The following is a 56959-nucleotide window of genomic DNA, read 5'->3' as shown; positions in this document are numbered from 1 at the left end:
GTCGCTCGTGACCGACAGGGTGACGAGTGCGTTGCCGAGCAGGTCGAACGCCCTGCCGACGGGCAGGTCGAAGCAGACGGAGCGGCCGTCCTCGGCACGCTGGTCGGGTGGCAGGTCGGTCGCGTTGCCGAACGGGAAGAAGCGTCCGGCGTCGGCGCCGGTGTGCTGCGGCGACCGGACGACCACAGGCCCGTCCTCGCCGCCGCGCAGCGTCGCGAGGGGCAGCGCGCGCCGGTGCGTCGCCGTCGAGGGCCACGCCTCGGCGCCGACCCACCGGCCCCGTCGCGCGGCGTAGTACGTCGCCGGTGCTTCGCCCTCGTTGATCCAGGCGCGGAGCGCGGGGTCCGCTTCCACGCCGGTGTCGATCCCGCGGAGCCAACGGTCCCACCAGCGCAGCGTCTCCTGCAGGAACCCGATCGACGGTCCGGGTGCGAGACCGCGGTCCGGGTACTGGTGCGACCACGGTCCGACGATGCCCTTGACCGGGGACTGCACGTTCGACACCAGTCGGAGCACGGCGTCGCGGTACGGGTCCGCCCAGCCGCCGACGGCGAGGACCGCTGCGCCGATGGTGCCGTAGTCCTCGGCGGCGCTGCCGTGCCGCCAGTAGTCGTCGCGCTCTTGGTGCGCGAGCCACACCGGCGTCATCGGGCGGTTCGACTCCAGCCGCTCGCGCCACCGGTCGACCCAGTCCGTGCCGACGACCTCGGGCCGCGGCGGTCGCGAGTTGAACGCGAACATCGTCGCGCCCCACGCCGCCATGTCGATGCCGAGCACCGCTCCGCCGACGTAGTGCACGTCGTTGTCGTACCGGTCGTCCGTCGAGCACACCGTGACGATGGCCTTGAGCGCGGCGGGCGCCCGAGCTGCGAGCTGCAGGGCGTTGAACCCGCCCCACGAGATGCCGAACATGCCGACGGCGCCGTTCGACCACTCCTGCTCGGCGAGCCAGGCGATCACGGCCTCACCGTCGCGGAGCTCCTGCTCGCTGTACTCGTCGTCGAAGAACCCGTCCGACGAGCCGCTGCCCCGGATGTCGACCCGCACCGAGGCGTACCCGTGCTGGGCGTACCAAGGGTGCCGTTCCGAGTCGCGGGGCGCGGTCCAGTCGTCGAGCCGGTACGGCAGGTACTCGAGCAGCACCGGCACCGGACCGTCGGGCGACGCCGGCGACCAGATCCGGGTGTGCAGCCGGACGCCGTCGGGCATCGGGATCCACTCGTCGCGGACGGTCACGCCGTCCGGCAGCGCGTCCGGCGCGCCGATGGCGGTGAAGGTGGCGGGAGTGGTCCCGTCGCTCATGCGTCCCCCCAGTTGCGGGTGCGGTGTCCGTCGCCGTGGTCGGTCCAGCCCTCGGTGTGCCGCCAGCGCGGCACACCGTCGCCGACGTCGGGCAGCTCCGTGCTGCCCGGTTCGAGCGTCGCGGCGAGCAGCGTCGACGTGTACGGGTGGTTCGGGCCGGTGAAGACCCGCTCGGTCGGTCCGATCTCGACGATCCGGCCGCCGGTCATCACGGCGACCCGGTCGGCGACGCCCCGGACGACGGCCAGGTCGTGGCTGATGAACAGGCAACTGAGCCCGCGCGAGCGCTGCAGGTCGGCGAGGAGCGCGAGGATCCCGGCTTGCACCTGCACGTCGAGCGCGGTGGTGATCTCGTCGGCGATGACCAGGCGCGGCTCGGCGGCGAGGGCCCGGGCGATGCCGACGCGCTGTCGCTGCCCACCGGAGAGCTGCGCCGGCAGCCGGTCGGCGAACTCCGGGGCGAGGCCGACCTGGGTGAGCAGCTCGCCGACGCGCTGCCGCGAGGACGTGCCCGTGAACAGCTTGAGCGGTCGCCCGATCGCCGCGCCCACGGTGCGCCGCGGGTTGAGCGACGTGTCGGCGTTCTGGAACACGAGCTGCACCGCACGACGAAGGTCCGGGGACCGTCCGGCGATCGGCTCGCGCAGGTCGCCGCTCACGGTCCCGTCGTCGAACGAGAACGTGCCCGACTCGGCGGGCACCAGGCCGGCGAGGGCCGTCGCGAGCGTCGACTTGCCACTTCCGGACTCCCCCACGACCGCGAGCGTCTCACGCGGCGCGATCGTGAAGGAGACGCCGTCGACGGCGGCCGGCAGGCCGCGTCCGTAGCGGATCACCAGGTCCTCGGCGGTCACCACGGGACGGACGAGCGGTTCGGGGCCCACGCCGCCGGTTCCGGCGCGACGCGCCAGCGGCGGGCCGGCCGTGCCGGTGGGGACAGGAACGGTTCGGCCGGCCCTGGAGGCGACCGCCGACGAGACGGTCGCCGTCTCGGGCACGTGCCCCGATCCTCCCGGCCGTCGCCCGTCCGGCACCGCGGCCAGCAGGGCACGCGTGTACTCGTGCTGCGGGGCGGCGAAGAGCGCCGCCGTGGCGGCGTGCTCGACGACCTCGCCGTCGCGCATGACGGCGATCTCGTCCGCCATCGCCGACACGACCCCGAGGTCGTGGCTGACCAGCAGGACGGCCATGCCGAGCTGCCGGCCGAGGTCCGCGATCAGGTCGAGGACGGCGGCCTGGGTGACGACGTCGAGCGCCGTCGTGGGCTCGTCGAGCACGAGCACCCGGGGGCGTGCGGCAACGGCCATCGCGATCGCGATGCGCTGCTGCTGCCCACCGGAGAGCTGGTGCGGGTAGCGGCGGACGATCGCGTCGGGGTCTGGCAGCCGGACCAACCGGACCAGCTCGGCGACGCGCTCGGGGCCGTCGGGTTCGCGGTGGGCGCGCAGGGCCTCGCGGATCTGCTCGCCGACGCGCATCGACGGGGTGAGTGCCTGGCCGGCGTTCTGCGCGACGACGGAGGCGACGCCGCCGCGGAGCTCGCGGCGGCCGGACGGCGAGAGCGCGAACACGTCGTCGCCGCCGACGCGGACCGAGCCGCCGACGATCGTCGAGCCCGCTCGGAGGTGCGCGAGCAGGGTCCGGGCGACGGTGGACTTGCCGCTGCCGGACTCCCCGACGAGCCCGAGGGTGCGGCCGGCGGGGATCGCGAAGGAGACGCCGCGCACCACGGGGACCAGGCGCTTGCCGGCCGCGTAGGAGATCGCGAGGTCGTCGACGCGGACGATGGGGTCCGTCGCGGTCGCTGGTGCGGCCGGTGCGGTGTCGGTGTGCGTCATGCGCTCACTCCCTTCGTGGCGCGGTCGACGCCGAGCGACTTGCTCAGACCGTCGGCGGCGAGGTTGAGCCCGATCACCAGGGTCGCCAGGGCGACGATCGGTGCGAGCGTGCCGAGCGGCACCACGGTCAGCGCGGTGCGGTTCTCCTGCACCATCAGCCCCCAGTCGGGCGTCGGTGGGTTGGCGCCGAAGCCGAGGAAGGACAGCGACGCGACGAGCAGCACGATCCACGAGGCCCGCATGGCGTACTCGACGAGCACCACGTCGAGGACGTTCGGCAGGATCTCGCGGAACACGATCGACAGCGCGCGTTCACCGCGGGCCCGGGCGGCCGTCACGTAGTCCTGCGTGATGACGGTGCGGGCGGCACCGCGGACGACGCGGGTCACGGCGGGCGCGTAGACGACGGTGACGGCGAGGACGATGACCCAGAGCCCGGCGTCGAAGACGGTGACGACGACGAGGAGGGCGAGGATCGACGGCACGCTGAGCAGGGCGTCGACGACGCGCATGACGGCCTCGTCGAACCAGTTGTCCGCGTACGCCGTGATGCAGCCGAGCACCGTGCCGACCGCGACGGCGATCGTCGTGGCCAGGAACGTCACGAGCAGGGCGTACCGGCCGCCGTTGAGCGTCCGCGACAGCACGTCACGGCCGTACTGGTCGGTGCCGAGCCAGTGCGTCCAGGTCGGGCCGGCGAGGACGTCACCGGCGTTCGTGGCCACCGGGTCGTACCCGGCGATGACCGGTGCGAGCAGGGCGAGCACGACGTGCAGGGCGATGAGGCCGAGACCGATGCTCAGCGCCGTCGAGCCGCGCAGGGGCGCGAGGGCCCCGGCGAGGACGACGCGTCCGGGGCGGCGGGTGGCGGTGGCGGTCATGCGGCGGCCTTCCTGGTGCTGCGCGTCGTGCGGGTGCGCGTGCGCGGTCGCCGCTGGCGGGTCCGCAGCTTCGGGTCGAGGGCGAGCGCCACGAGGTCGGCGGCGAGGTTGCAGACGACGTAGATGACGGCGCTCAGGAGCGCGATCGCCTCGATCGTCGGCAGGTCGCGGTTGAAGACCGACTCGAGCATGAGCTTGCCCATGCCGGGGTAGTTGAAGACGTTCTCGACGACGACGACACCGCCGAGCAGCCAGGCGACGTTGAGCGCGACGACGTTCAGCGTCGGCAGCAGCGCGCTCGGCACCGCGTGCTTCCAGACCACGCGGCGCATCGTCAGGCCCTTGAGCTCCGCCGTGGTCACGAACTCGGACGCCATCACGTCGATGGTCGAGGAGCGGGCGGTGCGCACGATGTAGGCGGCCATCGCCAGGGTGAGCACGATGATCGGCAGCCAGATCGTCGGCAGGAGTTCGCCGACGGTGGCGTCGCTCCCCCGCAGCACGACGGCGGGGAAGATCGGTAGGCCGATCGCGAAGAGCAGCACGAGCACGGTCGCGACCATGAACTCGGGCACGCTCATCACGACGAGACTGACGATCGAGATCACCTTGTCGGACGGGCGACCCCGACGGACCCCGGCGAGGACGCCGAGCGTCAGGGACACCGTGACGCCGACGAGCATGGCGGGCACGGCGATGAGCATGCTGTTGCGGAAGGCGGTGAACAGCGTCGGCGCGACGGCCTCGCCGCTGACGAGCGAGGTGCCGAAGTCGCCGTGCACTGCGCCACCGAGCCACTGCAGGTAGCGGAGCCACACGTTCTGGTCGAGGCCGAGGGTCTCGCGGAGCTGCTTCACCGCGTCCGGGGTGGCGTTCTGGCCGAGGAGCTGCTGCGCGACGTCGCCGGGCAGCGCCTGCACGGCCAGGAACACGAAGAGCGAGGCGAGCACGACCGTGAGCACGGCGATGCCGACCCGGCGGAGGACGAGGACGAGGACGTCCGACGGGGTGTTCTTGGTCGTCATCGGCGCAGTCCGATCCGGAGGTAGTCGAACTCGAAGCCGTACTCCGAGTAGTTCACGACGTCGCGGGACAGCCCCACGAGCCGGTCGCCGAACATCGGGGTCATGTCGGCCCCGTCCTCGACCACGAGCCGCTGGGCGTCCTGGTAGAGCGTCAGCCGCTTGGCGTCGTCCATCTCGGCGCGGGCGTCGTCGAGCAGCCCGTCGAAGGTCTCGTTCGACCACGCGCTCTCGTTGTAGGACGAGCCCGTGCGGAAGATCTGGTTGAGGAGCTGGTCGATCGGCCGGCCGGTGAACCAGTAGCTCACCATGAGCGGCTTCTGCATCCAGATCTGCGTGTAGTACGAGTCCGAACTCGCGTTGCGGACGGTCAGGCGGATGCCCGCGTCGGCGACGGCGTCGCGGTAGGCGACCGCCATCGGCGTGAAGACCGACTCGTAGCTCGACGTGTAGATCGAGGTCCGGAACCCCTCGTGACCGGCCTGCTTGAGCAGTGCCTTCGCCTTGTCCGGGTCGTACTCGCGGTGGTCGTCGACGAACGCGGCGAGCTGCGGCGGGACGGGGTTGTCCCACCCGGGCGAGCCGGTGCCCTGCAGGGCCGTGTCGACGATCTGCTGCGGATCGTAGGCGAGCTTCATCGCCTGGCGGACCCGCGGATCGCTGAACTCGTCGCTCGTGGCGAGCATCGGGATCGTGTACCACTGGGCGTTCTTCGACCGGGCGACGGTGGCGCGGTCGGACGCGGACACCACCCGAGCGGTCGCGAAGTCCAGGTTCGTCTGCGAGATCAGGTCGATCTGGCCGGCGAGGAGCGCGTTCACCCGGGCGGTGGTGTCCTGGATCGAGTAGAAGTCGATGCCGTCCAGCGCGGGACGCCCGGCGAAGTGGTCGTCGAACGCCTCGACGCTGCCGGCACCGGCGGGGGTGAACGCGGAGAGCCGGAACGGACCCGTCCCGATCCCGGTGCGGCCGATGTCGGCGATCGCGGCCGCCGGCACGATGTAGCACTGGTACGCGGTGAGCAGCGACGGGAACTCGGCGTTCGGCTTGGTCAGCGAGAACCGCAGCGTGTACGGGTCGGTCGCACGCATCGAGTCGGCGTCCATCACCTCGCCGAGGACCCCGGCCTGCGGGCTGCCGGTCTTCTCGTCGAGGATGTGCCGGATGCTCGCGATGGCGTCGTCCGCGGTGAAGCGGCTGCCGTCGTGGAAGGTGACACCGCGGCGGAGCGAGAACGTCCACTCCGTGCCGTCGGCGTTCGCGGACCACTCCTCGGCGAGGTCGGGCACGGTGGTGCCCTGTTCGTCGAGCTTGACGAGCCGGTTGTACAGCGCGCCGAGGTACTCGTACGCCGACAGCGAGCTGGCGGAGTCGAGGGTCTCGGCGGCCGAGGCGGCCGGGCGCGCGATGCGCAGACGACCGCCGCGTCGGGCGACGCCGGTGGCCGCCGCCTCGGGGATGGTGGGCGTGCCGGCGTTCGCGCCGGAGCTGCACCCCGTGAGGGTGAGCAGGCCGAGGCCGGCGAGGCCGGCGGCGCCGGTCAGGAGCGCTCGGCGGCTCGGGCCGCGGGCGTTCCGGGGTTCGGGGACGATGGGCTGCATTCGGGGTGGCCCCTCCTGTAATCGTTCCGGTGAACGATAGAGGGAGACCGGCGATCCCCCAACTCCTGCTCCTCGTCCGTCCGAGTGTTTACGAACTCGTTACACGGGCGCCGCCGGCGCGGAGCATGATCGGACCATCCCGTCCGAGGAGGATCATGGCGACGTTCACCAGGGGGTTCGGTGGCCGTCGGGCCGACCGAGACGACACCCGCATCCCGCCCGGCCAGACCCTGGTGCGTGACTGGCCGGTCCTGTCAGCCGGTGCCACGCCCGAGGTCGACCCGGCGTCGTGGAGCTTCTCGATCCGCACCGAGAACGGTCTGCACACCTGGACGTGGGACGAGGTGCACGCGCTCGGCGTCGAGGACGTCACCGTCGACATCCACTGCGTCACCCACTGGACCAAGCTCGACATGCCCTGGCGCGGCGTCCCCCTCGACCGCCTGTTCGAGGACGTCGACACGTCGCTCGACCACTGCATGGTGCACAGCACCGGCGGCTACACGACGAACGTGCCCCTCGACGAGCTGCTGGACGGCAAGGCGTTTATCGCGTTCGAGGCCGACGGTGAACCGCTCGAGCCCGAACACGGCGGTCCGGCGCGCCTGCTGGTGCCGCACCTGTACTTCTGGAAGAGCGCGAAGTGGGTGAGCGGGATCGTCATGCAGGCGGACGACGAGCCGGGCTTCTGGGAGAACGCGGGCTACAACCTGCACGGCGACCCGTGGAAGGAAGAGCGGTGCTGGTGACGGTTCCCGACACCGACCTGGCCACCGACCTGGAGGCCCGGATCGCGCCCGCCGGTCGGCCCGCGCCCCGCAGACGGCCGGCCTGGCACCCCGCGACGGTCGCTTCGGTGGAGCGCGAGACCCCGAACGCCCGTCGGGTCGTCCTGGACGTCCCGACGTGGCCGGGGAACGACCCGGGCCAGCACCTGGACCTGCGGCTCACGGCCGAGGACGGCTACCAGGCATCCCGCTCGTACTCGATCGCCTCGGCGGGCGACCGGACCGACGTCGTGCTCGCCGTCGACCGCGTCGAGGGTGGCGAGGTGTCCCCGTTCCTGGTCGACGCGGTCGAGGTCGGCGACGCGCTCGAGGTGCACGGGCCGCTCGGCGGCTGGTTCGTGTGGCGCCCCGGCGCGTCCGACCGTCCAGTGCAGCTGATCGCCGGCGGCTCGGGGATCGTGCCGCTCGTCGCCATGGTCACCGCGCACGCCGATGCCGGGGACCCCGCACCGTTCCGGTTGCTCGTCGCCGTCCGGACCCCGGACGACGTCTTCTTCCGCGCCGAACTCGACCGCGCCGTCGCTTCCGACGCTCCGCTCGACGTGACCACCGTGTACAGCCGGACCGCTCCCCCAGGGTCCGCCGTGCCCGCGGGACGGCTGACCCGCGATGCGCTCGCCGCCGCGGTCTTCCCACCCGACGCCGGGGCGCTCGTCTACGTGTGCGGCTCGACGCCCTTCGTCGAGCAGGTGCTCCGCTGGCTCGCCGACCTCGGGCACGACACCACCGACATCCGTGCCGAACGGTTCGGGGGCAGCCGATGATCGTCGTCGACGGCAACGCGCTCGCGGGGGGCCTGTCCGAGGTGCTCGGTCCGGAGCCGACCGTGGCGGTGCTGTGTTGTGCGGGGTGCGGGGCCCGCGGATCGGTCGCACGCACCGCCGTGTACTGCTCGGCGATGGGCTCCGTCGCCCGGTGCCGGACGTGCGACACCGTGCTCGTCACGGTGGTCGAGGCCGGCTCCGCGCGCTGGATCAGCCTCCCCGGTACCCGTGCCGCGCTGATCCCAATACCCGAGGATCGCGGCTCGCGCAATCACTGACCGCATCTCCTGCGGAGTTCTTGCGGTTTTCCGCATGCCCCGAACTGGGGTCCAATCCGACCGCGACGATGCTCCGGATGACTCTTCGGGACATCGCTGGGCCACCCACCCGGCGTCTCCACTCGGGGCAGTGCGGCCTCTGCGTCCGGTGGGCGCGGGTACCCGAAGCCTGCGCCCCCGGATGCGCCCGCTCACGGCGCCCGGGAACGACAGAACCCCCGGTGCTGCTCTGTCGAGCAACCCCGGGGGTCCTGTTCTGTCCGAGCGGATGACGAGATTCGAACTCGCGACCCTCACCTTGGCAAGGTGATGCGCTACCACTGCGCCACATCCGCATTCGCACGCCGTGTGGGCCGTGCGGAGTCGACTGTACCCGATCCCGGGCCCACCGACGTGTTCTGCGGCAGATCCGGGCGTGTCCGGTGTCGCGAGGCGCGGTCGTCAGGCGCGGTCCTCAGGCGCGGAGGAGTTCGATCGGAGCATGAGCTACGTGCACGACAACCCGGGCGGGACCGAGGCCCACGGCGTCGACCTGATCGACGGTGACACCCCCGCCATCCGCATCCTGGTGCACGGCGACCTGCCGACCACGATCGAGCACGAGGGGCGGACCTGGCTCGCCACCGGCGACGCGCACGACGACGGTGACGACCAGGCGCCCCCGATCGCGATCTACCGCCCGGTCTGAGCCGCGCTCGGCGACGGGCCGGGCGCTCGACTGCGGTCAGTGCCCGCGGACGTCGCCCGTCAGGATCGCGTGCTCGGCGCCGGCCGACAGTTCATCGTGCAGCGCGTCCGCGAAGAACTCCCCGGCACCGAGGCTGACCAGGTGGGTGAGCGCACCGGTGACGTCCGCCAGGGCGGGGTTCCACTCGTCGTGGAGGGACGCCCGGACGTGCCCGGACTCGTGCACGACGACGACCCCGATGTGGTCGTGGGCATCGCCGACCTCGAGCACGGCGTCGTACACGACGGGTTCGGTGTCCTCGCCGAGGGGTTCCAGGTGCACCTCGCCGATCCCGGGCCACTCGGTGCGGAACACGGGCAGGTCCGGTGCGTGCAGGTGCGGGGCGCGCTCGTCGGTGACGGACTCGATCTCCCCCGACGTCAGGTACTCGTCGACGACCTCGTGGATCCGGTCGTGCAGTCCGGGCTCGTACTGCCACCAGCGCTGGTGCACCGCCCGGAGCCAGTCCTGCGTCGCGGCGTCGGCCGAGGCCGAGGTCCCGACCAGCTGCGGTGCCGTGCCCGGCGAACCGACGACCTCGAGCTGCTCGTCGTGCGTCTCGACGGTGATGGACCCGGTGGCCTCGTCGGGGTGCACGCCGTGGACGTCCTCGGGGGCGGCGGCCCAGATGCTCGCCGGCAGCTTCGGCGGCAGGGCGAACGCCACCGCGATCGCCGGACGTGCCAACGCCTCGTCGAGCGCGTCGCCGAGGTGCACCTCGTCCGAGCGGGAGCCCATGACGATGCCGCCGGTCGGGGGCACGGCGGCCAACCGCTCGAGGTCCTCGTGGTCTGCGTTCATCGACGCGAGCACGGGGGTGTCCGCCCACTGGACGAACTCGCCGGCCGCACGGTCCTGGTCCTCGAACGGCACGTTCCACACCGAGGGGTCCGCGAGCACCCACGACGCCGAACGACCGGCGGGGCCACGGCGCACGGCGTCGAGCACGGCGGGGACGAGCCCGGGCAGCCCGCGGTACGCCGGACGGACGGTGAGCCGGTCCAGCGCGAGCAGGTCCGGCTTGCCGAGCATCTCGGCGGCGTGCGTCTGCAGCGACAGGAAGGTCTCGCCGGTGGCGTCCGGCACCACGATCGCCGCGGCGAAGTCCCCGTCGACGTCGGACACCTGGTAGCCGAGCACCAGTGCCTCGACCGACTCCGGTGACCGGCTCGTGTACGCGGCGACCTCGGCGACCGACACCGCTTCGGCCTCGTCGTCGGTGATGGGCACCCGGACGTCGATCACCCACCGATCGACGTCCTGGCCGGGGTAGGCGTCGCCGTCCTCGTCCGAGATCGTGATGTGCACGAGCCGCAGGGAACCGTCCCACGCGTCGTGGACGTGCTGGGCGATGGCGGCTTCAGGGTCGTCGGTCACGGACGCCACCGTATCGGTGGCGGACCGGTGACGTGGTCAACCGTGCTGCGCGACCATCGCGTCGACGCTCCGCATCGCGGTCGCCAGGATGGTGAGCACCGGGTTGACCCCGCCGTTCGTGACGTGCACCGAGCCGTCGGTCACGCGGAGGTTGTCGTGGCCCCACACCCGGCCGAACGGGTCGACGACCGACGTCGCCGGGTCCGTCCCCGTCCGGAGCGTGCCGGCCTGGTGCTGGCCACCGCTCGTGCCCCGGACCGGACCGTGCAGCTCCGCCACGCGCGTGGCGCCCGCCGCGCGCAACCAGTCGCCGCTCCGGGCGCTGGTGTGGTCGCGAGCACGGACGTCCTCGGGGTGGACCCCACCGCTGAACGACGCCACCGGGATGCCGTACCGGTCCGTCACGGCGGGGTCGACCCGGACGCGCGCGTCGGCCGAGGTGACCTCCTGGATCGGCCCCATGATCCGCATGCTGCGCCGCGCCAGGTCCCGCATCGCGTGCTTGCCGTCGAGCCCGGAGCGCGGCGCGAGCCCCGTGCCGACGAGGTACTGGTACGTGTTCGACGGCGTCGCGATGAACTCGTTCGCCAGGATCCCGCCACCGATCTGCCCGGGCACGCCGTGCCGGTAGTCGGTGGTGGCGATCGACGGCCCCGGTCCGAGACCGTCGTCCACCACGTCGTCGAAGACCCCCATCGCGCCGCCGTAGACGTGGCCCTGCAGGTGCCGGCCGACCTGGTCCGCACGGTTGCCGATGCCGTCGGGCTCGCGGTCGCTCCGGCTGTTCAGCAGGAGCCGTGCCGATTCCACCGCCCCGGCCGCGACGACGACCTCGGCGGCGTCGACCTCGGCCCGCCAGTCGTGGCCGTCGACCGTGCCGACGATCGTGACGCCGACCACACGGCCAGCACCGTCCGTGCGCAGCCGGGCGACCCGTGACTCGAGCACGATCGAGGCGTTCCCGGTGGCGAACGCGCGGGTCAGCATGGTGTTCTGGCTGCCGTTCTTGGCGTCGACCGGGCACGCGAAGCCCACGCACATGCCGCACTGTTCGCACGCGCGGCGACCCAGGTACGGCGTCGAGTTGATCAGGAGCGGGACGTGGACCGTCGAGATGCCCAGGGCGTCCGCGGCGCCGGCGAGCCGATCGCGCGCCGCCCCCGACGGCAGCGGTGGCATCGGTCGCGCGCGCGAGCGCTCCCCGGACCACGGACCGTCGACGTCACCGCCGCTGACCCCGATCTCCCACTCGGCGCGCTCGTACCAGGGCTCGAGCTCGTCGTACCCGAACGGCCAGTCGGCCAGGGCGCTGCCGTCCGGCACGCCGTACGCCGACGCCATCGCGAAGTCCCGCGGCCCGAACCGCCAGGCCTGGGCACCGTAGACCCGTGTGCCGCCCCCGGCCGTGACCGCGTTGTTGTGCCACCCCGGTGACGAAGGCCGGAGCACCAGGAGCTCGCGACCGTCCGCCACCGTCCGCGGGTTGCCGACGTCGGACGGCCCCGACCGCGGTGCGACGCCCCAGCTCGACCGCGGGTTCCGGATGTGGTCACGACTGAGTTCCGCGGTGCCGGGCCACCCACCGGCCTCGACCACGAGCACGCGCCGACCGGACTCGGCGAGCCCGCACGCCGCGACACCCCCGCCGGCGCCCGACCCGATGACGACCGCGTCGTACCGGTCGGCCAGCTGCGACGGGTGCACGACCGTGGGCGCTGCGGTCGGTACCGGTACCGGCACGCTCCAGCCGTCCGGCGGACCGGGCTGCCACCCCACCATGTCCCATGACCGCTCCCCCGCGTTCCCGCCGTTCCCGGCGTCGGCGTAGAAGCCCGCGGCCACGAGTTCGGCGAACCAGGTCCAGTCGGGATCGTCCTCGTCCCGGGGCTCGTCGACGCCCTCGTGCGCGACGACGGCTCGGAGCCGGTCCATCCAGTCCGGCCGGTCGACCAGCACCCCGGCCAGGAAGTCGAGCGCGCCGGCCTCGGACGCCGACGGGTACTCGTCCGCGGGCACCACCCGGTCGACCAGGGAACGGAGCCGTTCGTCGTGCGTGCGGAGGAACTCCTGCGCCGCGGTGGCCGCGTGGTCCGTCATCGGTCCTGCCTCTCGAGCAGCGCCGGTGCCGCTCACGAGCACCGTAACGGACACGGCGGGGTACGGGCCGGGCTCAGCCGCCGATGCCCTCGAGGTCGAGCAGGTCGTCGTCGCTCAGCACGACGGAGGCACCCTCGATGTTCTCGCGCAGGTGCGCCCGCGACGACGTGCCCGGGATGAGCAGGATGTTCGGGGACCGGCGCAGCAGCCACGCGAGGGCGACGGACATCGGCGTCGACCCGAGTCGTGTCGCCACGGTCGAGAGCACCTCGGACTGCAACGGGGCGAAGCCGCCGAGCGGGAAGAACGGCACGTAGGCGATGCCCTCGGCCGCGAGCCGGTCGATGAGCGGGTCGTCCTGCCGATTGGCCAGGTTGTACATGTTCTGCACCGACACGATCGGTGCGATCCCCTGCGCTTCCGCCACCTGGTCCGTCGTCGCGTTGCTCACCCCGAGGTGCCGGATGATGCCCTGCTGCTGCAGGTCGACCAGCGTCTCGAAGGCCGAGGAGATCGGCCCTACGACCGGACCGTTCGCGTCGCCCAGCCGCAGGTTGACGAGGTCCAGCACGTCGACGCCGAGCGTCTCGAGGTTGTCGTCGACCTGCGCACGCAGTTGGTCGGGTTCCCGAGCAGTCGGCCAACCGCCTCGGGCGTCCCGCCGCGCGCCGACCTTGGTCGCGATGACGAGGCCGTCGGCGTACGGGTGCAGCGCCTCGTGCAGCAGCTCGTTGGCGACACGGGGGCCGTACGTCTCGGCGGTGTCGATGTGCGTGATGCCGCCGGCGACGGCGTCCCGGAGCACGGCGACGGCCTCGTCGTGGTCCTTCGGCGGCCCGACGACCCACGGACCGGTGAGCTGCATCGCGCCGTAGCCGAAGCGAGCCACCGGCCGGTCGCCGAGGGTCCAGGTGCCGCCCGGCAGGCGAGGGGTGGTGGTGGTCATCGGATCTCCTTCGAGGACTTGTGGAGCGGTTGCTCGTGTTTCACTCTTGACGAACTGCTTCCCGTTCGGAAGGAGTTACCCAGAAGTGCGTTGCTACCCGAGGAGCCCTGTGCCGACCACGACCGCCGCCGAGCGACGAGCTGACGCCAAGGCGCAGTACAACGCCTACCTGGCAGCCTGCCCGAGCCAGCAGCTGCTCGCACGGGTCTCCGGCAAGTGGGTGACGCTCGTGCTGTCGGCACTCGGGAGCGGCCCGGACTGCGACAGCGACCCGAGGCCGATGCGGTACTCCGAACTCGGTCGCGTCCTGGCGGGCGTGAGTCCGAAGATGCTGTCGCAGACGCTGAAGTCGCTCGAACGCGACGGTCTCGTCGTCCGCACGGCGACGGCGACGGTGCCCGTGACGGTGACGTACGAACTCACGGACCTGGGGCTCTCGCTGCACGGAACCGTGCGGCAGCTCAAGCGCTGGTCGGAAGCCCACCGCGACGAGGTGGCCGCGCACCAGGAGCGCTACGACGTCACCGGCTAGCCTCCGGCGCGCTTGCACCGGACGTCCGGCGGGACGTATGGTCTTCGCAGAGGGCAAAACGCCTCGTCGCCCCGGCGGCCTGGCACCCACACGCGGTCTCGGACGAGTCGCCACTTCTTCTTCGAAGGAGTGCACGTGTCCAACCGTTCCCCCGCCCGGCTCCGCGACGCCGGGATCGCCCTCGCCGGCCTGTCCGCCGTCTTCCTGTTCGAGATGCTCGACAACTCGGTGCTGAACGTCGCCCTGCCCACCATCGGCCGAGAACTCCACGCGTCGACGACCGGCCTGCAGTGGGCCACCGGTGCCTACTCGGTCGTGTTCGGCGCCCTCATGCTCCTGTTCGGCGCGGTCGCCGACCGGTTCGGCCGACGTCGGGTCATGCTCATCGGTCTGGTGCTGCTCGCGCTCTCCGCCCTGGCGACCACCCTCGTCACCACGACCGGCGAACTCGTCGCGGTCCGCGCGTTGATGGGGCTCGCAGCGGCCATGACGACGCCCGGGTCGATGGCCCTGGCCTTCCGGCTCTTCGACACCGATGCCCTGCGCGTCCGCGCCTTGACGGTCATCTCCACCGCGGGCCTGGTCGGGCTCGCGGTCGGTCCGACGGCGGGCGGCTTCGCCCTCGCTGTGGCGCCGTGGCAGGCCCTGCTCCTGGTGAACGTCCCGATCGCGGCGCTCGCGTTCGTCGGCATCCGAGCCGGCGTGCCCGCTGACCGACCGGAGGACCTGCACCCCGACCGGATCGACGTGACCGGCGCGCTGTTCGGGACCACGGCCCTGGTCGGTGCACTCGGGACGCCCACCCTCTTCGCGGAGGCGGGCAGCGCCTCCTGGCCGGGGTGGATCGGGGTCGTCGTGACGGTCGCGGCGGTGGCGGCCTTCGTGCAGCGGGAGCGCACTGCGGCACAGCCGCTGCTCGACCTGCGCCTGCTCGCCCGTCCGCTCGTCGCGAGCGGTCTGGCGTACAAAGCGGCCTCCGGGCTGGCCGTCTCCGGCCTGTCCTACCTGGTGACGCTGCAGCTGCAGTTCGCCTGGGGGTGGTCGCCGGCGCTGGCCGCGATCGGGACGCTGCCACAGGTGGTGGTGCTCCTGGCGTCCGGACGCTTCGTCGGCCCGTTCGTGCAGCGGGTGGGCCTCGGCCGTGCGGCCCGGCTGAGCGCCGGCGCCGTCGTGGCAGGACTCGCGCTCTTCACGGTCGGCGGCCGTGCCGGGTACGGCTGGGTCGCCGCGGCACTCGTCCTCGTCGCCGCGGGGATGCGGGTCGTCGGGGTCGTCGCGGGCAACAACGTGCTCCGGGGCCTGCCGTCGAACCGGACGTCGGTCGGGGCGGCGCTCGTCGACACCTCGAGCGAGCTCGCGACCGCGGTGGGCATCGCGGCGACCGGGACGGTGCTGGCGCTGCTCGTGCCGGGCAGCATCGCGACGACGTCCTGGAGCGTCGATCGGCTGGCCGCGTTCGAGGGCGGGATCACCGTCGCAGGCGTGGTCCTGACGGTCGTCGCCGCCTTGCTCGTCGCCGTCGGCATGGCCCGCGCGACGACCCGCGCGGGCACGCCGGTGGCCGAACCGGCTCAGACGGCGCTGTAGCCGCCGTCCGCCACGAGCACGGATCCGGTGATGAACGACGCTGCGTCGCTCGCCAGGAACACGACGCTCGGCGCGATCTCCTCGGGCAGGGCGAACCGCTGCTGCGGTGCGTCCTCGATCCAGTAGCGCCGGAACTCCGGGGAGTCCACCGGGGCCATCTCGGTCTTCACGTACCCGGGTGCGACGGCGTTCACGCGGATCCCGTACTCCGCCCACTCGACCGCGAGCGACTTCGTCAGGTGGTGCACGGCGGCCTTCGACGCGTTGTACGCCGGCTGCCACTGCGGCCGGTTGACGATGAGCCCGGACATGCTGCCGATGTTCACGATCGAGCCCGAACCGGCGTCGCGCATGTGCGCGCCCACCGCCGTCGACGTCTTCCACAGTGCGCGGACGTTGAGGTCGAACACGTCATCCCACTCGCTGTCGGGCACGTCGAAGGCGTCGCGGTGGTGGCACGTGCCGGCGTTGTTGACGAGCACGTCGATGCGGCCGAGGGCGGTCATCGCCTCCTCGGTCATGCGCGTCACCTGCTCGCCGTCGGTGATGTCCGCCGTGATGGTGACGAAGTCGTGGCCGACGTCTGCGGCCTCGGCGGCGACGCGGGCGTTGCGCTCCCCGGAGCGCCCCACGATGGCGACGCGGGCGCCGGCCTCGGCGAGACCGAACGCGAACGCCCGGCCGAGTCCCTGGTTGCCGCCGGTGACGAGGGCGGTCCTGCCGGTGAGGTCGAACGGAGAAGTCATCTGGCGGGCGCCTTCCTGAGGTGGTCGACGCCGTGCACCGCGTCGACGCGGTACTGCCCTGCGTACACCCTCGAGCGCTCCGCCTCCCGACCCGGCGGTGGCGCCCGTCGCCCGTCGGTCCGACACGTGCTCGGTGGTGGCCACCCTAAGATGATCGCGTGCCGACGAGTCCTGATGATCGCTTCCGGTTCTTCGACACCCTGGTGCGGGCCGAGATCCGGCTCTGGGGCGCGGTCGACGGGGCGGTCTCCGAAGCCACCGGGACGAACCTCGGACTGATCACCGCGCTGCGCACGATCGACGAACTCGACGGGTCCGCTCGGGTCCAGGAGGTGGCCGACGAGATCGGGATCACGGTCGGGGCCGCGAGCAAGATCGTCGACCGGCTCGAGCGCGCCGGACTGGCCGAGCGCGTCCCGAACCCCGCCGACCGCCGGTCTTCCCTGCTCCGGATGACGAAGCCCGGGCGCAAGACGCTCGCCGACGGGCTCCGCGCCGCGCGACAGGAGCTCGGTCGCCGCACGGACACGATCACGCAGGCGCAACTCGACGCGACGACCACAGCCCTCGCTGCCCTCGCGGACGCCTTCTCGGTCGACGACTGAGGCGACGGAGTAGTATCACTCCACGGAACATTCCTCCACGGAATGCGCCGAGATCCGACGCCGCCGTGGAGGCGGAAGAGGAGCACACATGTCCCGCGCCGAGAACGGCAAGGTCGCCCTGGTCACCGGAGGCGGACAGGGCATCGGACAGGCGATCGTCGAGCGGTTCCACGCCGACGGGTTCGCGGTCGCGATCGCCGACCTCAACATGGACACAGCGAACGCGGTCGCCGAGGGACTCGGAGGCAAGGCCGGCAGCGCGATCGCCGTCCCCGTGAACGTGTCGGACCGCGACAGCGTGTTCGCTGCGGTGGAGACCACCGTCCGCGAGCTCGGTGGGTTCGACGTGATCGTGAACAACGCCGGCATCGCACCGCAGTCCCCCATCGAGGACATCACGCCCGAGAGCCTCGAGAAGATCTTCTCGATCAACTTCAACGGCGTCGTCTGGGGGACCCAGGCCGCGGCGAAGGCGTTCCGCGAGCTGGGTCACGGTGGGAAGATCATCAGCGCCGCATCCCAGGCAGGACACGAGGGCAATCCGGGCATCGCGCTGTACTCCGCCACCAAGTTCGCGGTCCGTGGCTTCTCGCAGACGGCTGCGAAGGACCTTGCGCAGTTCGGCATCACCGTCAACACCTACGCGCCGGGGATCGTCCGCACGCCGCTGATGGCGGACCTCGCGAAGAAGACCGCCGAGTCCGCTGGGCAGCCGGAGGAGTGGGGTTGGAAGCAGTTCACCGACGGGATCACCCTCGACCGCCTCGCGGAGGCGAGTGACGTGGCGAACGTGGTCGCCTTCCTCGCCGGTTCGGACTCGGACTACATCACCGGGCAGTCGATCATCGTCGACGGCGGCATGGTCTTCAACTGAGTTGCCGGGACCGACGCGCGTCGATCACGGAACGCGTCAGCCCACAGGACGGGAGGCCCGGTGCCAGCTGGGACCGGGCCTCCCGTCCGTCACACAGCGGACCGGACCCGTCGGAGCGCGGCAGCGGGGTGCGATGCCGGCAGCCGTGAGCCGGCGCCGAGCAGACGGTCCCGTAGCGTCACGCCGGGACGGACGTCCGTGGGCAGCATCCCGGCGACGCGGAGTGCCGGCGCGACCCAGTCGACGAAGTCGTCGTAGGTCTGGGGCGTGACGTGCGGCTGCACCAGGAACCCGTCAGCGTCCGTCTGGTCCACGAAGGCCGCGACCTGGTCTGCGATGCCGGGGCCGTCGCCGACGAAGACCGTTCCGTTGATGCCGTTGTCGCGGTACTCCTCGAGTACCTGTCGGACCGTCTTCCGGCGACCCGACGCGGGGTCCATGAACCGGTCGACCGAGGACTGCCCCTGTTCTGTGCGCAGGTCGGGCATCGGTTCGTCGAGTGGCAAGGCGGTGAGGTCGATCCCTGTGACCCAGGCGTAGGTCGTGGCGGCCTGCTCGAGGGTGGCGAGCGCGACCATCTCGGCGCGTTTGTGCTCGGCCTCCTCAGTCGTTGCCGCCGCGACGAAGTGTGCGCCGACCAGGAACCGCAGGGCGTCCGCGCCGCGACCGGCCGCTTCCGCTCGGCGACGGATGTCGACGATCTGGTCGCGGATGAGGTCCGCGTCGCCACCACCGATGAAGATCACTTCGGCGTACCGTGCCGCGAAGTCACGACCGGCCACCGATGTACCGGCCTGCAGCAGGAGCGGGGAGCGTTGCGGCGAGGGCGGGATGCCGAGGACGCCACGGGAGCTGAGGTGGCGGCCCGCGTACCTGACCGCGCGGACGCCGTCCGGCCGGGCGTACACGCCGGCGTCAGCGTCCTCGACGAGCGCATCGTCGTCCCACGACCCCTCCCAGAGCCCCAGACAGATCGCGAGGTGGTCCTCGGCCTGTGCGTACCGCTCGTCGTGCGCGATCATCGGCTCGCCGAAGAGCTCCGCGGAGGAAGCCTGCGCTGCACCGGTGACGATGTTCCAGCCGATGCGTCCACGTGTGAAGTGGTCGAGGGTGCCGTACCGTCGCGCAACCGATGCGGGACGCTCGACCGTGGTCGACGACGTGACCACGATGCCGAGGCGTTCGGTGGCGGCCGCCACGGCGGAGACGACCGTGATCGGGTCCGCCATCGGGATGTACATCGCATCGGTGAGCGCGGTCGGGATGACCTCGCCGTCGATCATCGGGTAGCCGTACGAGTCGGCGAAGAAGAGGAAGTCGAACCCGCCCTCCTCGAGTCGCTTGCCGAGCCCCGTCCAGTGGTCGAGGTCGAGGTACCGGACGTCGGTGTTGCCGGGCACGCGCCAGCTGGCCCCGATCGTGCCGTTGGGGTTCATCGTCTGGAACGCCCCGAGGATGAGGTCCTTCATGCGGTTCGCCAATCCTGTTCGTGTTCGTGTTCGTGTTCGTGTTCGGGGACCCTTCGCGGGTCCCGGATGAGTGCTGCGGTCTCCCGGCGCCAGTCCTCCCGGCGCGGGTCGTCGGTCGCGAGCCATGCCGCGTCGAGGGACGCGGCGGCGACGGCGGCCGTGGTCTGACGGTCCCAGCCCCAGGTCCGGCTCGCGAGCCGGTACTCCTGCGCGGAGTCCGTGTGGAACATCGCTGGGTCGTCGGTGTGCAGCGACACCTGCACCCCGGCGTCGCGGAGCTGCTGGAACGGGAACGCCGACGCCGTGGGGAAGAGCCCTGGCAGCATCACGAGGCAGCTCGACAGCGCCATGGTCACGGGTGTGCCCGCGTCGGCGACCCGCCGCTGCAGGTCCGGCCGCCCGCCGAGCTCCCACGCGTGGTCGATGCGGTCGAGGCCGAGTTCCAGGACGTCGAGCACGTCCTGGGCCTTGTTCGCGTGCGCCGTGGTCCGCAGGCCGGCGTCGCGCGCACGTGCGAACACCGTTGCGAAGTCACCGAGCGCGCGCGACGGTGATCCGTCGTTGCCGATCCCGAGGACGGGCACGCCCCGTCGGCGCGCCGCGAGCACCTCGGTGAGGGCGTCCGTGGCCACGTCGGGTCCGCTGTTCCGATCGGTCGCGAACACGATCCCGCCGCTGAGTCCGGTCCGGTCGGCCATTTTCGCGAACGCATCGCCCACGGCGTCCAGGAACGTCGCGGTCGGGAGTCCGCCGACCCGGCTCTCGACGTGGTTCACCGAGAGTTCGACGTGCCGGCAGCCGGTGTCGACGGCGTTCCCCAGGACGTGCAGCGTCGCCGCATGCACCCGCTCCGCGGTGCGGAGCTCCGCCGCGAACCCGTGGTGGCGCACGAAGAAGTCGGGGACGTCGGCGTAGTCCCAGCGCCGCTCGGACCGCACCCCATCGGTCCCCCCACCGACGAACGAACGGCGGAGCGCACCGGTGAGGTGCATGTGCAGTTCGGCCCGTGGCAACCGCCTGGCCAGGACGTCGAGCAGGTAGGACTCGTCCGGCTCGCCGCGCCCCTCCGCGGTCCAGTCGTTGTCGACCGGTGTCGCGGTGTTCACAGCACCTCGCTGCGTTCCGAGGCGCTCTGCGTGAGCTGTTCGAGCAGGAGCAGCTCGCTGCGTCGGAACTCGTCCGTCTCCATGTACGACAACGGACGCGGTCGCGGCTCTGCCTGCTCCAGTACCGTCCGCACGACGGCCGGCCGGTTGGACAGCACGTGCACCCGGTCCGACAGGAACAGCGCCTCGGGTACGTCGTGCGTGATGAGGATGACCGACAGTCCGTCCCGGACGCAGAGGTCGGCGAGCCAGAGCTGCAGCTCTGTCCTGGTCAGGTAGTCGAGCGCGCCGAACGGTTCGTCGAGCAGCAGCACCGGCCGGTCCTGGACGATCGTCCGGAGAAGCGCCACGCGCTGTCGCATGCCGCCGGACAACTCGAACGGGTACGAACTCGCGCGACCGCCCAGCCGGAAGGTGTCGAGGAGGCCGCGGACCCGGCCGCGGGCGTCCCGTTTCGACGCTCCTTGGAGCACGAGCCCGAGCGCGGCGTTGTCCTCCACAGTCAGCCACGGGAAGAGCAGGTCCTCCTGTGGCATGTACGCGGAGAACGGCTGGCCGCCCGTCGTGGGCCCCGTGTACCGCACGCTGCCGGACGTGGGTGCCACGAGTTCGGCGAGCACGTTGAACAGGGTCGACTTGCCCGACCCGCTCGGTCCGACGACCGAGACGAATTCGCCTGGCGCCAGCTCCATCTCGATGTCGCGCAGCACCTCCGTGCGCTGGCCGCCCGGGGCGGTGAACGACTTCGCGACGTGCTCGATCCTGAGCAGCGGTTCACTCATCGCTGCACCGCCTTCCTGCGCCGTTCCCATGGCATGACGAGCGCCTCGACGACGTAGGAGAGCGCGAAGAGCGCGAGTCCGATGACGATGCTGATCACCACGGCCGCGAAGACCAGGTCGGTCCGGAAGAGGTTCTTCTGCAGCTGCATGTAGATGCCCAGACCGTCCCGGGCACCCACGTACTCACTGAAGATCGCCGACACGACGACGAAGCTCGAGACGATCCGGAGCCCGGTGACGAAGTGGCCGAGGGCGCTCGGGACACGGAGCCGGACGAACACCTGCCACGTCGACGCACCCATCGACCGCATCAGGGTGACCGCCTTGGGGTCGGCTCCGATCAGCCCTTGCAAGGTCGAGATCGTCATCGGGAGCATGCTCACGATCGCGACGAGCAGGATCTTCGGGCCCGAGTCGAAGCCGAACCAGATCACGAACAGCGGTGCGAGCACGACGATCGGTACGGACTGCGCGGCGATGAGCAGTGGCAGGAGCGTCTGCCGGAGCGGTGCGACGAAGGTCAGGGCCGATGCGACGACGACCGCGACCAGACACGCGGCGAGCAGTCCCAGGACACTGATGGTGAGGGTGGGCACCGTCGCCGCAGCGAGTGCGGCACGCTCTCCCCAGCCGCTCGTGACGACGCGCACCGGGGACGGGAGGACCGTCGGGTCGACGTCCCCGACGGTGGTCACGATCTGCCAGATCACGAGCAAGCCGACGAGCGTCGCCGTCGGAGCGACGACGTTCACGGCGCGAGAGCGGGACGACGCGGCGCGAAGCCGCTCAGCGCCAGTACCGGAGATGACCCGGACTTCGCGATCGGGTGCAGTGGTCTGGCCGACCAGCGCAGTGTCGGTCATCGCAGGTACTCGTTCGTGACGAGGTCGGAGACGTCGTACGCCTTGAGCACCTTCCCGGTGCTGTCCTTGAGCAGGCCCTGCTCGATCAGCCAGTCGGCGTTCTCCTGCCAGCGGTCGACGCTCTGGGAGTTCACGACGCCGTCCTCGCTGCGGTAGAGATCCTCCGTCTGCTCCTTGCTCACCACGTCGACCACCTTCCGGTCGAGGTCCTTGGGCCAGGTCTTCATGAGGGCGTCGTCGGCGGCATCCGGGTCGTCCAGAGCGGCCTCGTAGCCCGCCTGGAACGCGTGCATGAACTTCTTCGCGACGTCCGGATGCGCCTTCAGGTACGAGTTGCTGGAGATGACGACCGTCGCGTAGCCGTCGGGCACCCCGTAGTCGATCGGATTCCACGTCGTCACCTTCGGGCCCTGCAACCCGAACTCGGCGATCTCGTTCGGGAACGACAGCACGGTGTCGACCCGCTCCGACTTGAGCGCGTCGAAAGCGGCGGTGCTCAGCGTGACGGCGTCCGCGTCCTTCGTGCCGCCGTCGTGCTCGATCATCTCGTTCACGACGGCGACCTCCATCGGCGAACCGAAGCCGCCGTACACCTTGCCGGCGAGCTCCTTCGGCGATGAGTACCCGGCCGAGGCGAGGGTCGTGAGCACGTAGGGCGAGTGCTGGTAGACCGCTCCGAGGGACACGAGGTCCGAACCGGCTGCGTCGGCGAGCAGCGCCGTCCGCACGTCGGTGGCGAACCCGAGCTGTGCCTGCCCCGACGACACCAGTGCCTCCGGAGCCGTCGAGCCCCAGGGCAGGAGGTCGACGTCGAGTCCTGCCTTGCGGAACAGGCCGTGCTGCTGCGCGTACGCCAGTCCGTTCAGGTCCGGGTCCGGCAGGAAGCTCAGGGCGAAGTCGATCTTCGTGAGGCCGCCGTCCGTAGATGCGGAGGGCTTGGAAGCGCACCCGGCGACGACGACGGCGGACACAGCCACCATCGTGACGACTCCGAGGATGCGTCTGGGGCGACGACTTGCTGTTTTGGTCAATTTGGGGGTCATTTCGACAGTAAAAGCGATGTGTGTTCCCTCTGGATGCCGCTTGCGTTTCAGGCGTGTAAATCCGCTGCTGCGTGCCATCGGCGCCGGAGACGCCAGACGAGGGGCTCCGTCCCGTGGTCGACGCCGAACCCCAGGACACGCAGCAGCACGAGGTCGTGGTCGCCGACCGCGTGCACCTCGTGCACCTCGGTCTCGTACCACGCGGCACAGCCGGCCAGGACGACCGCGCCGCCGGGCAGCCGATCGAGATCGACGCCGACGAGCCGGCCGTCACGGTCACGTGACGCGATCTGCCGGGTCAGCGCGCCCTGCCCCGTGGACAGCACCGACACACCGATCCGTGCTGCGCGCCCCAGCACGGGCCACGTCCTGGACGTTCGCTGCAGCGCCACTGATGCGAGCGGAGGCTCCTGGGACACACCCACCGAGAACGACGATGCGATCATCACCTCGACTTCTCCGCCCTGCTCCGCCGCCAGTGCGACCAGACCGGTCGGGTACGCGGCGAACGCGTCGCGCACGTCGAGGTCCGCGGCAGCTGGTGGCGTCGACTCCATCAGGCACGCACCCAGGTGTCGATGGCATCGAGAGCCGCACCCCGGAGCGCGTCGGGCATGCTCGCCGCTCGGATCGAGGTGCGAGCACACGTGGCGAGCTCATCGTCAGACAGGCCGAGATCGCGCCGTGCCAGTTCGTACTCGCCGAGGACGGTGGTGCCGAACAGGAGCGGGTCGTCCGCGTTGATGGAACAGGGAACCCCGGCGCTGAGCAACGCGCGGAGCGGATGGACGCTGAGGGTCGACACGACGCCGAGCGCGACGTTCGAGGTCGGACACACGTCGAGCTGCACACCCTCCCGCGCGAGCCGTTCGACGAGCACCGGGTCCTCGACGGCCCGGACACCGTGCTGGACGCGATCGGCGCCCAGGACGTCGATCGCTTCCCGGACGGCGTCCGGCCCCACCAGCTCGCCCGCGTGCGGCGCCACGCGGAGCCCGGCGGCCCGGCCGAGCGCGAAGGCCCGGGCGAACGGCGTCGCCGGGTGGCCGACCTCGTCGTTGGCGAGCCCGAGTGACACCACTCCCCTGCCGGCGTGCGCGACGGCGGCGCGTACCAAGCACTCGGCCTCCTCTGGGGATCGTGTCCGGTCCACCGTGACCATGAGCCTGACCGACACCCCGGTGTCGCGCGACGAGTCGAGCGCGGCTTCGGTCATGACGGCCAACACCTCCTCGACCGTGTGGCCGGCGTCGACGGCGAACTGCGGACTCACGGCGAGTTCCAGCGCGACGACGCCCTCGTCGAAGGCGTCCTCGGCCGCCTCGCCGATCACGCGCCGCATCGCCGCCGGATCGGCAAGGACAGCCGCGAGCGCCGTGTAGGCCGCCGCGAATCCGGCGAAACCGCCGCGGTACGGCAACTCGAGGTCCGGCAGGCCCGCTGCTGCGAGCAGATCCCGCGCGGTCGTTGCTCGGGGCACCGCCTCCAGATGGACGTGCAGGTGCGCTTTCGGGAGCCGCCTGAGGTCCTTGCGGTCAACGGTTCTTGTATCAGAACGGTTCATCGTGCCAGAAAACACGACCCACGTGACGCTGGAAGGGCGGTGCTGTTTCCGGCATGTTACGAAGCGGTGGATCAGGCCTCGACCCACGTCATCCGGTCGCGAACCGTGAGGAGCGGGGTCGTCCGCGCGTCCCGCACGTCCACGTCCACCGTGATCGAGGCCACCGCGCGAGCCAACTCGGCGGTGTCGGGCGCCACGACGAAGCAGGCGAGCGGCCACGGGCCCGTCTGTTCGACGACGTACCGCACGGCGTCCTGCCGCAGGAGACGCTGGGTGACCGCGGCAAGCCGGTCCGGACGGACATCCAGGTCGACCGATGCCTCCGACCGGAGCGCTCCGGGGTGGTCGAGCAGCGTCGCGAACCGGATGAGACCGTCCTCGACCAAGCGGAGTACGCGCCGCCGGGTCGCGGTGACGGTCAGGCCCACCGCCGCGCCGAGGTTCGTGAAGCTCGCTCGACCATCGTCCCGCAGCAGCGCGATCAGCGCTGCGTCGACGACGTCGACGGCACGGCGGGGTCGTGATGCCCAGATGGCGTCGTCGGGACGGTCGGCCTCCCACCGGGCTCCGACGTGGACCCGCCAGAGCACCGACGTGGCGATCCCCAGCGCGCCGGGCTGGGACCGTACCGCATCGACGACGACGGTCAGAGCATCGAGGTCCGGCGCGGCGACCTGGACGCGCAGAGCGCCACTGTCCGCTTCGCGTGCCGACCACGGTGCGGTCGCGAGCACCCCCGCGTCGAGGAAGGATTCCGGTGAGCAGCTGTCCTCGAGTTGGATGCGGAGCGACGCGAGCGCAGGTCGGCCGGCCACATCGGGGTGAACGAGCACGGTCGGTCGCAGCCGCCCGCTCGCGATCAGTCGACCGAGCCGCGTCCGCGCGGTCGACTCGGCGACGCCCAGTTCCTCCGCGATCCGCCGACTCGTGATCCGCGGGTGGTCCACAACGAGTCCGATGAGCGGGTCCTCGCCCCGATCCACCGCTTCTCCTCTCCGTCGCCGCGCCTGGTGCGGCATGACCCCTCGTCGATTCAACACGACGGAGGACCGGGAATCGTCGAGCGACTCGGCAGGGTGCCGGACTGCGGTGGACCTTTTGATTACATGGAATAGACTTTCCTGGAACTCGAACTGATCGGAGCACCGTGACCACCACAGCAGTCCTCGTCGTCGACATGCAGAACGACACCGTCCACGCAGAAGGAGCCTTCGCCGAGACCGGCGCAGCTGCACACGCGGCGTCGCAGAACGTCATCGAGAACGTCCGTCGCATCACTGAGGCCGCCCGGACCTCCGGATCGACGGTCTTCCACAACCGGATCGTCGTGTACCCCGGCGAACTCGGCGGGTCGAACGCGCCGATCTTCCGCATGCTGGGCCCGGAGTCCTTCAAGCTCGGAAGCTGGGGCGCGCAGATCGTCGACGAGTTGACCCCGGTCGACGGAGACATCGTTCTCGACCGCAACCGGATGAGCGTCTTCAACGGCACGGGTATCGACTTCATGCTCCGCAACCTCGGCGTCGACCACGTCGTCGTCGTCGGCGCGTGGACGAACATGGCCGTCGAGCACAGTGTGCGTGACGCTGCGGATCACGGCTACGCCGTGACCATCGTCTCCGACGCGACCTCCAGCCTGAGCGAGGACTGGCAGCACGCAGCACTGAACTTCGCGCTGCAGAACATCGCGACGGTGACGACCACCGACGAGGTCGTCGCGGACCTCGCCGTCTGATCCCTGACGCGATGGCCCCGGTGAGCGCGAGCCGCTCCCCGCACAGGAGACCCCTGCCCGTTCGATCGGGCAGGGGTCTCACCTCGTGCAGGCCGAGGCCACGACGGCTCCACGTCCGGTGAATGCGCGGTCGGAGCGCGACGTGCCGCGAAACCGACGGGACCGAAGACGTCGCTCCGGCTCAGGGCCCCGGTCAGCCGAGGAACGTCGCTGCTGCGAGTGCAACCGGGAAGGAAACCCCGGTGCTGACGAGCACGATCCGTCGAACGGTGCGGGCTCCGACCCCGAAGTCCGCTGCGATGGCGTAGATGTTCTGCGCGGTCGGGAGCGCCGCGATGACCACCAGAGCGAGGAGCGGGGTTCCCGAGAGGCCGAACAGGAGACCCGTGCCGAGTGTCAGCGCAGGCACGACGAGCACCTTCACGACGGTGGGCACGACGACGTCGGCCGTCGCCCGTGCTCGTCCGCTCCCGGACGGCTCCTCGACCGACCGCCGCCCGGCGAGGGACATGCCGAACGCGATCAACATGATCGGGATGGCGGCCTGCCCGACGAGGTCGACGGGCCGCAGGACCGGGTCGGGCACGGGCACACGGGCGAGGAGGACCGCGACCCCGACGACCGCTGAAACGATGATCGGGTTCCGGAAGGGTCGTCGGAGCACCGATCGTAACGGGGCACCGCGGTCCCTCGTCGTCTCGAGGACGATGAGCAGGGCCGGTGAGACGACCAGGACCTGGATGAGGATCATCGGTGCGATGAACGTCGCCGACCCGAGGACGGCCGTGGCGATCGGTACTCCGATGTTGCCCACGTTTGTGTAGATGCTCGTCCCGGCGAGCACCGCGACGTCGGCGAACCGCCGCCGGCCGCGGACGGCGAGCGCAGCAGTCGTGAGGAGCGCGCCGCAGACCAGGGGCAGCAGCGAAGCGAGCGTGAACGACGACACCAGGGTGTCAGGGTCTGCCCGCACCAGGATCGTGAAGTACAGCGCGGGAGTGGTGACGGCGAGTGTCAGGCGGTTGAGGACAGCCTCGGAGGAGGCCGGCACGACGTTCCCCCGGCGGATCGCGTAGCCGAGGACGAGCACCACCGCGACCGAGCCGTACCCGGTGGCGACCGACGCCGCGTTGGCGAGGTTCACCGTACCGTCCCCGTGCGCGGCCCCGCCGAAGCCGTGGCGTCGGCCATCCGAGGGCGGTCGCTGCCGCGTCCGGTCAACCGATCTCCCGGAGGAGGCGGTCGACGTCGGCGGCAACGAGCGGGACCCCGGGGAACTCGACGATGGTCGCGAGCGGGAACCCGACTGCCGAGTCGCGGCCGGCCTCGTCGGCGTACAGGTCGCCGATCCGTCCACCGAGCCCACCGCGCTCGTCGATCAACGCCGTCAGGCGGGGCCCGGCTTCCGGGTGGTCGAGCCACTCCGCGAAGGTGGACTCCGGGGTGAGCGGCACGACCACCGGGGTCCCCGGGACGAGGACCCGACGATCCAGCGCGAGCGCTGCCGAGGAACCCCCGACGTGCACCACGAGCGGCCCACCACCGAACACCCATGCGCCGACACCGGTGTGCCAGTGCCGCAGCGTCTCACGCCGGACCGGGACACGGACGTCCTTCGTCTCACCGACGTCGAGCCGCACCTTCGACCAGCCGCGCAGCTCGAGCGCGGGCACGGTCACATCGCCGGTCTCGTCGGTGACGTAGACCTGCACGACCTCGCTCCCCGCTCGTCCGCCCACGTTGCGCAGACGGACGACGACCTCGAACGCCGTGTCGTCCGCTTCGTCCCGGACGTCCACCCGCAGGTCTTCGTAGGCGAACTCCGTGTAGGAGAGTCCGTGCCCGAACGCGTGGTCCACCGCCACGTCGCGGGTCGCGTACCAGCGGTACCCGACGTGCACCCCCTCGGAGTAGCGCACCGTCCCGTGCTCTCCAGGGAAGTCCGAGAACGAGGGGGTGTCCTCCAGCCGGACGGGGATGGTCTCCGCCAACTTGCCACCGGGGTTCGCGTCGCCGAGCAGCACATCGGCGATCGTCTCGCCGTTCGCTTGTCCCGTCAGCCAGAACTCGACGATCGCGTTGACTGCTCCTCGCCATCCAGCTGTCGTCACGGCCGATCCGTTCGACAGGGATGCCACGACGGGCGTGTCGACGTCTCGGAGGCGTTCGAGAAGCTCGAGCTGGTCGGCGGGGAGGTCGATGTCCGTGCGGTCTCGCCCCTCGGCCTCGTACTCGCCCGGGAGCCCGAGGAAGAGCAGGACGACGTCCGCCCGCTGTGCCGCGGCAACGGCCGCGTCGAGGTCCTCCTCGGTGGTCGCGCCGCGCTCGAGCGAGTAGCCCGGGACGAACTCGACGAGGGCTTCCGCGGCGTGTGCGCGACGCGTGAGCTCCTCGACCGCGGTCACGACGCGGGTCGGGTTCACCCGTGAGCTGCCGGCTCCCTGGTACCGCGGAGCACGCGCGAGCTCCCCGAGGACGGCGACGCGCAACCCCGCGCGGAGCGCCACCGGCAGCACGCCGTCGTTCGTCAGGAGCACGGCCGACTCGGCTCCGGCGCGACGGGTCAGCTCGTGGTGTGCGGCCAGATCGGGCGCCGGAACGTCGCGACCGTCGCTCCGTGTTCGGTCCGCCAGGAGCCGCAGGCGTTGGATCGAAGCGTCGACAGTGGCTCCGTCCAGGGCACCGTCCGCGAGCGCCTCCGCGACCCGTGGGTCCTCCGGCCGACCGGGCATGCGGAGGTCCAGCCCCGCGGCGACGGCTGCGACCGGGTCGTGCACCGCGCCCCAGTCGGACACGACGACGCCGTCGAACCCCCACTCCTGCCGGAGGACGTCCGTGAGCAGCCAGCGGTTCTCGGACGCGAACACGCCGTTGATCCGGTTGTACGCCGACATCACCGACCACGGTGTCGACTCGACGACCGCGATCTGGAACGCTCTGAGGTAGATCTCGCGCAGTGTCCGCTCGTCGATCTCGGCGCTCACACGGAGTCGATCGGTCTCCTGGTTGTTCGCCGCGAAGTGCTTCAGGCACGCGGCGACGCCGACGCCCTGCAGTCCGTTCACCATCGCTCCGGCCATCACGCCGGCGAGCAGTGGGTCCTCCGACATGTACTCGAAGTTGCGCCCGCACAGCGGGCTGCGCTTGATGTTCAGGCCCGGTCCGAGGACGATGTCGACACCGGCGCCCCGGGCTTCGCGCCCGAGCGCTGCGCCCACCTGTTCGACGAGTTCGGGGTCCCACGACGACGCGAGGGTGACGGCCGGCGGGAAGCAGGTCGCCGGAGCGGACCGTTCGAGTCCCAGGTGATCGGGGTTCTCGTCGTCCTGGACTCGGAGTCCGTGCGGTCCGTCGGCGAGCCGCAGGCTCCGGACGCCGAGGGCCTCCGGTGTCGTCCAGTAGTCGGCGCCGGTCGTCAGCGCGGCACGGAGACGGTCGATCTCACCCGTCTCGGGCATTTCGGGAACGGCTGCGTCAGCACGGTCGGACATGGTGTCGGTCATCGGACTCCTCGGATGAACTGGATGAGCAGCGCGCCGGCGAGCGAGAGTGCCGCCGCGCACAGGTACAGGGACGTGTAGTTGCCGGAACCGCCGTCGGACGCGATGAGGAGGAGCGCCGGCGCGAGGAGTGGGGCGATGGTCTGCGGGATCGTGCTCGACAGGTTGAACACGCCCATCCCCTTCGCCGCAGCCACCGAGCTGTCCGGGAGGATCTCGGCCACGAGCGCGTAGTCGACCCCGAGGTAGAGGCCGTTGCCGAGCCCCGCGATGGCGATGCCCACGAGGAACATCTCGACGCTGGTCGAGAAGGCCACGACGAGCATCGCCGCGACGAACAGGAGCGACGCGAGGATCACGAACGGCTTGCGGCGGCCGATCCGGTCCGACAGCCAACCACCGCCGATGCTCGACACCGCGACACCGACCGCGAGCACGAACATCGCGAGGGTGAGGATCGGCGCGACGTCCTCGGTGGTGTACCCGAGGTGGTCGATGAGGAAGTACGTCTTGTAGGTCGTGAGCAGGTAGAGCGAGGTCCACGCCAGGAACCGGCCGGCCCACGCGAAGCCGAAGTCACGGTGCTGGAAGGGGTTGATCCAGAGCGCGGAGAAGACGGTGGAGAGCGTGAAGCAACCGACCTCGTCGCGGCTGCGCGGGTGTTCGCGGAGGGTGAGCACGCACGGGAGCACGAGCAGCGCGCCGACGACCGCCGGCCAGATGAACATCCCGGCCCCGTCGGTACCGACGATCTGGGCGAGGAAGGTCCCACCGACCACGCCGACCTGGCCGGTCATCCCCATGAAGCCCGAGACCCGACCGCGCAGCGCAGTGGGGACGCGCTCGGGCATGACGGCGATGAAGGCCGCGAGCGCCGCGTTGAACGCGACCTGCGCGAGGGCCCAACCGACGGCCACGAGGGCGATGTTCGGTGCGAACCCGATGGCGAAGACCGCTGCGCCGCCGATCACGAAGCCGGTGATGATGTAGGGCCGGCGTTGCCCGAACCGCGATGTCGAGCGATCGCTCATGGCGCCGAAGATCGGGTTCGCGAAGAGCGCGGCGGCTGCTCCGACACTTGCGACGAGAGCCAGCGAGCCGGCCTTGCCGTCGGGGTCGAGCTGTCCGACGCGGATCGCGAGGGTCACCGACGCGGGCGTCACGAGGGCGACGTAGATGCCGATCATCGCGGCGATGTACCGCGCGACGAACCAGCCGCCGATCTGTTGGCCGGTCAGTTGGATGTTCCGAGTGGGTGGGTCCAGGGCGCGGGATGCCGCTGCGGTGGGCACCGGGGAATCGATCATGGCTACTCCGTTGTACGAACCGATGTGAGAGCGACCAACAGATAGGTCGACCGACCTGTACGTTAAGCCGTCCGTTCCGAGATCGCAACCACCCTCGCGGAAGGGATCAGCGAGCGGCCGCGATCTCGGCCCGCACCAGGTCGGCGACCAGCTCGACACCGCCGACGAGGTCGACGGAGGGATCCCGCAGCCACTGCATCTGCAGGCCGTCGCTCGTGCCGACGAGGACCGTGACCGCGCGGTCGATCCGGCCCCGTGCAGACGGACCAGCGACGCCCCGAGCACGGAGGATGGCTTCGGTGAAGCCGTGCCGTACCCGTCGGTACCGCTCCTCGAAGAAGGCGTGCGCCGGGTGGTCCTCGGTGAGCGACTCCCCCGTCATGACCGAGAAGAACCGGACCAGCACCGGGTCGTCGACGTTGTGCCGCACGGCACGGAGCATCTCGTCGACGAAGTCGGTCTCCCCTGCGGCGATGGCAGCCATGTCGGGGCGGTGCTGCCCCGTCGGGTAGTGCGCCTCGAGCGCCGCGGCGAGCAGGCCTTCCTTGCTGCCGAAGTGGTGGTGGAGTGCGGACTGGACGACGCCGGCCGCCCGCGCGATCTGGTTGAGGGAGGTGCCTCGGTACCCGTTCGCCCCGAAGAGCTCGACCGCCGCGTCGAGCGCGGCCGCCCTGGTCAGCTCGCCCTGCTGGGCGATGCTCTCTGCGCGCGGTGACATCGTGCCCCTCCCGATCGGTTGCCGTCCGAGCGTACCGACCACCGGCGCACGACGCGCGCCGCCCCACGTCGGGGTCGTCAGCCGTCGCGTGCTTTCCGAGACGTACAGGTCGGCGAACCAGGCACGCGTGCCGATGTCCACCCAGATCCCGACCGCCCCGGACGGCGCGCCCCGGTGCAGCCGCACCGTGTCGACCGTGACGATGCCGTCGACCTCGACGGCCACGTGGTCGTCCGTCACCGAGACAGCGAGTCGGTGCCACTGTCCCGGACGGACGTCCGCCGGAGATTCGTGGGGCCCGTCCGGCCACCGCTCGCGGAGGACGTCGAACGACCAGTCCGGGTACGCGAAGTACTGCACCGCGCGACGGTCGCGCGGTGGTGGCGGCAGGAGACCGGTGCCGTTGCATGGTCGGATGTACACGCACTCGAAGGTGCCGACCGCATCGTCGATCCCGAACGCGATCCCGGCGAATCCTCGCGCGTACTCCGGCGCATCGGCGTGGGTCTCGGCCGCGACGGACACCTCGATCCGACCGGTCCGGAAGTGCACCGGGAGCGCGAGGAACGTCGGTTCGTCGATGTAGTCGACGCCGGGCACCCCGTCGCGTTCCACCGCCGCCGTCAGGCGCACCCGGAGGGCACCGGTCCCCTGGTGGACGTCGGGATCCACCCGGACCGACCGCGCCTGTGCACCGTCCGGGACGGAGTCGAGCGGGAAGGACCACCGGGCTGCACTCACGGCCGCACCGCGAGGTCGGTCGCCGCGCCGACCGTTCGCTGGTTCGCGACCCACCGTGCGGTCGCCGCCGCGTCACCGAGGGCGAAGACGTGGAGGCGGAGCGAGCCGTGGCGACTCTGGTCGAACCGGGCGCGGATCGAGTCGACGAAGCCGTCCGCTGCGACCACGCCGTCCGCGGTGACCTCGCGACCGGCGTACCGGGCGATCGACGCCGGCCCGTGGGTGCCCCTGAACTGCGACGCGAACTGCAGCACCGCCGCCGTCCGAGCGGGCCCGGGCACCCCGATCCGCACCGGCAGTTCGACGCCGCGTCCCCTGAGCCGCTCGATCCAGTCGAGCACCCCTGCAGCGTCCAGGGTGACCTGGGTGATCATCTCCCCGGCGACGCCCCGGGCGGAGAGTGCGCGGACCTTGCGGTCCAGAGCACGGTCGAGTTCCGCGGTCTCGACGTCGGGGTGCCCGTCCGGGTACCCGCCGATCCCGATGGTCGTGGGTCGGTACCGGGCCAGGACGTCGGAGTCGAGCACGTGGAGGGCTTGGTCGTACGGGCCCAGCGGGGTCCGTGGGTCCCCGCCGATGACGAAGAGCCGGCTGTCCGCCCCGACGGCACGGAGCGCCTCGAGGTAGGTGTCGAGCTCCCCCGACGAGACGAGGCGGCGAGCGGCCACGTGCGGCTCGGCGACGAAGCCGGCGCGGACGACCCCGGCCGCAGCGACGACGCGGTCTTCCATCGATTCACCGTCGACGAACCCGATGTTGACGACCGTGCCGGCCTCGAGGGCCCCCACCGCGACGAGTGATCGTGCCTGACCCGCGGTGACACCGATCGAGATGTCGGCGATACTGGTCGTCGTCGTCGGCCAGGTCATGGCGTCTCCTTCATGTAGGTTCCGTGGAATCATCTTCCGTGTAATACTAATGGACGACGGCGGTCACACGACGAGGAGGATCCATGACGGCGACGATGCGTGCAGTGGTGCTGGACGGTCCGGGCACCCCTGAGGCCCTCAGCATCCGGGACGTCCCGCGCCCTGAGCCACGGGACGGCCAGGTCCTGATCCGCGTCGAGGCGTTCGGACTCAACCGTTCGGAGCAGCACTTCCGCGAAGGCCTCGGATCGTTCGGCTCCTTCCCGCGCATCCCGGGCATCGAAGCGACCGGCACGGTGGCGGCGGCGCCCGGCGGGGAGTTCGAGCCCGGCACCAAGGTCGCAGCACTGATGGGTGGGATGGGCCGGACGATCGACGGTGGCTACGCCGAGTACGTCACCGTCCCGGCATCGATCGTCGTCCCGTTCACGAGCACCCTCGACTGGGCGACGCTCGGAGCGCTCCCCGAGATGATCCAGACCGCGCACGGCTCGCTCACGACGGGCATCGACGTCCACCCGGGCGACACCGTCCTGATCCGCGGCGGCACGTCGTCGGTCGGACTCGCATCCGCCGTGCTCGCGAAGCGACGGGGTGCGACCGTGGTCTCGACCACCCGTTCCGCCGAGCGGGCCGACGTCCTGCGCGACGCGGGCGTCGACCACGTCGTCGTGGACGACGGCACGATCGCCGACGCGGTCCGGGCCATCGCACCGGACGGCGTCGACGGTGCGATCGAGCTCGTGGGCACCGGCACCCTCCGTGACACGCTCCGCGCGGTGCGCACGCACGGGACCGTGTGCTTCACCGGGATGCTGTCCAACCAGTGGACGGTGCCCGAGTTCTACCCGATCGACTTCCTGCCGAACGGGGTCCGCCTGACGGCGTACTCGGGTGAGCCGAGCGACCTGCCCGCCGCGGTGTTGCAGGACGTCATCGACGCCGTCGAGTCCGGGTCCCTGCGGATCCCGATCGGACGCGTCTACGCCTTCGACGAGATCGTCACCGCGCACCGCGACATGGACTCCGGAGCGGTACACGGCAAGCTCGTCGTCCAGACCCGCTGATCGAGTTCCGCGGGCACCGTCGCCCGGGAACCGCTCGACCTGCTGGTCGCGGCGAGCTCGACGACCGCGCTCGTCGGGTCGTCAGGTTCCGGCAGGACGACGCCGGTCCGTACCGTCAACCGCACGGTGCGGACGCACGCCGACGACTGACCGCACGCGAACGATTGACCGCACGCGAACGTCTTCATCTGGCGTAACATAGTTCCACGGAAGATTCTTCACGGATGACGCCGACGACTGACGCCGACGTGGAGTCGAAAGGGAAACCCCATCATGCAGATCACCGCCGCCGTTGCCCGCGAGCACGGCGAACCACTCTCCGTCGAACAGCTCGAGCTGGACGACCTGAAGCCCAACGAGGTCCGCGTGCGGATGGTCTCGGTGGGCGTCTGCCACACCGACGCGATCGTGCGCGACGGCATCTACCCGACCCCGCTCCCCGCGGTGCTCGGCCACGAGGGCGCCGGCGTCGTCGAGGAGGTCGGCTACGCCGTCCGCAGCGTCGTCCCCGGCGACCACGTCGTCCTCGGTGCCGCGTACTGCGGGTACTGCCGTCGTTGCCGTTCCGGTGAGATGGCCTACTGCGAGAACCTGTTCGCCGAGGACTTCGGCGGCCGCCGCCGCGACGGCAGCACCTCGCTGTCGAAGGACGGCGAGGTCATCTCGTCGCACTTCTTCGGACAGTCCGCCTTCGCCACCCACGCGAACGTGGTCGAGGAGAGCGTGATCAAGATCGACAGTGACGTCCCGCTCGAGCACCTCGGGCCGCTCGGGTGCGGTCTCAACACGGGTGCCGGGACGGTGCTCAACGAGCTGCAGCCGCCCGCGGGCAGCAGCATCATCGTGTTCGGCACCGGCGCCGTCGGCAGCGCAGCGGTCATGGCGGCCGGCGTCGCCGGGTGCACCACGATCATCGCGGTCGACATCGTCGACTCCCGACTCGAGATGACGAAGGAGCTCGGAGCGACCCACGCGATCAACTCGAAGACCGAGGACGTCGCGGCCCGGATCGCCGAGATCACCGACGGTCGCGGGGTTGACTTCGCCGTGGACACGACCGCCCGTGGCGAGATCCTGCGGACTGCGTCCGAAGCGCTCGGCGTCCGCGGGACGCTCGCCCTCGTGGGTGCTGCGAAGCCCGGCACCGAGGTGGCCTTCGAGATCGGGAACTCCCTGGTCAAGGGGTGGACCTTCAAGACGGTCGTGCAGGGCAGCTCGGTTCCGCAGGTCTTCATCCCGCACCTGATCGACCTGTGGCGCGAGGGCCGGTTCCCGTTCGAGAAGCTGATCGGCGAGTACGACCTCGAACACATCAACGACGGGTTCGAGGACTCCCGCAACGGCAGCGTCATCAAGCCGGTCGTCGTCTTCCGCTGATCGCTCACCGCGAGGCGCCCCGTCCGGCTCGGGCGGGGCGCCTCGTCACGGCAGCACAGAGAACCATTCCATGGAAGAATCACGGGATGGAGCACGACGGACTGGCACTCGCCGCAGACGAAACCAACCACCACCAGCCGGCAGCGCCCGGGCTCGCCTCGGTGCACGTCCGGGCGCTCGTCACCTGGATCTCCATCTTCCCGATGGCGATGCTCGGCATGTTCGTCGAGTCGTTGGTGATCCCCTCGTGGCCCATCCCGGCGCGAGCGCTCGTCCTCACCGCGGTGGTCGTCCCGCTCGCGGTCTACGTGCTGGTCCCCCGGCTGCTCGTGCTCACCCGTCGCCTCTTCGCGCGGCGCTGACGGGTCCACCACCACGACGCACGTGCAGTCACCCTCGCGTCCACCGAGATGCGTCCGGCTCCCACCGTGCTGCGCCCTGCGGACCAGTGAGCGGCGAAGGGTGTCGGTTCAGCCCACGGATGCGACGACGGTGCGCACGAAGGTCCGCACGTCGGCGACCTCCTGCGCGCTGATGCCGTGCGCGAGGCCCGGGTAGACGTGCGTCGCGGCCGAGACGTGCCGCTCGACCCAGTCGGTCGTGCGGACGACCGCGTCGGCGGTGATGACCGCATCGTCCGCGCCGCGTCCCCAGAACAGCCGGGGTCGGCCCGCCGCGAGCTCGTCGTCCCCCGCCTGTACGGCACCGAGCACGAACCCGCCGAGCACGACCGGCGCGACCACGCGCTCGGGCCGCGTGCGGAGCAGCTGCGTCGCCATCAGACCACCCTGCGAGAACCCGATCGGCAACACACGGGTGCCCTCAGCGAGGTGCTCGTCGACCCACGCCCAGATCATCTCGGTCGCCTGCAGGACGGGAGCGGCCTCGGGGTTGCCGGGGGTCGAGATCGGGAACCACGCCGCACCCCCGTTCGGCGTGTCGACGGGTGCACGGAGTGAGGCCCACGGGAGGTCGAGGGCGAGGGCGTCGAGCAGACCGACCAGGTCGCGTTCGTTCGACCCGTAGCCGTGGAGGGCCAGGACGACCACGTCCGATCCCGAGAGTGACGCACCGGTGGCGACCGCCTTGAGCGCTCTGTTTGATGACACGTCACCATCCTAGTCGGTCGCTCCGCGACCACGGTCTTCCGGGAGACACTGCGCCGGCCCGGTACAGCGCCGGGTTCGAGGAGCAACCCCGTCGTCGACTCGTTCTGGGATCGTCCCCTTCCCCTCCGGCCGGGGAGCCCCTCAGGGGACGATCACCCACGTGCCGCTCAGTCGCTCACGCACGCACGGCGGAGGTCGCTCCGTCGTGCCGCAGTGCTGCGCGGACCGCCGGAGCGACCTCGGTCGCGAGCAACTCGATCGACCGGAGTGTGGCGTCCTGCGCGACCGATCCGAGCCCGACCTGCGCGAGGAATCGTTCGTGCCCGAGGACCTCGTGCTCCCACAGGATCTTGTCGACGATCTCCGCGGGGCTCCCGACCACGAGCGCGCCGCGCGGACCCGCCCACGCCTCGAATGCCGGCCGGTCGAGGCGTCCGACCCTCGGCATGTTCTGCCCGATGTACCCGGCGTACGGCTCGTGGAACTCGTCGCGCGCGCCCTGTGAGGTCGGGGCGGCGTGGAAGTGGCTCGTGACGCCCAGACGTGCGGACGCGAGCGCTGCGGGACCCGCCTCCGCTGCGGACCGACGGTACAGCTCGGCGAGCGGTGCGAACCGATCGGGCGCACCGAGCACGGCCAGGTAGGTGGGCAGCCCGAGTCGACCGGAGCGGACCACGGACTGCGGCGTCCCGCCCACCGCCACCCAGACCGGCAGGTCGCCGACGGGTCGAGGGTGCACCGGTGCACTGTCGAGCGGCGCCCGCGTGGTCCCGGACCAGGTGACGTCCTCGTCCCGCCGAAGCGCCAACAACAGGTCGAGTCGGTCCTCGAAGTACTCGTCGTACCGCTCGAGGTCGAGTCCGAAGAGCGGGAAGGACTCCAGGTAGGCCCCGCGGCCGGCGGTGATCTCGGCACGCCCGTCGGACAGCAGGTCGACGGTGGCGAAGTCCTCGAACACCCGCACCGGGTCGGCGCTCGACAGCACGGTGACCGTGCTCGTCAGCTGCACGCGGGCGGTCTCGCGGGCGATCGCGGCGAGGACCACCGGCGGTGACGAGATCGCGAAGTCGGAGCGGTGGTGCTCCCCGACGCCCACGACGTCGAGGCCGGCCCGGTCGGCCGTCCGCGCCCACCGCAACACCTCCTCGAGCCGCTCGCGCGGCGCGACAGCGGAGCCGTCGGCGCGGCGCGTCCGTTCACCGAACGTGAAGATCCCGAACTCGAACCGTTCTCCGGACATGGTCGCCTCTCCTGGATGGTGCGGAAACTGCGGACGGGAGGCGCGGTGCGGGCGTGCACCGTGCCTCCCGTCCGGAAGGGGGTCGCGTCAGCGGACCGCGGTGAAGCCGCCGGTCCACGCGATCTGCTCGCCGATCGCGAGGGCCATCTGCAGGTAGCCGACGGACTCGAGCTGCGTGGCGCGGCTCAGGGCGCCGGCGTCCAGGACCTGGGCGCCGCTGGCGGCGACGAGCTCGACGAAGGCCTGCTTCGCCTCGGCCGCATCGCCCGCGACGAGCACCGTGAGCGGGGCGTCCCCGACGGCACCCGCGGAGAGGGTGGCGGCGAAGTTGGTGTTGAAGGCCTTGAGGACGTGCGAGTTCTGCAGCAGCGTGGCGAGCTCGGTCGCGGCGTTGCCGGCCTCGATCGCGACGGGCGTGAAGTCGCTGAAGTCGACCGGGTTGGTGATGTCGACGACGGTCTTGCCGGCGAGGCGCTCGCGGCCTGACGTGGCGATCTCGGCCAGGGCCGGGTACGGCACGGCGAGCACGACGACGTCGCCCTCGATGGTGGCGGTGCCGAAGTCGCTGTGGGCGATGGTCTGCACGGTGGCACCGCTGCGCTCGAAGAGTGCGGCGAGTGCGGAGCCCATGTTGCCGGTACCGACGATGCTGACGGTGCTCATGATTCCTTCTTCCAGTTGGTTGTTCCTACAAGCAATGACCGTACGCCCATTCGGGTGACGCGTCAACTACCTGCAGTGTCCCGTCCGGTCGGGACGGACAGTGGGACCCCCGCCGCGCCGGCGTACGTGCAGACGATCTCGGCACGTTCGTCTCCTGTGAAGCCTCGGTGTTCGTCGCCGACGGACTCGGCGAAGGCGTCTCCCGCGCGGAAGACGTGCTCCACGCCGGCGATGCTCTGGAGCGTGATCGACCCCGAGATCACGAACGCCGTGTTCGGGGCGTCGTGCCGGTGCCACGGCAGCGAGCTGTGCGGCGGGATGCTGTAACGCACCACCGTGAGCTGCGGACGTCCCGCCGGATACGACTCGTACCGCGTCCCGTTCCACGCGGTGTCACTCCGGAGACGGACAACACTCGCCGCTGCATCCGGATCCCGTATCTTGCTCGAGACCTCGACGAAGGAGCGAACACTGTCCGCGACCATTCCGGGCGCCGCGGCACCGGCGTCATGCCCCTGCCCTTCGAGTTCGACGAGCGATCCAGCGGGGATGAGGCCAGCAATCTGCTCGCTCGAGTGGCGAAGCCATGCGGCGCTCTCGGTACCGCGCAGCACCAGCGTCGGGACACGGATGTCGGCGAAGTCCGCCGGAACGACGGCGAGCGTGTCGAGTGCACGGAGTTCACGGGGCCACGTGTCGACGAGCGCGAGTTGGTCGCCCCACGTGGGCGACGCATGCGCCGCACGGATGGCGCGATCCGGAACGCCAACGACCTCCCGCCAGCCGGTCTCGAGCACCCGCTCGAAGTCACCATCCACGAGGGCGCGCTCCATGATGCCGACCGTGGGGCCACCGACCGGACCATCCAGTCGGAGACCGGGTTCGTAGAGAACGAGCGCTCCGAGTTCGGCACCCCGCGCCACCTCGGCCGCGACCGCGCCGCCGAACGAGTGACCGATCAGAACCGGTCGATCGCCGACTGCGGCGAGCACGGCTCGGACGTCTTGGATCTCCCGCTCGATGGAGTAGTCATCCGCATCACCGCTGCCCCCTCGACCGCGCCTATCGAAGACAGTGACGCGGTACTGGTCGGCGAGGAGTTCGGCGACGTGCTGCCAGGCAGCGCCCACAGCCAAGCTTCCGTGGACCACGACGACGGGGTCTCCCGAACCGACCGTCCGGCAGGCCAGGATCGTGCCATCGTCCGAGATGACGGTCCAATCTTCCGCAGGCCGGGCTTGCGCTGCGATTGCCGCTTTTGATTCCATGGAACTATCTTAGCGTCTGGTAACCAGGGTCTCTCGGAGCGCAAACGGTTCCAGCCCGGGAGTGGAGGGGCCTCCTCGACTGCCCACCCACGACCGGATGCCATCGGGACCCACTGCGGAGCCGACAGTCAGTTCCCCGAGCAGGCGAAATCGGAAGAGTTCGGCTCATCCGGTCCAGGGACTCGAAGCCTGGCGGGGTCTTGACGAACCCGCTGCGCCGAGACGACCGAAGATGACCGATGATCCACGGACACTCCCACACTGCGACGACGAACCGCACACGCCCCGTCGTGGCGATCGCGATCGCCAGCACGTTCGTCGTCGCTGAGATCGTCGCCGCGGTCGGGACCGGGTCCTCGCGCCGTTGGTCGACGTCCGCCACATGCTCACCGATGCGGGCAGCCCCGGGGTTGCCCTGCTCGCCGCACGTTGGGATCCGCCCGCGCCGAGGTGATCGCCGCCACCGCGCAAGCCACCGTGCTCCTCGTCGACGACCTGCTCGTGCTGGTCGAGGGCGTCCAGCGGCTGGCGACGCCGCAGGAGATCCCATCAGCGGTTGCTGCTGTTCGGCGCGATCGGCCCCGCGGGGAACATCGTGTCGATCCTCGTCCTCGCACCAAGACGGAACGCGAACCTGAACCTGCGGGCGGCGTTCCTCGACGTCGTCACCGACGTCCTCGGCTCGGCCGACATGATCCCTGCGGCGATCGTGATCGCCGTCATGGGATGGAGTGGCGTCGATGCCATCACGGTGATCCTGATCGCTGTGCTGATGCTGCCGCGCACCTTCGCGCTGCTCCGCGACGCGGTCGACGTGTTGCTGGATCCACCCCCGCCGCCCTCGACCTCGACTTCGACCTCGACCTCGACCTCGACGACGTCAGCGTGGAGCACTCCACGTTCCGGCTGGAACCGGAAATGCACTGTGAACACGAGCAGACACCGCGTGCATGCATTGTGCGGTTTGACAGCATCGGTGACGATGACTGTGGCCGTCTCGAACCGGTCACTTCTCGCCATGACGACTCTTCGCCTCCTCTCGCTGCGACTGCTGCGTGCGGTCACTGCAGTCGCGGCTGCCGTCTTGCTGCTGCTCGGCGCTGTCACGTTGCAGACCAACACGGCGCACACCGACACGCCCGTCACCGCACTCACGACGACGGTCGCCGACGGGGTGACGGCGATGCAGGCGGTCCCGGGGACGGCGTACCTGGACGCCCACGACGGCTCCGCTGGGATGTTCTGTGCCCTGCCGGGGTTCGCGGCACTCGTGATCACCGCGGCGGTCACGCTGGCCCTCGCCTGCGCTGTCGCAACACGCAACCGGCCGCTGTTCACGCTGTCCGGACTCCTCGCCCGGAGCCGCCCACGGCGGGTGTTCGACCGCTGGTCGACGGTGTCGCTGACCCGCCTTGCTGTCTCGCGGATCTGATCCCCCTTCCGGACGTCCCCTCTGGGTCGTCAGCTGCGCCTGCCCGCGTTCGCCCGGAAGCCACTGATCGGAACCGTGACCTCTCTCCAGCTCGACTCGTCCCTGCCCATCTCGTATCCCACCCACCGCCGCGGCGGCGGCGGAGACCCAGGAAGCGGTCAGCGCTCCCTTGGGTACCGCGCAAACGCTGATCGTTGCCGCTTCCGCACTGGGATCGGCGCTGCAGCGTGACAGCTTCTCCGTCACCCGAACGTCCTGGTCGCAGTGATCTCGAGCTCGCCGTCCTCCGTGACCGGACCCTCAGCACCGAGGCCGCCTACCGGGAACCAGATCGACGCCGAGCAACAGCGTGCGCGACAGCCGCAGTGGAAGCCGCCCAGGCAACGCGGACACGGCCGAGGCCGTCGACGACACCCGGCGCCGTGTCCGCGGCGGGGTCGACGATGCCGATTAGCTCCTACGGGTCGTTCCAGCCCTCCGGCAACCGGCTGCACCCGGTTCTGGGCTACTACTCCATGCACGCCGGCGACGACTTCGGTGCCGCATGCGGCACCGGCCCGTACGCCGCAGCCGGCGTCACCCCCGACGACGCGCACGTGTTCCCGGCCGGTGTCCTCGTCCGCCCAGGGCAACGCGTCACTGCGGGACAGAACATCGCCGAGGTCGGCAACGCCGGCCTCTCCGCCGGCTGCCACCTCCACTTCGAGGTCCGACAGAACGGCACCGCGACCCCGCCCACGCCCTTCCTCGACGCCCACGGCGTCTGACACGCAAGGAGCCCTGCCCCCATGACCCGAAGCACCCGCATTGGCATCATCTCCGGCGCTATCGCCGGTGTCGTCATCCTCATCGTCGTCATCGCCGTCGTCCTGCGCCTCGCCACCGCACCTCCCGCGACGGGCACCCGCGACGTGACCACGTCCGACGTCACACCGCTGACTCGCGGTGACACGCATGTCCTCGGCGAACCCGGCGCCAGCGAGGTCACCGTGGTCGAGTTCCTCGACTTCGAGTGCGAAGCCTGCGGCGCGTTCTACCCCTATGTCGAGCAGCTGCGGAAGGACTACGCCGGCGAGGTCACCTTCGCGTTCCGCTACTTCCCCCTCCCCGGGCACGGGAACGCCCAGAACGCCGCCGCAGCCGTCGAGGCCGCGGCCCAACAGGACCAGCTCGAACCGATGTACCAGCGCATGTTCGAAACGCAAGCCGAGTGGGGTGAGCGCGGTAGCGACTCGCAAGCCGATCGGTTCCGCGGCTACGCGAAGGACCTCGGTCTCAATGTGACCCAGTACGACCGCGACGTCGCCAGCGGCAGGGTCGCAGACCGCATCCAACGCGACATCGACGACGGAACCGCACTCGGCATCCAGAGCACACCGTCCTTCTTCGTCGACGGGAAGCTCCTCCAGCTCACCAGCTACGACGACCTCGACACCGCGATCGCGGACGCGCTCGAACGGCGCAGCCGCTGATGCGCCGTTCGAGCGGAGACTCCCCACGGCGGAGCACACGCCGGTGGGAAACGGCCGCCGCTGGACCCGGTAGCAGCACTGGCCGTCACCGGGTGCACGAACGGGTCTGCTGCACGATTCGGTGTCGTCGTCACGCCACGAGGGCGAAGAGGCTCCGCATCGCGTCGTCGTCGCCGCCGGAAGCGACCCTGTCCGTCGATCCGATCATGCTGTGGCGGGTCAGTGCCTCCGCAGTCCCCGGCTCCGAGATTGCGATCCTCTGTCCGAGTGCAGGACGTGACCGGTCCTCATCGCGCAGAGGGAGAACTTGCCTTCACCGGTGTTGTGCTCGGCGATTTCGGTCGGCCACAGATGGTTCGGCGCCTCGGGCGTGAACACATGCCGGATGCAGCCGCTCTCGTCGGTCACGGTGCACAAGTCGTCGTGGACCGCCGGGCTGGGCTTCTTGACGTTCCTGCCGCGTTTCTTCCCGAACCCGCTCCACCAACGGTAGTCCGGAACGATCGTCCACGCCGTCCGGTCTGCCACGTGCTCGCCGGCGCCACGGGTCTCGTCCGCAAGGAGCCGGTACCCGAACTCGGGATCATCGCCGCGAGCTCGCTCACGAGCGCGGAGGGCCTTTCCCGGCAGGTTCGCCTGCGACAGGTACGCCGCCGCACGAGGGAGTACCTCGGCTTCCTGCTCGAGGAGCCGGTTCCGTCGCCGCAGCTCGCGGACTTCATCGGACTCGACACGCATCGCTCCGGGGCGCCCTCGTCCTCCACGGCGGTGCGGCGCAGCCACTTCGGCACCGTCATCGGGTGGACGCCGAACTCCGTGGCGATCTGCTCACTCGTCACTCCTGGCTCGCCGTTCCGAGCCACGCGCACGACATCGTCGCGGAAGTCCGGCGGGTAGGGGTTGAGCACGAGTGCATCTCTCCGGGCCTACCCGCGATGCACGGACAGGTCAGATGTCACCTGTCCGTGCAGCAGACCCGACCCAGGCGCTGGAACGGTAGCCATCGTGATGGGTGTCGCCTCTGAAGCTCTTGAACAAGGTGATCTCCAGCCGCGGGTCGTCCCAGCGGACGGGGTTTCGGCGGCGTGGGTTTCGATGAACGCGACGGCGACCGCCAGGCGCGCCGGCATTGGCGTGTTGATCGGGGTGGTGAGACCGGTCGGGTACTCGTTCGGGTCGGCACCCGACCGGTGGCTCGGGGTACCCGATACCGGAACGTCGAGGGAACAACGCTGCGATGTCACGATGTCCTCTTGGTCGTCATCGGAATGGGGTGGTGTTCCGGCGACCAAGGGCTGGGGCAGCTGAGACGCAACCGTAGGTGGTCGGTTCCCGCTCGCGCAAGACCAGCGTCGTGATCTGGAGAACCGCGCAGTGTCACGCGTCCTCGTTGACGGTGGGGATGACCGTCTCGCGGCGCACGACCGAACGCGCGAGGTCGGCGAGCCGGATCTGGTGCGAACGGGAGTAGCCGCGGAGCAGCTGGAACGCTGTGTCCATGTCGACGTGGTGCGTGTGGGAGACGAACCCCTTGGCCTGTTCGATGACGACGCGGCTGTTCAATGCCTGCTGCAGTTGCGCCTGCGCCAAGGTGGCGTGGTCGACGTTGCGTTGTTGCAGGATGCTGATCGTTGCGACGTCGGTGAGTGCCCGCGCCGCGATCGCGTCGTCTTCGTTGAGTGCGCCGGGTGTCTCGCGGAACAGGTTCATCGATCCGAGGACGGTGTCGCGCAGCCGCAGCGGGATGGAGTGCACGGAGGTGTAGCCGGCTTCCTGCGACGCTGCCGCGAACTGTGGCCACCGTCGACGCATCTCGTCGGCGTCCTGTACGGACACCGGTGACCCCGTCGTGAACGCCTCCACACACGGCCCCTCCCCGGCTTCGAGCTGCAGCAACCCGACGAGCGCGCTGCGCTCACTGGTGGAGACCACCACTTCCAGGTCCTGCGACTGGTTGACGAGCAAGATCCCGGCCGCAGTCGCGTCGAACAGATCGGTGGCGTTGTCGACGAGGGACTGCAACAGTTCGACGACGTCGTAGTCGGCGACGAGTGTGTCGGTGAGGGTGACGAACGCGTCAACGAGTCGGTGCTCTCGAGTGTGTGCCAAGGTCTGCCTTCTTCCCTACGATCCTGCGTCGTGGTCGGTGAAGTCCACGACCCGGGCGACCACGTCAGCGGCCAGGTCACGGACAGAGCGGCCAGCTGCGTAGGCGTGGCCGCGGAGGATGAGCAGCGAATCATCGACGTCGCCGTCGGTCTGCGCCGCGAGCATGCCAGACGCCTGGTGTACTTCCCGACGCGAGTAGCGTCCGGCGTCCGTGACCGGACGACCGTCAGCATCTGACTCCGCGCGCTCCAGTGCCTGCCGGAGCACCCGCCGTGACACAGCTGCCGTCAACGCGACCGCACGGGCCTGGTGCTCAGCAAGCAGCGCGCCGGGTACGTCCGTGTACAGGTCGACAGCACCGATGTCGAGTGCGCCGAACCGCATCGGGAACGCGAACACCGCGCCGAGCCCAGCCGCTTGCAGCCCCTGCAGTGCAACCGGCCACCGCCTCGAGGCGGCACCCTGCACATCCTGGACGAGTACCGGGGATCCGGTCCGGATCGCCTCCCAGCAAGGGCCTTCCCCGAGGTCCAGCTGGATCTCGTCCAACCGTGCGGCCGCGGCGTCGCTGGCGCAGATCGTCTCGGAGCCGAACGGGTTCCCCACCGTCGAGATCGCAACTCCCGTCACCGGCAGCATGTCCAGGAACGGCACGCAGAGGTCACCGTCGGTGTCCCTGCCGTGCAGGGCAGCGACGGCCGCTGCGAGATCGTCACCATCCATCAGCCGCACCCGTCCGGGGTGCAGGCAACAGCGACCGAACCTGCACAGCACCACCCCCGAGAGTTCCACCAGCGCGGGGTCCGGGCACTGAACGTTGCTCCGACCGTAGCGCCTTCCGCGCATCAGCGACAAGCGCGCGGAACACATCGTCTTCCTTGCGACGGTGCCGCATGGGTCGTACTGTGAGCAACAGCTGCCCCAGCCCCCGGCCGCCGGAGCCACCACACTCCGATGACGACCGGTGACGACGTGAGGACGTGAGGACGACGCAGCAGACTCCGCACGGATCCCACCGCACCGTGTACCGGGCGGGCGCAACCCTGATCCCGTGCCCGCCCGGCTGTGGGTGTCGGAGGAACCTGATGAAACCGACGACCTACCGGCCGCCAGCCCGACCGGAACAGCTACCCACCACACACGAGGCCTGGCGACAGCGGACAGGCCTCACCGATCCAGCAGTGATCGCCGTGCTCGTGGAACGCCGGCTCGCCGCGATCCCCGGCGAACCCCGCTACGCAGACTTCTTCCACGCCGCTTGACGCCTACGAGAACGCCGAACCACGGAATCGACAGAGAGAACCGTGACGGTTTCTCTGTGGAAGACGCGGACGACGCTGCTCCCTCGCCGCGTACCGTCCTGGTGACTCAGCTCGCGGTGAGCTCGGTTGCCGGACCCCGTGTGGAGCGCGGGACGATACCGCTGGCCGATCACGACGCCCGCCGGGTCTCACCACGATGGCGGCGGATGGCGCGGTCGGCGCGGAGGTGTTCGTGCAGGTCAGTGCGCAGGTGGCCGCAGCCTTGGACGAACAGACACTGGTAGATCGTCTCGTGGGACACGTGCATCTCCGGCCGGTCAGGGAAGGACCTGGCCAGGTCATCACGAGTCTGCTCCGGGGACCGGTTCCGCAGCAATCGGATCTCGATCTGCAGGGCGAGCTCGACCTGGTCGAGTTTCCGCGGCTTCGGGCGCCGCGCTCGTGCCCGGGACCGCCTCTCAGCGGAACAGGGCCGGCAACTCCCACCAGGCGCGGCGTTCCTGGCCAGCTCGCGGCAGATCGACGACGGCACCCTACCGAGTGCTTTCGGGACCGCGCGTACACCCCCGCCGTTCAGACGCAGGTCGACGATCCGGGGGCCGCTCTTCCTGGCTCAGGTACCGGTCCGAGCGAGGCTCGTCGGCGAACATCCGCCCGCTGCTGTGACCGCTCGGTTTCCTTGACGTCGCTTCACACCGACACCAGCACAGGCCGCTGTGGGGCTGAGGCTCTGTCTCGATGGCTCCCAGAACCGCACCTCACGACCACGGTTCTCCAGCCCCGACCCCGTCTGCAACACTCCGGATCACGGTGGTGTTGCAACGGCCAGCTGAACCAGAGGATCCCACTCCCGGAGAGCGGCGGGACGTGGTGGGTGCACTGGGCACGCCGTCGCGGTGGGTCTCAGGTCAGCGCATGACATGCAGCACCTGCCGAACGGCGCGCGGCGTTCGATCGGCGGTGAGTCACGTCCGGCCGGCAGACGATGCAAGGCCGAGCAGGTCGGCGGCAGTGTCGCGGGCAGCGCGAAGTGGCTCACTGAAGGTGCGCATGGCAATGGAAACGAGGGCTCCGTCGAACAGGAGCATGAGGCGCGCAGCCTGCTGGTGCGGCATCGGGAGGCCCGCTTCAGCACACAGCGTGGTGAAGCGATCGAGCAGCCACGCCTTCTCACTGAGCACCTCGGGCAACACTGGGTCGTCGTCGCCGTCGAGGCGTGTCTCAGCACGTGCGTTCACAGCGCTGCACCCTTTCGCCGAACTCCCGCCGTGCCAAACCATCGCAGCGTCGAACACGGCGAGAATGCGAGGGATGCCGGGCTCCGGCTCGTTGGCGAGGTGGTCGGCGAGGATGTTCCGCCAGCCGTCCTCTCGGCGCCGCAGGTACGCGAGCACCAGTCGTTCCTTGGAACCGAACCGGTCGTAGAGGGTCTTCTTCGTGACGCCGGCAGTCTCAGCGATGCGCTCCACGCCAACCGCGTGGATGCCCTCGGCGTAGAACAATTCAGAAGCTGCATCGAGAACTCGCTGCGCGCCCGGTGTCAGCGCGTCCTCTGCACCCAATGCCGTCATGCCCCGAGCCTACTGAGTAACCCGATCGGTATAGTCGACGCGTGCAGTCCGTCAAGTTCCACCGTTTCGTGACGATCCTCGCCAGCGTCTTCTTCGTTGCTGCGTGGTCGTCGGGCTTCCTGGTGGCGAAGTTCGCCACATCGGACGCATCGCCCCTCACCTTGCTGTTCTGGCGATTCCTCCCCCTCGCACTCGGACTCGGCCTCTGGGTGGGCGTTCGCGGCGGCTTCCGCGGTATCACCGGCCGTGACCTGCGCCGCCAGGCCGCGATCGGGCTGCTCGCGCAGCTCGGGTACTGCGTGTTCGTCTACGCCAGTGTCTTCCACGGCGTTGCCAGCGGCACGACAGCGCTCACTGACGCCGTCCAGCCGATCGTGATCGCTACGCTCGTCGGCCCCCTGCTGGGCGTCGCAGTCGGGGCGACGCAGTGGCTCGGTCTCTTGATCGGCGGTGCTGGCGTCGCCGTGGTGGTGTGGTCGCAGACGGGGACGATCGAAGCTGCCCCGCTCGCCCTGCTGTTCCCGCTTGCAGCGATGGGCTGCCTCATCGCAGCGACATTGCTGGATCGTCGGTTCCCGACGAACGTGTCCGTGACCGCCACACTGGCGGTACACGCCATCGCGACGACGGTCGCGCTCGTCGTGCTCTGCGCGATCACTCGGTCCTTCACGCCACCCGATGACGTTCGCTTCTGGCTGGCTACCCTGGTCGCCGCTGTCGGACCGACGCTCGCGGGCTACGCCGCCTACTGGTTCCTCCTGCGACGTATCGGGGTGACGGCACTGAACGGACTGCGGTTCCTGGTCGCGCCCTCCACTGCCGTCGCCGGAGCGGTCCTCTTCGCCGAGACCCTGACCATCGCCACTTGGACAGGGTTCCTGCTCTGCGCCGCTGGTGTCACCCTCGTCCTCGCCTGGGGATCGCAGCGGTCACGGAATCCTTCTCCGGGACGATCATCGCCCCGGACCAGGTGTCCGAGGAACTCCGGACAGGTCAGCAACGAGGAGTCGGGGTGTCGCGTCGGTATGCTCCGAAACGGAAGAAGGGTGCAGGCGTTGTCACAAGAGAACACACCGGAGGACACACTCATCACGGCGCCCGCAGGTGTCCTACGAGGTCAGGTGGTCGATAGCGGCGTCATCCGGATGCTGGGTGTGCCGTACGCGGAGGCACCCGTCGGTCCACGCCGATTCCAGCGCCCGGTTCGCCGGGCGCCGTGGAAAGGATCGCTCGACGCCACCGGTTACGGTCCGACCGCCCCACAGTCTGCCGCGACCGGTCCCCTCGGCGAACTCCTCCCCCGACGCATCATCACTGGTGACGACTACCTCAACCTGAACCTCTGGGCGCCCACGATCGGTGACGGCCAACCGGTGATGGTCTTCGTGCACGGTGGCTCGTGGACGAGTGGTTCGGGCGCCGTCGGCGGCTACGACGGTACCCGTTTCGCACGAGATGGCGTGGTGCTCGTCACGATCAACTACCGGCTCGGTGCGGACGGCTTTGCCTGGTTCGGTGACGGACCCGCCAATCTCGCGCTCCTGGACCAGATCTGCGCGCTGGAATGGGTGCACGACAACATCGCGGCGTTCGGAGGCGACCCCGGGAACGTCACGGTGTTCGGTGAGTCCTCTGGGGCGATGAGCATCGGTGCGCTGCTGGCGATGCCGGCAGCACGAGGGCTTTTCCGGCGGGCGATTCTCGAGTCCGGGAGCACGTTCCACAGCATCAGTAGCGAATCCGCACGACTCGTGGCGACGCGTATGAGCGAGATCCTGCATGTGCGCCCAACCCGAGAGGCACTCGCGGAGGTGCCGCTCGATGCGCTTTTGGACGCGCAGACGCAGTTGGCCGCCGAGGTCTCCAAACGTCCGCGCCGCTCGCTGTGGGGTGACGTCGCGGTGAACGGGCTGGTGTTCGAACCCGTCGTTGATGGGCGCTCGTTGCCGACTTCGCCGATCGAGGCGTTGCGAGCCGGCGCTGCAGCGGACGTCGATCTCCTGATCGGATGGAACAGGGAGGAAGCCAACATCGCTCTCGTCCTCGAGGGACCAGATCGCATGAAGAACTGGATGGTGCCGCTGGCAGCCGCCCGCACCAAGCTGCCACTCGGGAAAGGCACCCGAACGTACCGGCGAGCATTTCGTGGAGAGCGCGCGGCGGCAACCATCGGCGGGATCCTCACGGACTGGTTGTACCGGATCCCGGCGATCCGCACAGCAGAGGCACATCCCCGAACACACCTGTACGAGTTCGCATGGCGGTCCCCCGCCTTTGACGGACGGCTCGGCGCCTGCCATGGGGTCGAGCTCCCGTTCGTGTTCGACAATCTCGACCATGCGGACTGGGAAGAGCTCGTCGGAGCATCACCTCCACAGCACCTCGCCGACGACGTGCACGGTGCCTGGGTCCGTTTCGCCCGGACAGGGGACCCCGGGTGGGACCCCTATTCCAGCACCCAGCGCACCACGCACCGCTTCGACACTGCGGGCATCACCCTCACTGATCCCGATTCAACGAGACGAACGATCTGGGAAGACCGCCGCTGACCGCGTCAGGCTGCGTCCTCGACACTCCGCGATCACGCCCCCGGACGGGTGCACCACGACACGGGATTCTCCCTCAGGCTGTTCTCCGAGTGCGAGGGACAGCGGTCGCGATGACGGCGAGGGCGATGAGCCCGGTCGCGACGAGGAAGGAGAGTCGGTACCCGCTGACGAGGTCTCCCGTCGTGTCGGTGCTGGCTGCGGCAATGGTGGCCAGGACCGCGATGCCGATCGCGCTGCCGACCTGTTGCCCGGAGGCGAACAGCGCCCCGGCGATGCCGTGCTGATGTGGGGGCGCCTCTGCGGTGAGCGCGAGGGATGCGGCGGGCAGGGCGAGTCCCATTCCGGCTGCGGTGAGCAGGATGCCGGCCAACACATTGACGACGTAGCTGCCGGTCGCTGTCACCTGGGAGAGCCACAGCTGTCCCGCACCGACGAGCAACAGAGCCAGCAGAAGTTGCCGCCGGAATCCGAGGCGTGGCAGCACGCGGCGGGCCACCTGGGTGGAGACCACGAATGCGGTCAGGGTGGCAGGGACGAGGGCGAGGCCGGTCTGCAGTGCCGAGAACGCGAGCACGCGCTGTAGGTACATCGACACGAAGTACACGTAGCCGGCGAGCACCGCTCCGATCACCAAGATGGCGACGAGCGCAGCGGGTCGTCCGTCACCGCGCAGGAGCGAGAAGGGCAGCATCGGGTCGGCGATGCGCCGTTCGACGGCAACGAACGCGACCGCGAGCACCGCGGCCGCCACGAGGGCGATCCACGAGCTCGGACTGCCGAAGCCGTTCTGCTGGCCCTGGCTGACGCCGAGGATGAGCGCGGCGGTCGCACCGGTCGCTGTGAGCGCGCCCGGCAGGTCGAGCCGGATGCCGCTGTGGCCGGGGATCGCCGGCACACGCCAGAGGATGAGGGCGATGAGGACCAGGATGAGCGGCGGATTGATCAACAGCACCGACCGCCACCCGACGTACTGAGTGAGGACCCCGCCGAGAACGATGCCCGCGGACGCTCCCGCCGCCACGCTGCCCTGGAAGATGCCCATGGCTCGGATGCGCGCCCTCGGCTCAGGATGAGCATGGGCCAGTAGCGCGAGCGCGGCAGGCGCGATGAGCGCCGCACTGGCACCCTGCACCATCCGGGATGCGACGAGCACTCCACCGCCGGTCGCGAGGCCGCCGGAAAGGGAGGTGAGAGCGAAGAGCGCCAGGCCGCCGATGACAGCGCGGCGGTAGCCGATGAGGTCACCGAAGCGTCCGCCGACCAGGAGCAGTGCGCCGAAGGTCAGCGCATAGCCGGTGACGACCCACTGCAGGCCCGCCTCGGTGAAACCGAGATCGCGCTGCACGGTGGGCAGGGCGACGTTGACGATGGCGAAGTCGAGCTGCAGCACGAACTGGGCTGCAGCGGTGAGGGCGAGAACCCATCCGGAGGAGAGTCTTTCAGGCACAAGCGCTCCAGGCATGCGGGACGGGTCGGAGCTCCCGTCGCGTGATCGCGAGGGGAGCTCCGACGGAGGTGATGGGGATGCGGCGACGGTTCAGGCGGTGAAGGCGGGCTTGAGCGTGTCCTCGACCCACTCACGGAACGTCGTCGGGGTGGTGTTCTCACGGGTGCGGGCGACCGCGTTGTCGAGGCCGTTGTCCTTTGCGACGGCCATGTCGACCATCCCCGCCGCCATCGCCTCGGAGTAGCCGCGACCGAGGAAGCCGTCCTTCTGCTGCTGTGCCGGGACCTGCTGGAATCGGATCGGGGTGCCCAACACGTCGGTGATGATCGCAGCCATGTCGTTGAAGGAGAGGTCCTCCGGGCCAAGCACGGGGACGTCCTCGCGGCCGGTCCAGGTCGGGCTCAGCAGCAGGCGTGTGGCCTCGGCGGCGATGTCGCGGGTAGCGACGGCGGGCAGCTTGAGGTCACCGCCGATCGGGGAGAAGAACGCGCCGGCGTTCTTCATCGCGCCGACCTGCCAGATCAGGTTGTCCACGAACGAGGGCATGACGAGTGCACGGAGGTGGACGCCGGTGCTCGCGATCAGGTCCTCCATCGCGTTCGACGCGGAGGCGTAGCCGGCGTAGATCTGCGTGCCGCGTCCGAGGGCGGAGACCGTGACCACACGCTTGACGCCATGGCGGACGATCGCGTCGGCGGCGGGGATGCTGAAGCCGACGTAGGCTTGGTAGACGCTCAGGGCTCGTTCGTCCGCTGGCACGAGCCAGAACACCGAGTCAGCACCCGCAAAAGCCCTGTCGACCACGGCGGCGTCGCGGTGCGAGCCCTCGATGACCTCGACCCTGTCGCGCAGCTCGGCCGAAAGCCGGCTGGCGTCGCGCACGATCACACGAACGGGCTCGTCTCCTTCCAAGAGCCCGGCGAGAACTTGACTTCCGATGAGGCCTGTTGGGGCGGTTACGACGATCATGGGTGGATACTCCTCGTTCACTAAGTAGACTCTACTGTACCGTTTACTTCAATGGAAGGCAACACATGGCGCGCCGCGGTAACGAGCTTCGCGAGCACATCCTCGCCGAGGCCAAGAACGTCTTCCTCGAGCTCGGGTTCGACCGCACGTCCATGGACCTCGTCGCCCAGAGGGCTCAGACCTCGAAACGGTCCCTGTACGCACACTTCGAAACGAAGGACGTACTCTTCGTCGCCGTGATCGGACGCATTCAGGAACTCTTCGACGGGCGGATGAAGACCCCAGAGCGCTACGCCGACGACCCTACGGAAGCGGCAGTCCTCTTCTGTGGACGATTCGCGCAGATGCTCACCTGGGCGCCCATCTTGCGGACCTGCCGACTCGGCATCGCCGAGGCAGAACGGCTCCCCGAGGCATCGTCGGGACTTTACGAAGCGTTCTTCGGCAAGGCACACGCACGCTTGTGCGCGTTCCTCGAGGAGCGATTCGCGTTGGACGGCGCGACGATGACACTGCTCGCCGATCAGGCACTGACCAGCGCCGTCCAGCCTTGGTTCACGCGCGCGCTGTTCGGACTGGAGGAACTGCGCGACGAGGTCCCCGATCAAACGACCATCACCACCGACGTCGAACTCGCCCCGCTCCGGGCGTCGCTCGAGATCTTCATCCAGAACCACGTCGGCGCCTGAAGACCTCCGAGGGTCCAGTTGCTCGTCGACCGCGATGCGGTCTGACGTGGGCTGGTCCGGTGAATCCGCGGCGGTACGGGCATACCCGCAGGCTGCAGAGCGATCGGGAAGTCTCAGGAGGGGAACCGTTCTGCAGCGCCGGACGTGTAGGGGTGAGCGGTGAGGCCGTGGCCGGCGTCGACGAACTCGCCCCGACCGCCGCGGAATCGCAACCGGGCACGGAAGAGCGTTGCGAACGCGGATGCGCGTTCGAAGTGGTCTCGGGTCGCGGTCTCCGCGGAATCGACGGCTTCGCCGAGGGGCCTCGTGGTGGAACACCTCGAGGCCCCCGAGCAGGTCCGCGGCGAGCGCCCCAGAGGCGAGCCTTTGCCCATGACGCGGTCCAGAGTGACGTCGGACAGGGCTCCGGAGATCCCGCGCGCCGACCGTGCCGTCGTTGCGATCGTGGAGCCCGCGAGCACGGCGGGAGCAGGACGCATCGCTGCCCCACGATCTGTACTCACGACAGCGGGCCGGCGAAGGTGTGCGGAATGTCTGGGTCATTCCGCACACCATCAAGACAGCACCTGTAACCGAGCCTTCGGCCTCGGCGGCTCGTTCACGACCTGTACCAGCCGGCTCCGGTAGCGGATCGGCTGCCGGGCTGGCATCGGGTGTCTCGAACGTGGGATTGCATCGCATCGGCTGCGGTGGTTCCGTTGATCGGAGAGAAGGGGACGGTCGCGTTCCTGCATGCGCTGCTGGCGGCGCATGCGAAGGAACCGGCGACAGCCGATCAGATGTCACGGCGTCGACATGGTTGGCTCTGTGTGTGTACGATCTGCACAGTCGGCGACTGCGCCGATGCGTGGGGAGCGTGCCTCCCGGGTGGGTGGGCTCCATTTGTGGAGCTCCCATGACCGTCGTCTACCGACGCCTGCTCGCTCACCGTTCTTTTGCGATCGGTGTCGGAGCGGTTGCGCTATCGGCCGTGGCTCTCGGGATGGTTCCACTGTCGCTGATCTTGTCTTCCGGCGATTCCCTTGCCTGTCGGGCGGCCGCTGCTGGCGCATTCGGGTTGGCGAATGCCGTGGGCGTGCCGGTTCAGGGGGCGTTGATGTCTCGCGTCCCTGCGCGCTGGGTGGTGAGCATCGGCGCGGGTGTCAGCTGCTGCTTCATGCTCTTGGTGGTCGCATCCCCGTCGTCGACAACGCGGTCGCTCCTCCTTGCTGGGGCCGGGGTGTCGTTCCCGGCTCTGGCTGCAGCCCTTCGCGCATCGATCCCGCGCTCCTTCTCCGAGCCTGCGGAACGATCCGGTGCCTACGCGCTGCTCTCAGTCGCGTTCCAAGCGGGACTCGCGATGGGGCCGACGCTGGCAGGCCTGCTGGTGATCTCGGCACCTTGGCGCCTGACCTTCTTGGTCATCGCCGCGGTCATCGCGGCCGCAGGATTCCTGCTGGCAGTGACGATGGGCAGGACCGAATCTCCGTTGCCCGCCTCTTTGCCACTTCCGCTGGCTGGTGTGGCGACATTCGCTCGAATCCTCGCGATCGGTGCTCTCGTGAGCGTGGAAACGGGGTCGTTGACGGTGATCGTGCCGGCAGTCGCGGATGCGGCCGGGAGGGAGGGACTGGCAGGACCGGTCTTGGCGGGCCTGGCGATCGGGGAAGCGGCTGGTGCGCTGCTCTATGGTGCGCGACCGGTTCCGGACATTCGGCGGGCGCGACTCCTCACCGCCCTGGCGCTCACCGCCAGCGGATACGCGACGTTGGTGATCGTCGGCGACCGGGTTGTTCTCCTGGCCGCCATGGTGTTCGTGGTCGGGTGGATGTCGAGTCCAGTGGCGATCATCCTGACCACCGCCCTCGACGTCGTTGTGCCGCCGCGCTTGATCGCCAGCGCGTACGGCCTCGTCGTCGTGGCTGCTGTCGGGGGCGCTGCGCTCGGAACGAGTGCCGCGGGGCTCGTCGTCGAGAGATCGGGTGGCGTCGCTGGTGCAGCGATCATCGCCACCGCGGTAGTCGCGATCGCAGGGGCGCTTTCTGTTCGACACATCGAGCGCAGAACGAAGTCGCAGTGAGCCACTGGCTGCCGAGATCGTGTTCGCGCGGGTCCGGGAAGGAGCAACGACGATTCGCAGGTACGTGCTGTGGAACGCCTCGGTAGCTCGTCGCATCCTGCGCGCTCACCACCAGGACTGGGGCACGATGTGGGAGCAGCAAGTGGCGCGTAGTCACCTTCCGGCCGACCAGCGGTCACGGTGCGCACAGTGCGCGGATTCACTGCCCGAGCGCACACTGATCACCGCGAAGGAGTTTCCAAGCCGACACGATCGCGCCATGGTCACCCGGCCAGCCAGCCGGCCTCGCAGCGCGCGAGATCGGCTCGCACAGGCGTGCGCGGTCGATGAGTGGGATGCCGGCACGCCTTGGCTTCGCCGATGATCGAACCACAGCCCGGAGGTGACCGGCCCGAGCGCCACAGTGATTGTCGGCCGAACATCGCTGGGGACGACGAGAGCCCCGGCCGGACCTGACGGTCCTTCCGGGGCTCCTGCTGTGGGCGATACTGGGATCGAACCAGTGACCTCTTCCGTGTCAGGGAAGCGCGCTACCGCTGCGCCAATCGCCCAGATTCCCTGTCTGAACCGGAGTTCGCACAGGATCTGGAGGGTGTTGCTGGAGGTGGGGACGGGATTCGAACCCGCGTGGACGGCTTTGCAGGCCGCTGCCTAGCCTCTCGGCCACCCCACCATCGAGGTTCACGTCTCCGTGAGTACCCGAACGGTGGGATACCCTCTGGTGAGTCGCAGGGCTTCGAGAAGCCCCACACTCGAGCGGATGACGAGATTCGAACTCGCGACCCTCACCTTGGCAAGGTGATGCGCTACCACTGCGCCACATCCGCATTTGTCTTTCCGCTGTCGCGGCGACGACGTAAACTCTATACGAACCCAGGGGCATCCGCCAAAATCCTTCCCGTTCACCGGGCGTGTCCCCCGAGTTCATGCGGATCCGGCCGGTTCGGGCACCCTCGTCAGCAGCGCGCCACACCCGGGCAGCGCACTGTGTTCGGTGCACCGCCGGACTTCCGC

General features: G+C 70.0%; 50 protein-coding genes and 4 tRNA genes (1 of these 54 cut by a window edge). 18 read left to right on the top strand and 36 right to left on the bottom strand.

Going from position 1 to position 56959, the window contains the following annotated elements; translation table 11 throughout:
• The 5 genes in view from DEJ14_RS09440 to DEJ14_RS09420 are tightly spaced (each overlapping or abutting the next) and all read right to left on the bottom strand, a layout consistent with a single transcriptional unit that may run on beyond the window.
• On the bottom strand, positions 1-1302 hold the 5' portion of the coding sequence (locus DEJ14_RS09440; RefSeq protein WP_111084074.1) for a CocE/NonD family hydrolase. 756 nt of this gene lie to the left of the window's left edge; only the first 1302 of its 2058 coding nucleotides appear in the window; the start codon lies at positions 1300-1302; the stop codon falls past the left edge of the window.
• A complete protein-coding gene (locus tag DEJ14_RS09435; protein WP_111084075.1) occupies positions 1299-3140 on the bottom strand; it encodes a dipeptide ABC transporter ATP-binding protein in 1842 nt (613 codons plus the stop codon). Before DEJ14_RS09435 ends, DEJ14_RS09440 begins: the two co-directional genes overlap by 4 nt.
• The gene (locus DEJ14_RS09430) at positions 3137-4021 is read right to left on the bottom strand and encodes an ABC transporter permease (protein ID WP_111084076.1); all 885 of its coding nucleotides are present in this window, start codon (positions 4019-4021) and stop codon (positions 3137-3139) included. Before DEJ14_RS09430 ends, DEJ14_RS09435 begins: the two co-directional genes overlap by 4 nt.
• Complete coding sequence (locus DEJ14_RS09425) at positions 4018-5046, bottom strand: ABC transporter permease (protein ID WP_111084077.1); 1029 nt, start codon at positions 5044-5046, stop codon at positions 4018-4020. The genes DEJ14_RS09430 and DEJ14_RS09425 overlap by 4 nt, the downstream gene beginning before the upstream one ends.
• Positions 5043-6644, bottom strand: coding sequence for an ABC transporter substrate-binding protein (locus DEJ14_RS09420; protein WP_111084078.1), 1602 nt, complete (start codon positions 6642-6644; stop codon positions 5043-5045). The genes DEJ14_RS09425 and DEJ14_RS09420 overlap by 4 nt, the downstream gene beginning before the upstream one ends.
• Positions 6645-6799: 155 nt before the next feature.
• Between DEJ14_RS09420 and DEJ14_RS09415 the strand changes: the two genes are divergently transcribed.
• From DEJ14_RS09415 to DEJ14_RS09405, 3 genes are read left to right on the top strand one after another with little or no spacing between them, the layout of a single operon-like run.
• Positions 6800-7393: a molybdopterin-dependent oxidoreductase gene (locus DEJ14_RS09415; protein ID WP_111084079.1), complete on the top strand. Its 594-nt coding sequence runs from the start codon at positions 6800-6802 to the stop codon at positions 7391-7393.
• Positions 7390-8196 (top strand): ferredoxin reductase, encoded by an 807-nt coding sequence (locus DEJ14_RS09410; RefSeq protein WP_111084185.1) that lies wholly within the window; start codon positions 7390-7392, stop codon positions 8194-8196. Before DEJ14_RS09415 ends, DEJ14_RS09410 begins: the two co-directional genes overlap by 4 nt.
• Positions 8193-8474 carry a DUF6510 family protein gene (locus DEJ14_RS09405; protein WP_111084080.1) on the top strand — a complete coding sequence of 94 codons (282 nt, stop codon included), beginning with the start codon at positions 8193-8195 and terminating at the stop codon, positions 8472-8474. The genes DEJ14_RS09410 and DEJ14_RS09405 overlap by 4 nt, the downstream gene beginning before the upstream one ends.
• 263 nt (positions 8475-8737) lie before the next feature.
• Here DEJ14_RS09405 and DEJ14_RS09400 read toward each other — a convergent pair.
• Positions 8738-8809, bottom strand: a tRNA-Gly gene (locus tag DEJ14_RS09400).
• 146 nt (positions 8810-8955) lie between these two features.
• On the opposite strand from DEJ14_RS09400, the gene DEJ14_RS09395 reads away from it, so the two are divergent.
• Entirely contained in the window at positions 8956-9162 is a 207-nt protein-coding gene (locus DEJ14_RS09395; protein WP_111084081.1) for a hypothetical protein, read from the top strand.
• 36 nt (positions 9163-9198) lie between these two features.
• On the opposite strand, the gene DEJ14_RS09390 is transcribed toward DEJ14_RS09395, so the two are convergent.
• From DEJ14_RS09390 to DEJ14_RS09380, 3 genes are all read right to left on the bottom strand, one after another.
• The gene (locus tag DEJ14_RS09390) at positions 9199-10578 is read right to left on the bottom strand and encodes a hypothetical protein (protein WP_146249679.1); all 1380 of its coding nucleotides are present in this window, start codon (positions 10576-10578) and stop codon (positions 9199-9201) included.
• 36 nt (positions 10579-10614) lie between these two features.
• A complete protein-coding gene (locus DEJ14_RS09385; RefSeq protein WP_111084083.1) occupies positions 10615-12675 on the bottom strand; it encodes a GMC oxidoreductase in 2061 nt (686 codons plus the stop codon).
• A gap of 73 nt (positions 12676-12748) precedes the next feature.
• Positions 12749-13621, bottom strand: a complete 873-nt coding sequence (locus tag DEJ14_RS09380) for an oxidoreductase (RefSeq protein ID WP_111084084.1) — start codon at positions 13619-13621, stop codon at positions 12749-12751.
• A gap of 109 nt (positions 13622-13730) precedes the next feature.
• Here DEJ14_RS09380 and DEJ14_RS09375 point away from each other — a divergent pair, with 109 nt between their 5' ends.
• Both DEJ14_RS09375 and DEJ14_RS09370 read left to right on the top strand, forming a co-directional pair.
• Positions 13731-14153 (top strand): winged helix-turn-helix transcriptional regulator, encoded by a 423-nt coding sequence (locus DEJ14_RS09375; RefSeq protein ID WP_111084085.1) that lies wholly within the window; start codon positions 13731-13733, stop codon positions 14151-14153.
• A gap of 135 nt (positions 14154-14288) precedes the next feature.
• Positions 14289-15740 carry an MFS transporter gene (locus DEJ14_RS09370; protein WP_258373172.1) on the top strand — a complete coding sequence of 484 codons (1452 nt, stop codon included), beginning with the start codon at positions 14289-14291 and terminating at the stop codon, positions 15738-15740.
• Here the strand turns inward: DEJ14_RS09370 and DEJ14_RS09365 are convergent.
• Positions 15725-16486 carry an SDR family NAD(P)-dependent oxidoreductase gene (locus DEJ14_RS09365; RefSeq protein ID WP_111084086.1) on the bottom strand — a complete coding sequence of 254 codons (762 nt, stop codon included), beginning with the start codon at positions 16484-16486 and terminating at the stop codon, positions 15725-15727. The two genes, DEJ14_RS09370 and DEJ14_RS09365, sit on opposite strands and share 16 nt — an antisense overlap.
• A 158-nt stretch (positions 16487-16644) precedes the next feature.
• Here DEJ14_RS09365 and DEJ14_RS09360 point away from each other — a divergent pair, with 158 nt between their 5' ends.
• A complete protein-coding gene (locus DEJ14_RS09360; RefSeq protein WP_111084087.1) occupies positions 16645-17091 on the top strand; it encodes a MarR family winged helix-turn-helix transcriptional regulator in 447 nt (148 codons plus the stop codon).
• An 88-nt stretch (positions 17092-17179) separates the two neighbouring features.
• Positions 17180-17965, top strand: coding sequence for a (S)-acetoin forming diacetyl reductase (locus DEJ14_RS09355; RefSeq protein ID WP_111084088.1), 786 nt, complete (start codon positions 17180-17182; stop codon positions 17963-17965).
• Positions 17966-18054: 89 nt separating this feature from the next.
• On the opposite strand, the gene DEJ14_RS09350 is transcribed toward DEJ14_RS09355, so the two are convergent.
• The 8 genes from DEJ14_RS09350 to DEJ14_RS09315 all read right to left on the bottom strand — a co-directional run bounded on the left by DEJ14_RS09350 (position 18055) and on the right by DEJ14_RS09315 (position 25775).
• On the bottom strand, positions 18055-19434 hold the full coding sequence (locus tag DEJ14_RS09350) for an NtaA/DmoA family FMN-dependent monooxygenase (protein ID WP_181437401.1): 1380 nt from the start codon (positions 19432-19434) through the stop codon (positions 18055-18057).
• Positions 19431-20540 (bottom strand): adenosine deaminase family protein, encoded by a 1110-nt coding sequence (locus DEJ14_RS09345; protein ID WP_111084090.1) that lies wholly within the window; start codon positions 20538-20540, stop codon positions 19431-19433. Before DEJ14_RS09345 ends, DEJ14_RS09350 begins: the two co-directional genes overlap by 4 nt.
• Positions 20537-21322 (bottom strand): ABC transporter ATP-binding protein, encoded by a 786-nt coding sequence (locus DEJ14_RS09340; RefSeq protein ID WP_111084091.1) that lies wholly within the window; start codon positions 21320-21322, stop codon positions 20537-20539. The genes DEJ14_RS09345 and DEJ14_RS09340 overlap by 4 nt, the downstream gene beginning before the upstream one ends.
• Positions 21319-22185: an ABC transporter permease gene (locus DEJ14_RS09335; protein WP_111084092.1), complete on the bottom strand. Its 867-nt coding sequence runs from the start codon at positions 22183-22185 to the stop codon at positions 21319-21321. The genes DEJ14_RS09340 and DEJ14_RS09335 overlap by 4 nt, the downstream gene beginning before the upstream one ends.
• Positions 22182-23156, bottom strand: coding sequence for an ABC transporter substrate-binding protein (locus DEJ14_RS09330; protein WP_181437402.1), 975 nt, complete (start codon positions 23154-23156; stop codon positions 22182-22184). Before DEJ14_RS09330 ends, DEJ14_RS09335 begins: the two co-directional genes overlap by 4 nt.
• A gap of 119 nt (positions 23157-23275) precedes the next feature.
• Positions 23276-23785 carry a flavin reductase family protein gene (locus tag DEJ14_RS09325; RefSeq protein WP_111084094.1) on the bottom strand — a complete coding sequence of 170 codons (510 nt, stop codon included), beginning with the start codon at positions 23783-23785 and terminating at the stop codon, positions 23276-23278.
• The gene (add, locus tag DEJ14_RS09320; protein WP_111084095.1) at positions 23785-24792 is read right to left on the bottom strand and encodes an adenosine deaminase; all 1008 of its coding nucleotides are present in this window, start codon (positions 24790-24792) and stop codon (positions 23785-23787) included. The genes DEJ14_RS09325 and add overlap by 1 nt, the downstream gene beginning before the upstream one ends.
• A 71-nt stretch (positions 24793-24863) precedes the next feature.
• Positions 24864-25775, bottom strand: coding sequence for a winged helix-turn-helix domain-containing protein (locus tag DEJ14_RS09315; protein ID WP_181437403.1), 912 nt, complete (start codon positions 25773-25775; stop codon positions 24864-24866).
• A 164-nt stretch (positions 25776-25939) separates the two neighbouring features.
• Here DEJ14_RS09315 and DEJ14_RS09310 point away from each other — a divergent pair, with 164 nt between their 5' ends.
• Positions 25940-26527, top strand: a complete 588-nt coding sequence (locus tag DEJ14_RS09310) for a cysteine hydrolase family protein (RefSeq protein ID WP_111084097.1) — start codon at positions 25940-25942, stop codon at positions 26525-26527.
• A gap of 193 nt (positions 26528-26720) precedes the next feature.
• Here the strand turns inward: DEJ14_RS09310 and DEJ14_RS09305 are convergent, their stop codons facing one another.
• From DEJ14_RS09305 to DEJ14_RS09285, 5 genes are all read right to left on the bottom strand, one after another.
• Positions 26721-27671, bottom strand: a complete 951-nt coding sequence (locus DEJ14_RS09305) for an AEC family transporter (RefSeq protein WP_181437404.1) — start codon at positions 27669-27671, stop codon at positions 26721-26723.
• Positions 27672-27744: 73 nt separating this feature from the next.
• Positions 27745-30030: a glycoside hydrolase family 3 C-terminal domain-containing protein gene (locus DEJ14_RS09300; protein WP_258373173.1), complete on the bottom strand. Its 2286-nt coding sequence runs from the start codon at positions 30028-30030 to the stop codon at positions 27745-27747.
• A complete protein-coding gene (locus DEJ14_RS09295) occupies positions 30027-31334 on the bottom strand; it encodes an MFS transporter (RefSeq protein WP_111084099.1) in 1308 nt (435 codons plus the stop codon). The genes DEJ14_RS09300 and DEJ14_RS09295 overlap by 4 nt, the downstream gene beginning before the upstream one ends.
• Before the next feature lie 106 nt (positions 31335-31440).
• Positions 31441-32793 carry a TetR/AcrR family transcriptional regulator gene (locus DEJ14_RS09290; RefSeq protein WP_220036380.1) on the bottom strand — a complete coding sequence of 451 codons (1353 nt, stop codon included), beginning with the start codon at positions 32791-32793 and terminating at the stop codon, positions 31441-31443.
• Positions 32790-33662: a methylenetetrahydrofolate reductase gene (locus DEJ14_RS09285; RefSeq protein WP_111084100.1), complete on the bottom strand. Its 873-nt coding sequence runs from the start codon at positions 33660-33662 to the stop codon at positions 32790-32792. Before DEJ14_RS09285 ends, DEJ14_RS09290 begins: the two co-directional genes overlap by 4 nt.
• Before the next feature lie 83 nt (positions 33663-33745).
• Here DEJ14_RS09285 and DEJ14_RS09280 point away from each other — a divergent pair, with 83 nt between their 5' ends.
• The 3 genes from DEJ14_RS09280 to DEJ14_RS09270 all read left to right on the top strand — a co-directional run bounded on the left by DEJ14_RS09280 (position 33746) and on the right by DEJ14_RS09270 (position 36468).
• The gene (locus DEJ14_RS09280; protein ID WP_111084101.1) at positions 33746-34729 is read left to right on the top strand and encodes a zinc-binding alcohol dehydrogenase family protein; all 984 of its coding nucleotides are present in this window, start codon (positions 33746-33748) and stop codon (positions 34727-34729) included.
• A 273-nt stretch (positions 34730-35002) separates the two neighbouring features.
• On the top strand, positions 35003-36106 hold the full coding sequence (locus DEJ14_RS09275) for an NAD(P)-dependent alcohol dehydrogenase (RefSeq protein WP_111084102.1): 1104 nt from the start codon (positions 35003-35005) through the stop codon (positions 36104-36106).
• Between the two features lie 86 nt (positions 36107-36192).
• On the top strand, positions 36193-36468 hold the full coding sequence (locus DEJ14_RS09270) for a putative antibiotic biosynthesis monooxygenase (RefSeq protein ID WP_111084103.1): 276 nt from the start codon (positions 36193-36195) through the stop codon (positions 36466-36468).
• Positions 36469-36576: 108 nt separating this feature from the next.
• Here DEJ14_RS09270 and DEJ14_RS09265 read toward each other — a convergent pair whose 3' ends face one another.
• From DEJ14_RS09265 to DEJ14_RS09250, 4 genes are all read right to left on the bottom strand, one after another.
• Complete coding sequence (locus DEJ14_RS09265) at positions 36577-37215, bottom strand: alpha/beta hydrolase (RefSeq protein WP_111084104.1); 639 nt, start codon at positions 37213-37215, stop codon at positions 36577-36579.
• Positions 37216-37390: 175 nt separating this feature from the next.
• Positions 37391-38455 (bottom strand): LLM class flavin-dependent oxidoreductase, encoded by a 1065-nt coding sequence (locus DEJ14_RS09260; RefSeq protein ID WP_111084105.1) that lies wholly within the window; start codon positions 38453-38455, stop codon positions 37391-37393.
• 87 nt (positions 38456-38542) lie between these two features.
• Positions 38543-39118 (bottom strand): NADPH-dependent F420 reductase, encoded by a 576-nt coding sequence (locus DEJ14_RS09255; protein ID WP_111084106.1) that lies wholly within the window; start codon positions 39116-39118, stop codon positions 38543-38545.
• 62 nt (positions 39119-39180) lie between these two features.
• Complete coding sequence (locus tag DEJ14_RS09250; RefSeq protein WP_111084107.1) at positions 39181-40386, bottom strand: alpha/beta fold hydrolase; 1206 nt, start codon at positions 40384-40386, stop codon at positions 39181-39183.
• Positions 40387-40942: 556 nt separating this feature from the next.
• Between DEJ14_RS09250 and DEJ14_RS09245 the strand changes: the two genes are divergently transcribed.
• The 3 genes from DEJ14_RS09245 (at position 40943) to DEJ14_RS09235 (ending at position 43290) form a co-directional block, all read left to right on the top strand.
• On the top strand, positions 40943-41818 hold the full coding sequence (locus DEJ14_RS09245; protein WP_111084108.1) for a cation efflux transmembrane domain-containing protein: 876 nt from the start codon (positions 40943-40945) through the stop codon (positions 41816-41818).
• A gap of 443 nt (positions 41819-42261) precedes the next feature.
• Positions 42262-42585: a M23 family metallopeptidase gene (locus DEJ14_RS09240; protein WP_111084189.1), complete on the top strand. Its 324-nt coding sequence runs from the start codon at positions 42262-42264 to the stop codon at positions 42583-42585.
• 21 nt (positions 42586-42606) lie between these two features.
• The gene (locus DEJ14_RS09235) at positions 42607-43290 is read left to right on the top strand and encodes a DsbA family protein (RefSeq protein ID WP_111084109.1); all 684 of its coding nucleotides are present in this window, start codon (positions 42607-42609) and stop codon (positions 43288-43290) included.
• Positions 43291-43509: 219 nt separating this feature from the next.
• On the opposite strand, the gene DEJ14_RS09230 is transcribed toward DEJ14_RS09235, so the two are convergent.
• From DEJ14_RS09230 to DEJ14_RS09215, 4 genes are all read right to left on the bottom strand, one after another.
• Positions 43510-44028 (bottom strand): hypothetical protein, encoded by a 519-nt coding sequence (locus DEJ14_RS09230; RefSeq protein WP_181437406.1) that lies wholly within the window; start codon positions 44026-44028, stop codon positions 43510-43512.
• A 639-nt stretch (positions 44029-44667) separates the two neighbouring features.
• Complete coding sequence (locus tag DEJ14_RS09225) at positions 44668-45399, bottom strand: GAF and ANTAR domain-containing protein (RefSeq protein WP_111084111.1); 732 nt, start codon at positions 45397-45399, stop codon at positions 44668-44670.
• A gap of 15 nt (positions 45400-45414) precedes the next feature.
• Complete coding sequence (locus DEJ14_RS09220) at positions 45415-46122, bottom strand: GAF and ANTAR domain-containing protein (protein ID WP_181437407.1); 708 nt, start codon at positions 46120-46122, stop codon at positions 45415-45417.
• A gap of 1504 nt (positions 46123-47626) precedes the next feature.
• Positions 47627-48232, bottom strand: a complete 606-nt coding sequence (locus DEJ14_RS09215; RefSeq protein ID WP_111084114.1) for a TetR/AcrR family transcriptional regulator — start codon at positions 48230-48232, stop codon at positions 47627-47629.
• Positions 48233-48273: 41 nt separating this feature from the next.
• Here DEJ14_RS09215 and DEJ14_RS09210 point away from each other — a divergent pair, with 41 nt between their 5' ends.
• A complete protein-coding gene (locus DEJ14_RS09210) occupies positions 48274-50781 on the top strand; it encodes a carboxylesterase family protein (RefSeq protein WP_111084115.1) in 2508 nt (835 codons plus the stop codon).
• A 73-nt stretch (positions 50782-50854) separates the two neighbouring features.
• Here the strand turns inward: DEJ14_RS09210 and DEJ14_RS09205 are convergent, their stop codons facing one another.
• Positions 50855-52243, bottom strand: a complete 1389-nt coding sequence (locus tag DEJ14_RS09205) for an MFS transporter (protein WP_111084116.1) — start codon at positions 52241-52243, stop codon at positions 50855-50857.
• A gap of 75 nt (positions 52244-52318) precedes the next feature.
• On the bottom strand, positions 52319-53197 hold the full coding sequence (locus tag DEJ14_RS09200; protein ID WP_111084117.1) for an NmrA family NAD(P)-binding protein: 879 nt from the start codon (positions 53195-53197) through the stop codon (positions 52319-52321).
• A 65-nt stretch (positions 53198-53262) separates the two neighbouring features.
• Between DEJ14_RS09200 and DEJ14_RS09195 the strand changes: the two genes are divergently transcribed.
• Both DEJ14_RS09195 and DEJ14_RS09190 read left to right on the top strand, forming a co-directional pair.
• Entirely contained in the window at positions 53263-53886 is a 624-nt protein-coding gene (locus tag DEJ14_RS09195) for a TetR/AcrR family transcriptional regulator (RefSeq protein ID WP_111084118.1), read from the top strand.
• An 895-nt stretch (positions 53887-54781) separates the two neighbouring features.
• A complete protein-coding gene (locus DEJ14_RS09190; RefSeq protein ID WP_111084120.1) occupies positions 54782-55945 on the top strand; it encodes an MFS transporter in 1164 nt (387 codons plus the stop codon).
• A gap of 479 nt (positions 55946-56424) precedes the next feature.
• Here the strand turns inward: DEJ14_RS09190 and DEJ14_RS09185 are convergent.
• The 3 genes from DEJ14_RS09185 to DEJ14_RS09175 all read right to left on the bottom strand — a co-directional run bounded on the left by DEJ14_RS09185 (position 56425) and on the right by DEJ14_RS09175 (position 56772).
• Positions 56425-56496 (bottom strand) — tRNA-Val (locus DEJ14_RS09185).
• 48 nt (positions 56497-56544) lie between these two features.
• A tRNA-Cys gene (locus tag DEJ14_RS09180) sits at positions 56545-56618 on the bottom strand.
• Between the two features lie 82 nt (positions 56619-56700).
• Positions 56701-56772: transfer RNA gene (locus DEJ14_RS09175), tRNA-Gly, on the bottom strand.
• Positions 56773-56959: the final 187 nt, after the last annotated feature.

Source organism: Curtobacterium sp. MCJR17_020 (genome assembly GCF_003234365.2).
Lineage (GTDB): Bacteria > Actinomycetota > Actinomycetes > Actinomycetales > Microbacteriaceae > Curtobacterium.
The sequence above is the reverse complement of the archived record's forward strand: the minus strand, read 5'-3'. Positions and strand labels throughout refer to the sequence as shown.

What these genes read in the sequence shown, in the direction of transcription:
- DEJ14_RS09420 (WP_111084078.1), bottom strand. Translation starts at nt 6,644, where the DNA reads ATGCAGCCCATCGTCCCCGAACCCCGGAACGCCCGCGGCCCGAGCCGC.
- DEJ14_RS09190 (WP_111084120.1), top strand. Translation starts at nt 54,782, where the DNA reads ATGACCGTCGTCTACCGACGCCTGCTCGCTCACCGTTCTTTTGCGATC.
- DEJ14_RS09205 (WP_111084116.1), bottom strand. Translation starts at nt 52,243, where the DNA reads ATGCCTGGAGCGCTTGTGCCTGAAAGACTCTCCTCCGGATGGGTTCTC.
- DEJ14_RS09195 (WP_111084118.1), top strand. Translation starts at nt 53,263, where the DNA reads ATGGCGCGCCGCGGTAACGAGCTTCGCGAGCACATCCTCGCCGAGGCC.
- DEJ14_RS09300 (WP_258373173.1), bottom strand. Translation starts at nt 30,030, where the DNA reads ATGACCGACACCATGTCCGACCGTGCTGACGCAGCCGTTCCCGAAATG.
- DEJ14_RS09365 (WP_111084086.1), bottom strand. Translation starts at nt 16,486, where the DNA reads ATGACTTCTCCGTTCGACCTCACCGGCAGGACCGCCCTCGTCACCGGC.
- DEJ14_RS09220 (WP_181437407.1), bottom strand. Translation starts at nt 46,122, where the DNA reads ATGGATGGTGACGATCTCGCAGCGGCCGTCGCTGCCCTGCACGGCAGG.
- DEJ14_RS09280 (WP_111084101.1), top strand. Translation starts at nt 33,746, where the DNA reads ATGACGGCGACGATGCGTGCAGTGGTGCTGGACGGTCCGGGCACCCCT.
- DEJ14_RS09405 (WP_111084080.1), top strand. Translation starts at nt 8,193, where the DNA reads ATGATCGTCGTCGACGGCAACGCGCTCGCGGGGGGCCTGTCCGAGGTG.
- DEJ14_RS09340 (WP_111084091.1), bottom strand. Translation starts at nt 21,322, where the DNA reads ATGAGTGAACCGCTGCTCAGGATCGAGCACGTCGCGAAGTCGTTCACC.
- DEJ14_RS09295 (WP_111084099.1), bottom strand. Translation starts at nt 31,334, where the DNA reads ATGATCGATTCCCCGGTGCCCACCGCAGCGGCATCCCGCGCCCTGGAC.
- DEJ14_RS09275 (WP_111084102.1), top strand. Translation starts at nt 35,003, where the DNA reads ATGCAGATCACCGCCGCCGTTGCCCGCGAGCACGGCGAACCACTCTCC.
- DEJ14_RS09240 (WP_111084189.1), top strand. Translation starts at nt 42,262, where the DNA reads ATGCCGATTAGCTCCTACGGGTCGTTCCAGCCCTCCGGCAACCGGCTG.
- DEJ14_RS09355 (WP_111084088.1), top strand. Translation starts at nt 17,180, where the DNA reads ATGTCCCGCGCCGAGAACGGCAAGGTCGCCCTGGTCACCGGAGGCGGA.
- DEJ14_RS09380 (WP_111084084.1), bottom strand. Translation starts at nt 13,621, where the DNA reads ATGACCACCACCACCCCTCGCCTGCCGGGCGGCACCTGGACCCTCGGC.
- DEJ14_RS09230 (WP_181437406.1), bottom strand. Translation starts at nt 44,028, where the DNA reads ATGCGTGTCGAGTCCGATGAAGTCCGCGAGCTGCGGCGACGGAACCGG.
- DEJ14_RS09335 (WP_111084092.1), bottom strand. Translation starts at nt 22,185, where the DNA reads ATGACCGACACTGCGCTGGTCGGCCAGACCACTGCACCCGATCGCGAA.
- DEJ14_RS09260 (WP_111084105.1), bottom strand. Translation starts at nt 38,455, where the DNA reads ATGTCCGGAGAACGGTTCGAGTTCGGGATCTTCACGTTCGGTGAACGG.
- DEJ14_RS09200 (WP_111084117.1), bottom strand. Translation starts at nt 53,197, where the DNA reads ATGATCGTCGTAACCGCCCCAACAGGCCTCATCGGAAGTCAAGTTCTC.
- DEJ14_RS09415 (WP_111084079.1), top strand. Translation starts at nt 6,800, where the DNA reads ATGGCGACGTTCACCAGGGGGTTCGGTGGCCGTCGGGCCGACCGAGAC.
- DEJ14_RS09250 (WP_111084107.1), bottom strand. Translation starts at nt 40,386, where the DNA reads ATGGAATCAAAAGCGGCAATCGCAGCGCAAGCCCGGCCTGCGGAAGAT.
- add (WP_111084095.1), bottom strand. Translation starts at nt 24,792, where the DNA reads ATGAACCGTTCTGATACAAGAACCGTTGACCGCAAGGACCTCAGGCGG.
- DEJ14_RS09285 (WP_111084100.1), bottom strand. Translation starts at nt 33,662, where the DNA reads ATGACCTGGCCGACGACGACGACCAGTATCGCCGACATCTCGATCGGT.
- DEJ14_RS09425 (WP_111084077.1), bottom strand. Translation starts at nt 5,046, where the DNA reads ATGACGACCAAGAACACCCCGTCGGACGTCCTCGTCCTCGTCCTCCGC.
- DEJ14_RS09325 (WP_111084094.1), bottom strand. Translation starts at nt 23,785, where the DNA reads ATGGAGTCGACGCCACCAGCTGCCGCGGACCTCGACGTGCGCGACGCG.
- DEJ14_RS09215 (WP_111084114.1), bottom strand. Translation starts at nt 48,232, where the DNA reads ATGACGGCATTGGGTGCAGAGGACGCGCTGACACCGGGCGCGCAGCGA.
- DEJ14_RS09255 (WP_111084106.1), bottom strand. Translation starts at nt 39,118, where the DNA reads ATGAGCACCGTCAGCATCGTCGGTACCGGCAACATGGGCTCCGCACTC.
- DEJ14_RS09435 (WP_111084075.1), bottom strand. Translation starts at nt 3,140, where the DNA reads ATGACGCACACCGACACCGCACCGGCCGCACCAGCGACCGCGACGGAC.
- DEJ14_RS09430 (WP_111084076.1), bottom strand. Translation starts at nt 4,021, where the DNA reads ATGACCGCCACCGCCACCCGCCGCCCCGGACGCGTCGTCCTCGCCGGG.
- DEJ14_RS09385 (WP_111084083.1), bottom strand. Translation starts at nt 12,675, where the DNA reads ATGACGGACCACGCGGCCACCGCGGCGCAGGAGTTCCTCCGCACGCAC.
- DEJ14_RS09235 (WP_111084109.1), top strand. Translation starts at nt 42,607, where the DNA reads ATGACCCGAAGCACCCGCATTGGCATCATCTCCGGCGCTATCGCCGGT.
- DEJ14_RS09270 (WP_111084103.1), top strand. Translation starts at nt 36,193, where the DNA reads ATGGAGCACGACGGACTGGCACTCGCCGCAGACGAAACCAACCACCAC.
- DEJ14_RS09350 (WP_181437401.1), bottom strand. Translation starts at nt 19,434, where the DNA reads ATGAAGGACCTCATCCTCGGGGCGTTCCAGACGATGAACCCCAACGGC.
- DEJ14_RS09395 (WP_111084081.1), top strand. Translation starts at nt 8,956, where the DNA reads ATGAGCTACGTGCACGACAACCCGGGCGGGACCGAGGCCCACGGCGTC.